Source organism: Salmonella sp. 5800, from assembly GCF_046558195.1.
Taxonomy (GTDB): Bacteria; Pseudomonadota; Gammaproteobacteria; order Enterobacterales; family Enterobacteriaceae; genus Salmonella; species Salmonella enterica.
Genome location: NZ_JBGDOX010000015.1, coordinates 1 through 57,671, shown reverse-complemented (window position 1 = coordinate 57,671; position 57,671 = coordinate 1). Strand labels below are relative to the sequence as shown.

Here is a 57,671-nt window from a genome sequence, read left to right as displayed (position 1 = left end):
TGCGTCGTAGCGCTTGATAACACTAATTTGGCGGGGGCGCTTCGCTTGCCCGCCCTATAAATTTGTAGGCCCGATAAGCGAAAGCGCATCGGGCATTTGATTATTAACAGGTAATGACCGTGCTCAACAAACTCTCTCGTCTGCTGGCTGATGCCGGTATTTCTCTTACCGATCACCAGAAAACGCTGCTGGTCGCCTACGTTGATATGCTGCACAAATGGAACAAAGCATACAACCTGACGTCAGTGCGGGATCCCAACGAAATGTTGGTACGCCATATTCTCGACAGCATAGTCGTTGCGCCGTATCTTCAGGGACAGCGTTTTATCGACGTAGGAACAGGACCGGGGCTGCCGGGCATCCCGCTGGCTATTGTTCTCCCTGACGCGCATTTCACCTTACTCGACAGCCTGGGCAAGCGGGTACGTTTTCTGCGTCAGGTCCAGCACGAACTGAAACTGGAAAACATCACGCCGGTTCAAAGCCGCGTTGAAGCCTATCCCTCCGAACCGCCGTTTGATGGCGTTATCAGCCGCGCTTTCGCATCGTTGAATGATATGGTGAGCTGGTGTCACCATCTGCCGGGAGAGAAAGGGCGTTTTTATGCCTTAAAAGGGCAATTGCCAGGGGATGAAATTGCCTCACTACCTGACAATTTTAGCGTCGAATCTGTTGAAAAATTACGCGTTCCGCAACTGGAAGGCGAGCGGCATCTGGTGATTATTAAGTCAAACAAAGTTTAATTTTTATCAAAAAAAATAGAAAAAAAACGACGCGGCTTGTGTTAAAAATCGACAGATATAACGCATTTCAGCGTTGTTACATTTAACTCTGGATTTACGGTTTCGTTTCAACATGACAACGTCGCTTCTTTTGTTAAAACAGAGAGTAATCAACTTTGTAAATATCAGTCTGCTAAAAATCGAATCGAAAAATCACTTTTGCTTGTTAAATTTTTATTATAAATGTCAATGGGGCGTTTTTAAGGTGTAAGCTGGTATTTTTAAAACAGTACTTGGTTTTACGCTTAAATATCAAAAAGATGAAAAGGCATGAATTGACACGTAAATGAATTGCGTAAGCATGAATATGTTTAATGTGTGATCTGGTGCACGCTTTATCGCCAGTGTTTTCGCGCTATTTGCAGTTTTGTACGATCGTTCACACTTTGGCTAAAAGTTAAAAATGCGGGCCAGAGAAAAATATTTAAACATTTATTCACCTTTTGGCTACTTATTGTTTGAAATCACGGGTGCGCACCGTATAATTTGACCGCTTTTTGATGCTTGACTCTAAGTCTTAAAGAACGTTTTATACGACACGCGGCATACCTCGAAGTGAGCAGGAGTAAAAACGTGATGTCTGTGTCGCTCGTGAGTCGAAACGTTGCTCGTAAGCTTCTGTTCATTCAGTTTCTGGCGGTAATAGCAAGTGGATTGCTGTTTTGCCTCAAAGACCCCTTCTGGGGCATCTCCGCAGTATGTGGGGGATTGGCAGTGGCACTGCCTAATATGTTGTTTATGATATTTGCCTGGCGTCACCAGGCGCATACACCTGCTAAGGGCCGCGTGTCCTGGACTTTCGCCTTCGGTGAAGCCTTCAAGGTGTTAGCGATGCTGGTTTTACTGGTGGTGGCGTTGGCGGTTTTAAAGGCGGTGTTTTTGCCGCTGATCGTTACGTGGGTTTTGGTGCTGGTGGTTCAGATACTGGCGCCGGCTGTAATTAACAACAAAGGGTAAAAGGCATCATGGCTTCAGAAAATATGACGCCGCAGGAATACATAGGACACCATCTGAATAACCTTCAGCTGGACCTGCGTACTTTCTCGCTGGTGGATCCGCAGAACCCCCCAGCCACCTTCTGGACGCTCAATATTGACTCCATGTTCTTCTCGGTGGTGCTGGGTCTGTTGTTTCTGGTGATGTTCCGTAGCGTTGCTAAAAAAGCGACCAGCGGCGTGCCAGGCAAGTTTCAGACCGCGATTGAGCTGATAGTCGGCTTTGTGCATGGCAGCGTCAAAGACATGTACCATGGCAAAAGCAAGCTGATTGCGCCGCTGGCCCTGACGATTTTCGTCTGGGTATTCCTTATGAACCTGATGGACTTACTGCCTATCGACCTGCTGCCGTATATCGCTGAGCATTGGCTGGGTCTGCCGGCAACGCGCGTGGTGCCGTCTGCTGACGTCAACATCACCCTATCGATGGCGCTGGGCGTATTCATCCTTATTCTGTTCTACAGCATCAAAATGAAAGGCATCGGCGGCTTCGCTAAAGAGTTGACGCTGCAGCCGTTCAATCACTGGGCGTTCATTCCTGTCAACTTAATCCTTGAAGGGGTAAGTCTGCTGTCCAAACCGGTTTCTCTCGGTCTGCGACTGTTCGGCAACATGTATGCCGGTGAGCTGATTTTCATTCTGATTGCTGGTCTGTTGCCGTGGTGGTCACAGTGGATTCTGAATGTGCCGTGGGCCATTTTCCACATCCTGATTATTACGCTGCAAGCCTTCATTTTCATGGTTCTGACGATTGTCTATCTGTCGATGGCGTCCGAAGAGCATTAATTTACCAACACTACTACGTTTTAACTGAAACAAACTGGAGACTGTCATGGAAAACCTGAATATGGATCTGCTGTACATGGCTGCCGCTGTGATGATGGGTCTGGCGGCAATCGGTGCTGCGATCGGTATCGGCATCCTCGGGGGTAAATTCCTGGAAGGCGCGGCGCGTCAACCTGATCTGATTCCTCTGCTGCGTACTCAGTTCTTTATCGTTATGGGTCTGGTGGATGCTATCCCGATGATCGCTGTAGGTCTGGGTCTGTACGTGATGTTCGCTGTCGCGTAGTAAGCGTTGCTTGAATTAAGAGCAATATCAGAAGGTTAACTAGATAGAGGCATTGTGCTGTGAATCTTAACGCAACAATCCTCGGCCAGGCCATCGCGTTTATTCTCTTTGTCTGGTTTTGCATGAAGTACGTATGGCCGCCGTTAATGGCAGCCATCGAGAAACGTCAGAAAGAAATTGCTGACGGTCTCGCTTCTGCTGAACGAGCACATAAGGATCTTGACCTTGCAAAGGCCAGCGCGACCGACCAGCTGAAAAAAGCGAAAGCGGAAGCTCAGGTAATCATCGAGCAGGCAAACAAACGCCGCGCTCAGATCCTGGACGAAGCCAAAACTGAAGCAGAGCAGGAACGTACTAAAATCGTGGCGCAGGCGCAGGCGGAAATTGAAGCCGAGCGTAAACGCGCCCGTGAAGAGCTGCGTAAGCAAGTTGCTATCCTGGCTGTTGCTGGCGCCGAGAAGATCATCGAACGTTCCGTGGATGAAGCTGCTAACAGCGACATCGTGGATAAACTTGTCGCTGAACTGTAAGGAGGGAGGGGCTGATGTCTGAATTTGTTACGGTAGCTCGCCCCTACGCCAAAGCAGCTTTTGACTTTGCCGTTGAACACCAAAGCGTAGAGCGCTGGCAGGATATGCTGGCGTTTGCCGCCGAGGTAACCAAGAACGAACAAATGGCAGAGCTTCTCTCTGGCGCGCTGGCGCCGGAAACGCTCGCTGAGTCGTTTATCGCAGTCTGCGGTGAGCAGTTAGACGAAAACGGTCAGAACCTGATTCGGGTGATGGCTGAAAATAATCGTCTGAACGCGCTCCCGGATGTTCTGGAGCAGTTTATTCATCTGCGTGCCGCCAGTGAAGCTACCTCCGAGGTAGAAGTTACGTCGGCAACCGCATTGAGTGAAGAGCAGCTTTCGAAAATCAGCGCCGCGATGGAAAAACGTCTGTCACGCAAAGTGAAGCTGAATTGCAAAATCGATAAGTCTGTAATGGCAGGCGTTATCATCCGGGCGGGTGATATGGTCATTGATGGCAGCGTACGCGGCCGTCTTGAGCGCCTTGCAGACGTCTTGCAGTCTTAAGGGGACTGGAGCATGCAACTGAATTCCACCGAAATCAGCGAACTGATCAAGCAGCGCATTGCTCAGTTCAATGTGGTGAGCGAAGCTCACAACGAAGGTACTATTGTTTCTGTCAGTGACGGTGTTATCCGCATTCACGGCCTGGCCGATTGTATGCAGGGTGAAATGATCTCCCTGCCGGGTAACCGTTACGCTATCGCATTGAACCTGGAGCGCGACTCCGTGGGTGCGGTAGTCATGGGTCCATACGCTGACCTTGCCGAAGGCATGAAGGTTAAATGTACGGGTCGTATCCTGGAAGTTCCGGTTGGCCGCGGCCTGCTGGGACGTGTGGTAAACACCCTGGGTGCGCCAATCGACGGTAAAGGTCCGGTTGATAATGACGGCTTCTCTGCCGTTGAAGCGATTGCGCCGGGCGTTATCGATCGTCAGTCTGTCGATCAGCCGGTGCAGACCGGCTATAAAGCCGTTGACTCCATGATCCCAATCGGTCGTGGTCAGCGTGAACTGATCATCGGTGACCGTCAGACCGGTAAAACCGCGCTGGCTATCGACGCCATCATCAACCAGCGCGATTCCGGCATTAAATGTATCTATGTCGCTATCGGCCAGAAAGCGTCCACCATCTCTAACGTGGTGCGCAAACTGGAAGAACACGGCGCGCTGGCTAACACCATTGTTGTGGTGGCGACCGCGTCCGAATCCGCTGCGCTGCAATACCTGGCGCCATATGCCGGTTGCGCAATGGGCGAATACTTCCGCGACCGCGGCGAAGATGCGCTGATCATTTACGATGACCTGTCTAAACAGGCTGTTGCTTACCGTCAGATCTCCCTGCTGCTCCGTCGTCCGCCAGGACGTGAAGCATTCCCGGGCGACGTATTCTACCTCCACTCTCGTCTGCTGGAGCGTGCTGCGCGTGTTAACGTCGACTACGTCGAAGCCTTCACCAAAGGTGAAGTGAAAGGGAAAACCGGCTCTCTGACCGCGCTGCCGATTATCGAAACGCAGGCAGGTGACGTTTCCGCGTTCGTTCCGACCAACGTAATTTCGATTACCGATGGTCAGATCTTCCTGGAATCTAACCTGTTTAACGCCGGTATTCGTCCTGCGGTTAACCCGGGTATCTCGGTATCCCGTGTAGGTGGCGCAGCCCAGACCAAGATCATGAAAAAACTGTCCGGTGGTATTCGTACCGCGCTGGCGCAGTATCGTGAACTGGCGGCGTTCTCTCAGTTTGCATCCGACCTTGACGATGCCACCCGTAAACAGCTTGACCACGGTCAGAAAGTGACCGAACTGCTGAAACAGAAACAGTATGCGCCGATGTCCGTCGCGCAGCAGTCTCTGGTTCTGTTCGCAGCAGAACGTGGTTATCTGGCGGATGTCGAACTGGCGAAAATCGGTAGCTTCGAAGCCGCACTGCTGGCTTACGTCGACCGTGATCACGCTCCGCTGATGCAAGAGATCAACCAGTCCGGTGGCTATAACGACGAAATCGAAGGCAAGCTGAAAGGCATCCTCGATTCCTTCAAAGCAACCCAGTCCTGGTAACGTCTGGCGGCTTGCCTTAGGGCAGGCCGTAAGGCATTGAGGAGAAGCTCATGGCCGGCGCAAAAGAGATACGTAGTAAGATCGCAAGCGTCCAGAACACGCAAAAGATCACTAAAGCGATGGAGATGGTCGCCGCTTCCAAAATGCGTAAATCGCAGGATCGCATGGCGGCCAGCCGTCCTTATGCAGAGACCATGCGCAAAGTGATTGGTCACCTTGCGAACGGTAATCTGGAATATAAGCACCCCTACCTGGAAGAGCGCGACGTTAAGCGCGTGGGCTACCTGGTAGTGTCGACCGACCGTGGTTTGTGCGGTGGCTTGAACATTAACCTGTTCAAAAAGCTGCTGGCGGATATGAAGGCATGGTCCGATAAAGGCGTTCAGTGCGAACTCGCAATGATCGGCTCTAAGGGCGTGTCATTCTTTAATTCCGTAGGCGGCAACGTTGTCGCTCAGGTGACAGGTATGGGGGATAACCCTTCTCTGTCCGAACTGATCGGTCCGGTTAAAGTGATGTTGCAGGCCTACGACGAAGGCCGTCTGGACAAGCTTTACATTGTCAGCAACAAATTTATTAACACCATGTCTCAGGTGCCGACGATCACTCAACTGCTGCCGTTGCCGGCGTCAGAAGATGATGATCTGAAGCGTAAAGCCTGGGATTACCTGTATGAACCAGACCCGAAAGCGCTGCTGGATACTCTCCTGCGTCGTTATGTGGAGTCTCAGGTTTATCAGGGCGTGGTAGAAAACCTGGCCAGCGAGCAGGCCGCACGAATGGTGGCGATGAAAGCCGCAACCGATAATGGCGGCAGCCTGATTAAAGAGCTGCAGTTGGTATACAACAAAGCTCGTCAGGCCAGCATTACTCAGGAACTCACCGAGATCGTCTCGGGGGCCGCCGCGGTTTAACCAGGTTATTTCGTAGAGGATTTAAGATGGCTACTGGAAAGATTGTCCAGGTAATCGGCGCCGTGGTCGACGTCGAGTTCCCTCAGGATGCCGTACCACGCGTGTACGATGCCCTTGAGGTGCAGAATGGTAATGAGAAGCTGGTGCTGGAAGTTCAGCAGCAGCTTGGCGGCGGTATCGTGCGTACCATCGCGATGGGGTCTTCTGACGGTCTGCGTCGCGGTCTGGATGTAAAAGATCTCGAACACCCGATCGAAGTCCCGGTAGGTAAAGCCACGCTGGGTCGTATCATGAACGTCCTGGGCGAACCGGTCGACATGAAAGGCGAGATCGGCGAAGAAGAACGTTGGGCGATTCACCGCGCAGCGCCTTCCTACGAAGAGTTGTCAAACTCTCAGGAACTGCTGGAAACCGGTATCAAAGTTATCGACCTGATGTGTCCGTTCGCGAAGGGCGGTAAAGTCGGTCTGTTCGGTGGTGCGGGTGTAGGTAAAACCGTAAACATGATGGAGCTTATCCGTAACATCGCGATCGAGCACTCCGGTTACTCTGTGTTTGCGGGCGTAGGTGAACGTACTCGTGAGGGTAACGACTTCTACCACGAAATGACCGACTCCAACGTTATCGATAAAGTATCCCTGGTGTATGGCCAGATGAACGAGCCGCCGGGAAACCGTCTGCGCGTTGCACTGACCGGCCTGACCATGGCGGAGAAATTCCGTGACGAAGGTCGTGACGTACTGCTGTTCGTCGATAACATCTATCGTTACACCCTGGCCGGTACGGAAGTATCCGCACTGCTGGGCCGTATGCCTTCCGCAGTAGGTTATCAGCCGACTCTGGCGGAAGAGATGGGCGTTCTGCAGGAACGTATCACCTCCACCAAAACCGGTTCTATCACCTCCGTACAGGCGGTATACGTACCGGCGGATGACTTGACTGACCCGTCTCCAGCCACCACCTTTGCGCACTTAGATGCAACCGTGGTACTGAGCCGTCAGATCGCATCTCTGGGTATCTACCCGGCCGTTGACCCGCTGGACTCCACCAGCCGTCAGCTGGATCCGCTGGTTGTTGGTCAGGAACACTACGACACCGCGCGTGGCGTTCAGTCCATCCTGCAGCGTTATCAGGAACTGAAAGACATCATCGCCATCCTCGGTATGGATGAACTGTCTGAAGAAGATAAACTGGTGGTAGCACGCGCGCGTAAAATTCAGCGCTTCCTGTCCCAGCCGTTCTTCGTGGCGGAAGTATTTACCGGTTCTCCGGGCAAATACGTTTCCCTGAAAGACACCATCCGTGGCTTTAAAGGCATCATGGAAGGCGAATACGATCACCTGCCGGAGCAGGCGTTCTACATGGTCGGTTCCATCGACGAAGCCGTGGAAAAAGCCAAAAAACTTTAACGCCTTAATCGGAGGGTGATATGGCAATGACTTACCACCTGGATGTCGTCAGCGCGGAGCAACAAATGTTCTCCGGTCTGGTCGAGAAAATCCAGGTTACGGGTAGCGAAGGCGAACTGGGGATTTACCCGGGGCACGCGCCGCTGCTCACCGCCATTAAGCCTGGTATGATTCGCATCGTTAAGCAGCACGGTCATGAAGAGTTTATCTATCTGTCCGGCGGCATTCTGGAAGTGCAGCCTGGCAGCGTGACCGTTCTGGCGGATACCGCGATTCGCGGTCAGGATCTCGACGAAGCGCGAGCCCTGGAAGCGAAGCGTAAAGCCGAAGAGCACATTAAGAGCTCGCACGGTGACGTGGATTACGCTCAGGCGTCTGCGGAACTGGCCAAAGCGATCGCTAAACTGCGCGTTATCGAGTTGACCAAAAAAGCGATGTAACACCGGCTTGAAAGCATAAAACCAGTCTGATTGCGGACTGGTTTTTTTTTATCCTCTCAATTTTTATTCGATAAACTAGCAACGACAAAAACAAGCGGCTGAAGGCGATGCGTTTTCAGCGACAGCGCTGTTTTCATTAAATCCTTCTTTCTGTCATTGGCATCTGCACATTGTGCGAAGAAGGAAGGAATGGATGCGTTTTTATTGCATAAAATGAGGGATTATTACTATGTCATTTCAGCCATCCTTTGCGGGTCCACAACCCGACTCAAGGATTGATCGTACTACCTTTATTCGTCGCGCTTATCTTCATCTCGCCGTCGCCATCGTCGGTTTTATCGTATTGAGCGCGGCGTGGAGTTTTATAGGGGTCGGGGAGTATGCGCTTGATGTGCTGCTGGCTGGTGGAAGATATAGCTGGTTGGTTGTTCTCGGCGCTTTTATGCTGGTGGGAATGCTGGCGACCCGTCTGGCGGATAATGCGGGGACTAATCAAACGCAACTTATCGGGCTGGGGATTTATGTGTTGGCAGAATCCCTGATTTTTGCCCCCCTGTTAACGGTGGCGGCGTATATTAACCCGTCGAGCATTGGCGCGGCGGCAATAACGACCCTGTTGCTGGTTGGCGGTCTGACGTTTACCGCTTTTTCCATAAAAAAAGACTTTTCTTTTCTGCGCTCGTTTCTGACTATGGCTGGGTTCATTGCTTTTGGCGCGATTATTGCCAGCGTCATCTGCGGCTTCTCGCTGGGCGTCTGGTTTTCTGCGCTAATGGTACTGCTGTGCGCCGGGTTTATACTTTACGATACTTCTAACATTATTCACCATTACCTTACCGATCGCCCTGCTGGCGCGGCATTACATCTGTTTGCTTCTATCGCGACCATGTTCTGGTATATTTTGCGGATTTTTATGTCGCGTAATTAAGTAAAAAATACGCGCAACGGAAAACCAGCGGCCTCTGTCGCTGGTTTTTGCTTTTCTGACTCCCCTGCGCTTTATTACGTTATCTTCTTTATTTATGGAGTAAAAAAACAGCAAAAACATCGGACTACGATGCCAATACGCGGGTATTTTTACTTTTCAGGAGACAAGAGGCGCGGTAATGAACGAAAATGATTCATTAGCAGGCGGGGATGTTATCCCGGTGAGCGTTTTATCCTTCTTCCATTTTACGATGAAAAAAATGTAGTATTTTCAACGTGAAACAGTATAAATTCGTTCTCAAATTACAGTCAGGACGCGTATGTTAAATAGTGCTATGAGCGTAGTGATCCTTGCCGCAGGTAAAGGCACGCGCATGTATTCCGATATTCCTAAAGTGCTGCACACGCTGGCGGGTAAATCCATGGTGCAGCATGTCATTGATGCAGCTACTAAATTAGGGGCCGCACAGGTTCATCTGGTCTATGGCCACGGTGGCGAGTTGTTAAAACAGACCCTGAAAGATGACAAGCTGAACTGGGTGCTTCAGGCGGAACAGTTGGGAACAGGTCACGCAATGCAGCAGGCCGCGCCCTTCTTTAGCGACGATGAAGATATTTTAATGCTTTACGGCGACGTGCCGCTGATTTCGGTTGAAACCTTACAGCGCCTGCGCGATGCCAAACCGCAGGGTGGTATTGGTTTATTAACCGTGAAGCTGGACGATCCGAGCGGCTATGGCCGTATTACGCGTGAAAACGGTAAAGTGACCGGCATCGTTGAACATAAAGACGCCACTGATGAACAGCGTCAGATCCAGGAAATTAACACCGGTATTCTGATCGCCAACGGCGCGGACCTGAAACGCTGGTTGTCTAAGCTGACTAACAATAATGCGCAGGGTGAATATTACATCACAGATATCATCGCGCTGGCTTATCAGGAAGGACGGGAAATCGCCGCGGTGCATCCGGCTCGCATCAGCGAAACGGACGGCGTGAATAACCGTCTACAGCTTTCTCGTCTGGAGCGTATTTACCAGGCCGAACAGGCGGAGAAACTGCTGTTATCCGGCGTTATGTTGCGCGATCCGGCACGTTTTGATCTCCGCGGCACCCTTCATTGTGGAATGGATGTGGAAATTGACGCTAACGTTATCATCGAAGGTAACGTGACGTTCGGTCACCGCGTGAAGATCGGCGCGGGCTGCATTATTAAAAACAGCGTTATTGGCGATGACTGCGAAATTAGCCCATACAGCGTGGTGGAAGATGCGCATCTGGAAGCGGCCTGCACCATCGGCCCGTTTGCTCGCCTGCGTCCCGGCGCGGAGCTGTTAGCGGGCGCTCACGTCGGCAATTTTGTTGAGATGAAAAAAGCGCGTCTGGGTAAAGGTTCTAAAGCCGGTCATCTGACCTACCTGGGCGATGCGGAAATTGGCGACAACGTGAATATCGGCGCGGGGACCATCACCTGTAACTATGATGGCGCGAACAAATTCAAAACGGTTATTGGCGACGATGTGTTTGTCGGCTCCGATACCCAACTGGTGGCGCCGGTTACTGTTGGTAAAGGGGCTACCATCGCCGCAGGGACTACCGTCACCCGTAATGTAGCCGACAATGAGCTGGTATTAAGCCGCGTGCCGCAGGTGCATAAGCAAGGCTGGCAGCGTCCGGTGAAGAAAAAGTGATTTTGTAGGCCGGATAAGCGTCAGCGCCATCCGGCAGACCGGAGATGAGAGGATAAAATAATCCTCCGCTCCATGAGCAGTACTTATAAAAATAACCCCACTCTCTACAAGGCTCGGGGCGCCCGCAACGACGGGCATACAGGTCAGCGACAACGCATGGCGTAATGCCATAATCAGGAAATAAAACTATGTGTGGAATTGTTGGCGCTATCGCGCAGCGTGATGTAGCTGAAATCCTTCTCGAAGGTTTACGTCGTCTGGAATACCGCGGATATGACTCTGCCGGTCTGGCCGTGGTTGATGCAGAAGGTCATATGACCCGCCTGCGTCGCCTCGGTAAAGTCCAGATGCTGGCTCAGGCAGCGGAAGAACATCCTCTGCATGGCGGCACCGGTATTGCTCACACTCGTTGGGCGACGCACGGTGAACCTTCAGAAGCTAACGCGCATCCGCATGTTTCTGAACACATTGTGGTGGTGCATAACGGTATCATCGAAAACCATGAACCGCTGCGTGAAGCGTTAAAAGCGCGTGGCTATACCTTCGTTTCTGAAACCGACACCGAAGTGATTGCACACCTGGTAAACTGGGAACTGAAACAGGGCGGTACTCTGCGTGAGGCTGTTCTGCGTGCGATCCCGCAACTGCGTGGTGCGTACGGTACAGTGATCATGGATACCCGTCACCCGGATACCCTACTGGCGGCACGTTCTGGTAGCCCGCTGGTGATTGGCCTGGGTATGGGCGAAAACTTTATCGCTTCTGACCAGCTGGCGCTGTTGCCAGTGACTCGTCGCTTTATCTTCCTTGAAGAGGGCGATATCGCTGAAATCACTCGCCGTTCGGTAAATATCTTCGATAACACCGGCGCGGAAGTAAAACGTCAGGATATCGAATCCAATCTGCAATATGACGCGGGCGATAAAGGTATTTACCGCCACTACATGCAGAAAGAGATCTACGAACAGCCGAACGCGATTAAAAACACCCTTACCGGGCGCATCAGCCACGGTCAGGTGGATTTAAGCGAGCTGGGACCGAACGCCGACGAACTGCTGTCGAAGGTTGAGCATATTCAGATCCTCGCCTGCGGTACGTCTTACAACTCCGGTATGGTTTCCCGTTACTGGTTTGAATCGCTGGCAGGTATTCCGTGCGACGTTGAAATCGCCTCTGAATTCCGCTATCGCAAATCTGCCGTGCGCCGTAACAGCCTGATGATCACCCTGTCACAGTCTGGCGAAACGGCAGATACCCTGGCTGGCCTGCGTCTGTCGAAAGAGCTGGGATATTTGGGCTCTCTGGCAATTTGTAACGTGCCGGGCTCTTCGCTGGTGCGTGAATCCGATCTGGCGCTGATGACCAACGCGGGTACGGAAATTGGCGTAGCATCTACCAAAGCCTTCACCACCCAGTTAACCGTGCTGTTGATGCTGGTGGCGAAACTGGCGCGTCTGAAAGGTCTGGATGCGTCCATTGAGCATGATATCGTGCATGGCCTACAGGCGCTGCCGAGCCGTATTGAGCAGATGCTGTCGCAGGACAAACGCATCGAGCTGCTTGCAGAAGATTTCTCCGACAAGCATCACGCGCTATTCCTCGGTCGTGGCGATCAATATCCGATTGCGCTCGAAGGCGCGCTGAAGCTGAAAGAGATCTCTTACATTCACGCGGAAGCCTATGCTGCAGGCGAGCTGAAACACGGGCCGTTGGCGCTGATTGATGCCGATATGCCGGTGATTGTGGTGGCGCCGAACAACGAACTGCTGGAGAAACTGAAATCCAACATCGAAGAAGTTCGCGCGCGTGGCGGTCAGTTGTACGTCTTCGCCGATCAGGATGCGGGTTTTGTGAGCAGCGACAACATGCACATCATTGAGATGCCGCATGTGGAAGAAGTGATCGCGCCTATCTTCTACACCGTTCCGCTGCAACTGCTGGCGTATCACGTGGCGCTGATTAAAGGCACCGACGTTGACCAGCCGCGTAACCTGGCGAAATCGGTGACGGTAGAGTAAGTACAAATGTTGTACCAGAAAAAAGGCTGTCGACAGACGGCCTTTTTTTGTGCGCTGTGACAGGCGCTGTTCTTTCTCTATGGTGGCTGAAGAGCGACTAAGAGGTGCTACGCCTGCCTGCGCTACGGGCACCCGGTCATATTCTCTTCTTTAAGGCCCTGGCTCAATCCAGGTGGATCGGAAATCAAACCACCCCAGGTTATTCAGGTGGATCCCCCTGGCCCGGTCGGGGCTTTTGAGTCGCATCCAGTGGTGAAAAAGCGGCTGTAGCCAGCCTGAACGGGTGGTTTCCCTGACCAGTTGTTCCGCGCTGATGGTTTCGGCATGCCACTGGGTTTCCCATTGGGCCAGCAGCGCATCATCCCCACCGCTGATGGCGTGGCGCAGTAAAGGGGAGCCCAGTAGCCATGTACCGACGTTCCACTCTTCGGGAATGGGGAAATTGACCGTCCCCAGCCAGAGATCCACATTGGCTTTGCCATTCGCCCAGTCATCATAATTCAGCTCAACGCCCTCAAGTAAAATGCCCTGCTGGCGCATGATTTCTTGCATGATATCCAGGAGCATTGGAAATTCAGGGTGCTGATCGTGATAGGCCAGACGCAGTTTTGCGTAGGGCGACGACGAGATAAAAGGTGAACAGGCCGGGCCCGCCTCAATAGTATGAAACCAGGAGGACAGCAGGCTGCCGCCCGGTACCCAGAAGGGGCGAATTGCCTCACTCAGATGCTGGAGTATGGCGTAAGGGCTGAGTGTTTCCCGCAGCCAGCGGCGATGTTCGGCGGTATGCCAGTGCGGGGAGCGGCTGTCGCATAATAAAAAATATCCTCCACGCTCAAGAAACATCTCGCGCAGGTTGTCAGAAGGTTTGCCTGATACCTGGCTAAGCCGTCCGGAAACGTAATCCTCATCGCTCAGGCTGGAGCTGAGCCAGGCTGCCGTGTCGTTATCCGACAGCGATTCCGCCAGGTTGTCTGTCTCCGTTAAATTCGGCCAGATAAAGACCTCCACTTCATCCAGCAGCCCGCGCAGACCAAAGTAGTGGTCAAAGGCCTTCATTTGCAGATGAAAGCCATTGTTTTCCACCACCTCATAAGGGCCAGTCCCTACAGGATGTGCCGGGAAATCAGCGCGTTGTGTATGGTCAGGCGGTAGGATCATGGCATCAATATGGCTGAGCAGCAGCGGCAGTCGGTTATCCGGGTGCGTCAGCGTAATTTCAAGGCTCAGCGGCCCGGTGGCCTGAATGGTCTGCAAGTGCGAGAACAACGGCAGCTTAGCGCTGCGGGTCAGTGAAGCGATAACCGCGTCGATCGTCAGCTCCTGACCATCATGCCAGAGGACGGCGGGGCGCAGATAAAAACGCCAGCGCAGTGGATCAATCTGCCGCCAGTGGTGGGCAAGATCGGCTTCGACTTCACCTTTTTCCTCATTTATGCGCGTCAGGCCGCTAAAAATCTGCCTGACCAGATGCTGTTCAGAGCGACGCAGCGGCGTGCCGGGGCACAGCGACGGCATTGTCCGGTAATAGGGGATACACAGCCGCTGATAGTCTGCCCGCACGCTATAGCCCAGTTTTGAACGCAACAGTTGCGCCACCTGGTGCTTATTTTTACCCAGCAGCTGAATAGCCTGATCAACATGACCAGACTCCAGCAACTGCTCCGCCTTTTCGCTTAACAGCTGTTCTGGTTTATAGCGCAGGTGAAGCCGGGCGCGATGCCCACGTCCGGCCTGTGATTGCCAGATGAGCCACTTTGCCTCCTGCATCTGAAGCAACAGATTACGCATATGTCGCCGGGTGCAGAACAACACATCCGCCAGCTCCTGTAGCGTCACGCTAACAGGCTTGTCGCCATAGTGCTGGAGTAGCTTTAAGTATTTTTGTTCAGTGTGCCGGGTTGCCATAAAAGGTGAAATTTCCCTAACGGGAATGAGCAATTTTTAATATCCCCTTTTTAGCCGATGATTTTCTCTATCGCAACTTCTATGAGGATTCATCATGACAAAGCGCATTAATAAAGATACTCAGGTCTGCATGTCCCTGGCGGCACGCCCGAGTAACTTCGGTACACGCTTTCACAACTATCTGTACGAAGCGCTGGATCTCAATTATCTCTACAAAGCCTTTTCGCCGACCGATCTTACGCAGGCCATTAGCGGCGTGCGCGGTCTGGGGATCCGTGGGTGCGCGATCTCTATGCCATTTAAGGAAGCCTGCATTCCGCTGGTGGATGAACTGGATGCTTCCGCTCAGGCCATTCACTCAGTTAATACCATTGTGAATACCAATGGCCATCTGAAGGCGTACAACACCGATTACATTGCAATAGCTCGCTTGCTGGCGAATTACAAGGTCTCTCCCGACCTGGTGTTTGCTTTGCGTGGCAGCGGTGGTATGGCAAAGGCGGTGGCCTGCGCGCTGAAGGATGCGGGGTTTACCCGTGGTTATATTGTCGCGATTGATGAAGCGTCAGGTAAACAACTGGCCGAACTCTATGGCTATGAATGGCGCCCGGATACCGACGGTATTGAAGCCGATTTGTTAATTAACGCCACGCCTATCGGAATGGCTGGCGGTAATGATGCCGACAAACTCTCTTATTCCGAACAGGAAGTGGATAAGGCGAGCGTTATCTTTGATGTGGTGGCGCTACCGCCCGTCACGCCGCTGATCCGCTACGCCCGTGAACGCGGTAAAACCGTGATTACCGGTTCCGAAGTGTTTGCTATTCAGGCCGTGGAGCAATTTGTCCTTTATACCGGGATTCGCCCGGATGACGCACTGTTCCAGAAAGCCGCGGCCTGGTCACGTCTGTAACATTTTTTCCCGCTTTTTCTTTAAATTAAAAGAACAGGGTACCCTACTATGACTAAAAAAATTGTTGCTGTGACGGCCTGTCCGACGGGCGTCGCCCATACCTTTATGGCGGCAGAAGCGTTGGAAATTGAAGCCCGCAAGCGTGGTGACTGGATCAAGGTTGAAACTCGCGGTTCCGTCGGGGCGAAGAACACGCTGACCGCGGAAGAGATAGCGCAAGCGGATGTGGTGATTATCGCGGCGGATATTGAGCTGGATCTGTCAGGCTTTGTTGGCAAAAGACTCTATCGCACCAGTACCGGCGCGGCGCTAAAAAAGAGTGCGCAGGAAATGGATAATGCTTTCAATAGCGCCGAGGTCTATCAGGGAAGTGCCGGGCGCTCTTCTTCAGCTGGTAAAACAGAGCTACCTGGCGTTTATAAGCATTTAATGACCGGCGTATCCCATATGCTTCCTTTGGTGGTGGCGGGAGGGTTATGTATCGCGCTCTCTTTTGTCTTCGGTATCCAGGCCTTCAACGAGCCGGGCACGCTGGCAGCTGCGCTATTTCAAATTGGTGGTAAGGCGGCCTTTGCGCTGATGGTGCCGGTACTGGCTGGGTTTATTGCCTTCTCAATTGCCGATCGTCCGGGCCTGGCCCCGGGGCTTATTGGCGGGATGTTGGCCAGCCAGTGCGGCGCTGGTTTCCTGGGAGGGATTGTGGCCGGTTTTCTGGCTGGTTACAGCGTACGGTTTCTGGCGCAAAATATTAAGCTGCCGGCGTCAATGGAAGCACTTAAGCCTGTGCTGGTTCTGCCGCTACTGTCTACGCTGGTTACCGGCCTTATCATGATTTACGTGGTGGGTGGCCCGGTGTCTGCGGTGATGGAAGGGCTGACGACGTTCCTGGGGAATATGACCTCTACGAATGCTATTTTGCTGGGAATGTTGCTGGGCGCAATGCAAGGTTTTGACCTTGGTGGGCCGGTGAATAAAGCTGCGTATACCTTCGGCGTCGGTTTACTGGCTTCTCATTCTTATATGCCAATGGCGGCCATTATGGCGGCAGGGATGGTACCGGCATTAGGAATGGGCGTCGCAACCTGGGCGGCCAGAGCGAAATTCAATGCCGCTGAGCATGAAGCGGGTAATGCATCTTTTATCCTGGGGCTGTGCTTTATCTCTGAAGGGGCGATTCCCTTCGCCGCGCGTGACCCGATGCGCGTCATCCCTTCCACGATGGTCGGTGGCGCAATCGCCGGGGGTCTATCCATGTATTTCGGTTGTACACTGATGGCGCCACACGGTGGCCTCTTTGTCCTGGCGATCCCGCATGCGGTAGAACATGTGATGCAATATCTGCTCTCGATTGCCCTGGGCACGATTGTCTGCGGCCTGATGTATGCGCTGTTGAAACCGTCTGCGGTTGCGCAAACAGTCTAATTCATCTCCCCCTGCAGGCTGGTCTGGTGTCTCCCCGGGCCAGCTTTTTTTATTTCCATTGTCATCAAACCGTCATAATCAAGACATATAACTGTCATCAATTTGTCCTATTTTGCTCATCGTAGCAACTCAAACAACGATTTACCGAAACCGTGCAGGAGACATTATGAAAGTTATGCGTACCACTGTCGCAACTGTTGTCGCCGCGACCTTATCGATGAGCGCGTTCTCTGCCTTTGCAGCAGCAAGCCTGACAGGTGCCGGTGCAACGTTTCCTGCGCCGGTGTATGCCAAATGGGCGGATACCTACCAGAAAGAAACCGGTAACAAAGTCAATTACCAGGGGATAGGCTCTTCCGGCGGCGTGAAACAAATCACCGCGAATACCGTTGATTTTGGCGCTTCCGATGCGCCGCTGTCTGACGAAAAACTGAATCAGGAAGGCCTGTTCCAGTTTCCGACGGTGATCGGCGGCGTGGTGCTGGCGGTGAATATTCCAGGCCTCAAATCCGGCGAACTGGTGCTGGATGGTAAAACGCTGGGTGACATCTACCTCGGTAAAATCAAAAAGTGGGATGATGAAGCCATCACCAAATTGAACCCAGGCGTGAAGCTGCCTTCTCAGAACATCGCTGTGGTGCGTCGCGCTGACGGTTCCGGTACCTCCTTCGTGTTCACCAGTTACCTGGCGAAAGTCAACGACGAGTGGAAATCGAAAGTGGGCGCGGGTTCTACCGTGAACTGGCCAACCGGCCTGGGCGGTAAAGGTAACGACGGCATCGCGGCATTTGTACAGCGTCTGCCAGGCGCTATTGGCTACGTTGAGTATGCGTATGCCAAGCAGAACAACCTGGCCTACACCAAACTGGTTTCTGCCGACGGCAAACCGGTAAGCCCGACGGAAGAGAGCTTCTCTAATGCGGCGAAAGGCGCTGACTGGAGCAAAACCTTCGCGCAGGATCTGACCAACCAGAAAGGTGACGATGTGTGGCCAATCACCTCCACCACCTTTATCCTGGTCCACAAAGCGCAGAAGAAACCTGAGCAGGGTGCTGAAGTGCTGAAGTTCTTCGACTGGGCCTACAAAAATGGCGCTAAACAGGCGAATGATCTGGACTACGCCAGCCTGCCGGATAACGTCGTTGAGCAGGTTCGTACCGCCTGGAAGACCAGTATAAAAGACAGCAACGGTAAGGCGCTGTATTAATTAACGAATTGGCGGATGGCGCTACGCTTATCCGCCCTACGGTTTCGACCGCAGGCCCACGTTGTAGGCCGGATAAGCGTAGCGCCATCCGGCAGGGGCAACGTCGTAAAACGCGTTTAATGGAAAGAGTAATTTATGGCTGCAACCAAGCCTGCTTTTAACCCGCCGGGTAAAAAAGGCGACATGATTTTCAGCGCGCTGGTAAAACTGGCTGCGCTGATTGTGCTATTGATGTTGGGCGGTATTATCGTCTCATTGATCATCTCCTCCTGGCCAAGTATTCAGAAATTTGGTTTCTCATTTCTTTGGACTAAGGAATGGGACGCGCCAAACGATATCTACGGCGCACTGGTGCCCATTTACGGCACGCTGGTGACCTCCTTTATCGCACTGCTGATCGCCGTTCCAGTCAGTTTCGGCATTGCCCTGTTTTTAACCGAGTTGGCGCCAGGCTGGCTAAAACGTCCGCTCGGCATCGCCATTGAGCTGCTGGCGGCGATCCCCAGTATCGTGTACGGCATGTGGGGGCTGTTTATCTTCGCGCCGCTGTTTGCGACGTACTTCCAGGAGCCGGTCGGCAATATTCTTTCCAACATTCCGTTTGTCGGCGCGCTGTTCTCCGGCCCGGCGTTTGGTATCGGCATTCTGGCGGCGGGCGTCATCCTCGCCATCATGATCATCCCCTACATTGCGGCGGTTATGCGCGACGTCTTCGAGCAAACGCCGGTAATGATGAAAGAGTCCGCTTACGGTATCGGCTGCACTACCTGGGAAGTTATCTGGCGCATCGTGCTACCGTTCACCAAAAATGGCGTGATCGGCGGCATTATGCTGGGGCTGGGCCGTGCTCTGGGTGAAACGATGGCGGTCACTTTTATCATCGGCAATACCTACCAGCTCGACAGCGCGTCGCTGTATATGCCGGGCAACAGCATCACTTCCGCGCTGGCGAACGAATTCGCTGAGGCGGAATCGGGTCTGCACGTGGCAGCGTTGATGGAGCTGGGGCTGATCCTGTTTGTGATCACCTTTATCGTCCTGGCGGCGTCTAAGTTCATGATTATGCGTCTGGCGAAGAACGAGGGAGCACGTTAATGGCTACGCTTGATATGCAGAACACCGCGCAGCTCGCGGAATCCCGTCGCAAGATGCAGGCGCGTCGCCGCATGAAGAACCGTATCGCACTAACGCTCTCAATGGCGACGATGGCATTTGGCCTGTTCTGGCTGATCTGGATTTTGATGTCCACCATCACCCGTGGTATCGACGGGATGTCGCTGGCGCTGTTTACCGAAATGACGCCGCCGCCGAACACGGCGGGCGGCGGGCTGGCGAACGCCCTGGCGGGGAGTGGATTGTTGATTCTCTGGGCTACCGTATTGGGTACGCCGCTGGGAATTATGGCGGGTATTTACCTGGCCGAGTATGGCCGTAAATCCTGGCTGGCGGAAATCATTCGTTTTATTAACGACATTCTGCTTTCCGCGCCGTCAATTGTTGTGGGGCTGTTTGTTTACACCATCGTGGTGGCGCAGATGCAGCACTTCTCCGGCTGGGCAGGGGTGATTGCGCTGGCGCTGTTGCAGGTACCGATCGTTATCCGTACCACTGAAAACATGCTCAAATTGGTGCCGGATAGCCTGCGTGAAGCCGCTTATGCGCTGGGTACGCCGAAGTGGAAGATGATCTCCGCGATTACGCTGAAAGCCTCTATCTCCGGCATTATGACCGGTATCCTGCTGGCTATTGCGCGTATCGCCGGGGAAACGGCGCCATTGTTGTTTACCGCGCTCTCGAACCAGTTCTGGAGCACCGACATGATGCAGCCGATCGCCAACCTGCCGGTGACTATCTTTAAATTCGCGATGAGCCCGTTTGCCGAATGGCAACAATTAGCCTGGGCTGGCGTGCTGATTATTACCCTGTGCGTACTGCTGCTGAATATTCTGGCGCGTGTTGTTTTCGCGAAGAAAAAACACGGTTAAAGACATTGTAGGCCTGATAAGCGTAGCGCCATCAGGCATTATTTTACGGCGTGGCGGATGCGGCGCTGGATGAGGAAAAGAGTGAAATGAGTATGGTTGAAACTGCCCCGAGTAAGATTCAGGTTCGTGATTTGAACTTCTACTACGGCAAATTCCATGCCCTGAAGAACATTAATCTGGATATCGCGAAGAATCAGGTAACGGCATTTATCGGGCCATCCGGCTGCGGTAAATCAACGCTACTGCGTACCTTCAATAAAATGTATTCGCTTTATCCGGAGCAGCGCGCGGAAGGTGAAATTCTGCTGGATGGCGACAATATTCTCACCAACACCCAGGATATCGCGCTGCTGCGCGCAAAAGTGGGGATGGTATTCCAGAAGCCGACGCCGTTCCCGATGTCCATCTATGACAATATCGCCTTTGGCGTGCGTCTGTTTGAGAAGCTGTCTCGCGCCGATATGGACGAGCGCGTGCAGTGGGCGTTGACCAAAGCCGCATTATGGAACGAAACCAAAGATAAATTGCACCAGAGCGGGTACTCTCTCTCCGGTGGTCAGCAGCAGCGCCTGTGCATTGCGCGCGGTATCGCCATTCGCCCGGAAGTGCTGCTGTTGGATGAGCCATGTTCAGCTCTGGACCCGATCTCTACCGGGCGTATTGAAGAGCTGATCACCGAGCTGAAACAGGATTACACCGTGGTGATCGTGACCCACAACATGCAGCAGGCGGCACGTTGTTCCGATCATACGGCGTTTATGTACCTGGGCGAGTTGATTGAGTTCAGCAACACGGACGATCTGTTCACCAAGCCCGCGAAGAAACAAACAGAAGACTATATCACCGGTCGTTACGGTTAATTCAGGAGTGCGTAATGGACAGTCTGAACCTTAATAAACATATTTCCGGCCAGTTCAACGCCGAACTGGAAAGCATCCGCACTCAGGTAATGACCATGGGCGGCATGGTGGAGCAGCAGCTTTCTGACGCTATTACCGCCATGCACAACCAGGACAGCGAGCTGGCGAAGCGCGTGGTAGAAGGCGACCATCAGGTTAATATGATGGAAGTCGCCATCGATGAAGCCTGCGTGCGTATTATCGCCAAGCGCCAGCCGACGGCGAGCGATCTGCGTCTGGTGATGGCGATTATCAAAACCATCGCCGAACTGGAGCGCATTGGCGACGTGGCGGATAAAATCTGCCGTACCGCGCTGGAGAAATTCTCCCAGCAGCACCAGCCGCTGTTGGTGAGTCTGGAGTCGCTGGGCCGCCACACCGTGCAGATGCTGCACGACGTGCTGGATGCGTTCGCGCGGATGGATCTCGATGAAGCGGTGCGTATCTATCGTGAAGATAAGAAAGTTGACCAGGAATATGAAGGCATCGTGCGTCAGCTGATGACCTACATGATGGAAGACTCGCGCACCATTCCCAGCGTGCTGACCGCGCTGTTCTGCGCGCGCTCTATTGAGCGTATCGGTGACCGTTGCCAGAATATTTGCGAATACATCTTCTACTTCGTGAAGGGGCAAGACTTCCGTCACGTGGGCGGCGATGAGCTGGATAAGCTGCTGGCGGGGAAAGATCCGAAAGAGTAAATCTCATTCTTTTGCCCGGTGGCGCTGCGCTTACCGGGCCTACAGGTACAGATGCTGTAGGCCGGATAAGCGTTAGCGCCATCCGGCATTTCAGTTAACGCGTAATCTCCCACCCGCGCGCTTTCCACAATCCCGGCAACTGCGCCAAATCGGTAAACGTCGTCACGTTAGGGTGATCGATCGGCTTGTTATGCGGATCGGCGCAGAAATAAAACACTTCCATTCCCGCCGCAATTCCTGACTGCGCGCCTGCGCTGGAGTCATCCACCAGAATACACTTCTCAACATTGACCTTCATGGCGTTCGCCGCATGGAGCATCAGCGCCGGATCGGGCTTCCAGCGTTGAATATCGTAACCGCTAAACAGCAAATCGGGAAAATAATGCAACATGCCCAGTTTACCCAGCGAATGCTGCATCTTACTGACCGGCCCGTTGGATACCACGCACATCGGCGTCTTAATGCTCTCCAGCAAGGTATTTGCGCCCGCGATCGCTTCCAGTTCGGTATCGAACAGACGCGCCACTTCCGCGCGGTACACCGGCTCCAGCTCCGCCTTTGCCAGCGCAACGCCATGCTCTTTACTGATGGTATCGATAATTTCGTAGAGCTTTACGCCTTTAAAGCGTCTGAATACTTCCGTGAGCTCAAGCGTAATGCCGAACTGCCGGAACATAGTGACATAGGCGCGCGAGCAAATCACTTCACTGTCGACCAGCGTGCCGTCACAGTCAAAAAACACTGCTTCGATTTGGGACATGTCATTTCCATTTTAACAAGTTTAACGTTTACGTAATGCTGAATGAGGGGACGCAATCGTTGCCGTACTAACAAATTGAGTGAAAAAAATTACCACACAACTGCGCCAGGTGTCGCATTTTGGTATAGGATAACGGCGAATTTTCCCTCCTTTCTCCGGAAATTGATAATGAGTCAACAACACACCACCCAGGCTTCTGGTCAGGGTATGCTGGAACGCGTGTTTAAACTGCGCGAACATGGCACGACGGCACGTACCGAAGTGATCGCCGGTTTTACCACTTTCCTGACGATGGTTTATATCGTTTTTGTTAACCCGCAAATTCTGGGCGTAGCTGGCATGGACACCAGCGCCGTCTTTGTGACCACCTGTCTGATTGCGGCCTTTGGCAGTATTCTGATGGGCCTGTTCGCTAACCTGCCGGTGGCGCTGGCGCCCGCGATGGGGCTGAATGCGTTCTTTGCCTTCGTGGTTGTGCAGGCAATGGGACTGCCGTGGCAGGTAGGCATGGGTGCCATTTTCTGGGGCGCTGTTGGTCTTTTATTACTGACTATCTTCCGTGTGCGTTACTGGATGATCGCCAACATTCCGGTCAGCCTGCGCGTGGGCATCACCAGCGGCATCGGCCTGTTTATCGGCATGATGGGGCTGAAAAACGCCGGCGTGATCGTCGCTAACCCGGAAACGCTGGTCAGCATCGGCAACCTGACCTCGCACAGCGTGCTGCTGGGGGTTCTCGGATTCTTTATTATTGCGATTCTCGCTTCGCGCAACATTCATGCGGCGGTGCTAGTGTCCATCATCGTCACGACGCTGCTTGGCTGGATGATGGGCGATGTACATTACAACGGCATTGTCTCCGCGCCGCCAAGCGTCACCAGCGTGGTCGGGCATGTCGATTTGGCAGGCTCGTTCAATCTTGGCCTGGCGGGGGTTATTTTCTCCTTCATGCTGGTAAACCTGTTTGACTCCTCCGGTACGCTGATTGGCGTGACCGATAAAGCCGGCCTGGCGGATGCGAAAGGCAAATTCCCGCGCATGAAGCAGGCGCTGTTTGTTGATAGTATCTCTTCCGTCACTGGCGCATTTGTCGGAACTTCTTCTGTGACCGCTTATATTGAATCGTCTTCCGGCGTTTCGGTGGGCGGTCGCACCGGTTTGACGGCAGTAGTGGTCGGTATTTTGTTCCTGCTGGTTATCTTCCTGTCGCCGCTGGCGGGCATGGTGCCGCCTTACGCGGCGGCGGGCGCGCTGATTTACGTCGGCGTGCTGATGACCTCCAGCCTGGCGCGGGTAAACTGGCAGGATTTAACCGAATCGGTCCCGGCGTTTATTACGGCGGTAATGATGCCGTTTAGCTTCTCGATCACCGAAGGTATCGCGCTGGGCTTTATCTCTTACTGCGTGATGAAAATCGGTACCGGTCGCCTGCGCGACCTTAGCCCGTGCGTAGTGATTGTCGCGCTGTTATTCGTGCTGAAGATTGTGTTTATTGACGCACACTGATGAAATGAACCCTCGCCCCATCGGGGTGAGGGTTTTTAACGAGCTTACGCTTTAACGCGCTGAATAAACTCACCAAATGCGGTCAGCTGACCGGTCAAATGATCTAACGTTCCCTGATCCACCACTTCTCCAGTCTGCGGGTCGACTTTATTCTGAATCACGCCGCCCATAAACTCCGGTTTGTTCATCACCATTGCATCAAGGAACACCAGAATCTGGCGCAGATGATACTGGCAGCGCGCGCCGCCAATCGCCCCCATTGAACTGGTCTGGATAAGAACGGGCTTACCCGCCAGCGGCTGCTCAGGCAGACGGGATAGCCAGTCGATGGCATTCTTCAGGCCGCCGGGAACGGAATAGTTATATTCCGGCGTCACAATGACGACGCCGTCGGCGTTGCGAACCTGCTCCGCCAGCGCCTCTACGCTGGCTGGAAATCCCTCTTCCTGCTGGATATCGGCGTCATACAGCGGAATATCCCCGATCGAAGGCAGCGGCGATACCGTCATTCCTGCCGGCGCGACTTTAGGCAGAGTACGCGCCACCATCCCGTTAAAGGAACCTTTGCGTAAACTTCCCAGCAATGTAACCACATTCAGCGTTTCAGACATACGTGCCCCTTTTTTCATTATGAACGATTAAGCGTATACGATTTGGCGGCGGGGAGTTGGGCGAAGCGCATCAGACGACCGGTTGGCTCATTGGCGCGCGTCTGGATATCGGGCAGGCTTTTCCAGCCCAGTTTGCCATCGAACTCCCACACTTTTAATTTTTCTATCGCTGGCGTAACGGTTACGGACCATACCAGCACATCTTCCGCATCGCACACGGCTTCAAGCTGCGTGACATGCGCGCACTTCAGGCGTCCGGCAACGGGTAAAAGTTGCAGCTCCCGCGGATCGTCATTCATGACATCGCCGGTGAGTTTTAACACGCTCTGGCGCAATGTAATGAGTTGCGCTCGCGCTTCGTTGGGATCGTTTTGATTGGATACCCATAAGTTTTCATTACGGGAGAAAGGGTGGCGTTCGAGCGAATGCGGATGGTGAAAGCCGCGGGAGGTGCGCTGTAATTCCATATCCAGCCCGCACTCTCCTTCGGTGGTCAACGCCACGCCAACCATATTTCCGGCGTAGGAGATAGAAAAACCTGGCAGATTTTTGTCACGAAACGCGGGTTTACCTTTCGCCTGAATAATGATTTCCGGCAGCTCGCTAATTCCGTACAGCATAAACATCAGTTCGGCAAGAAGGCCTCTGGAGGCGAGAAAACGCGTTCGTCGGTGAGCAGGCAGCTTTCTGGCTTCAATATGGCAAGACGAAGAGAGACGAATTGAAACCAACTGTCCCTCCGTAAGTATCCCTCTGGCAAAGTGAGTCGCCATTTTTCGCTCCGTGATTAATGGGCCGTGATAATGACGAGAGTAACATTAACGTAAATTATGGACAGGTTTTACGCGCTAAAAATTCAATTTCAGAAGGTTCTTTAATCAGACGGTGACATTTCTGGTAAGAGGAAGGTTAATTTATCAACGCAGGTGGTCAGATAAGGCGACGGCAGAGCGTGTTGATAGCCTGTCGTAGCCACACAATCTTGGGATTATGACTATTACGTTTGTGCCATAATAGGGTAAACGGCACCATCAGCTTTTCCCTCTGTTGCGCATCAAAAGGCAGGGGGCGCGCCACTAACGGTAGCTGGTGGAGCTGATTGTAGTGGTGGCAATAGCGCGGCGCGGTTGCTATCAGGGTGTGATCCGGCTGGGCGGCCATAAAGAGCGACTGCTCGAACCCCGGCAGGCTCAACGCGATATGACGTTTGCGTCCCATTTCTTGCAGGACATCATCCAGCGCCCAGGTATCGCTTTGCTCCCAGCAAATACTGATATGCGGGTAGCGCAGAAATGTGTCCAGATCCCACGCTTCGCGCAGCGCCGGATGATCTTCCCGCAGCCAGACCCACGGCAAATCGCTAAACAACACCTCAAAATCAATCGCGAGCGGCAACAGACTGAGCAATTCTCGCGAGCGGGGATGGCTTTCGCGTCCGGTAAATCCGATATCGACTTCCCCACGCGTAATCGCCTCCAGCGAGTCATAATCCCAGTTGCGAACCTTAATGGTAGCCTGCGGATAGCGCTGATAAATCTGCTGCGACAGTGAATTAAACATAATCATCATCAGCGGCGACTCTGCCGCCAACTCAAATTTTAAACCGCGCGGCGTTTGATGATGCGGCTTATCAAGCAGTTGGTTCCCCATCTGCATCCAGTCCGCCAGACTTTGCTCCATACTGACCATCAGCGGCGTCGGCGCCAGGCCCAGCGGCGTATTGACGAACAGCGGATCGTCAAACCATGCCCGGAGTTTCGCCAGCGATTTGCTGACCGCAGAGGGCGTTACGTTCATCCGTTTTGCAGCTTTAGTGACGCTGCGCTCCTGCATGAGTAACTGTAGGCATAACAGCAGATTAAGATCGAGATTGGTAAGGGATTTCTTCATGCTCGGCTACGGACCTGTTGGGCGTGACGGAGAAGATCAGCAGAATACTCACTATGCTACAACCAATCAGAATCCCGATCAGCATATTCATCGCGCTGATACCGAGTATTGCCGCCAGCCAAATCCACAGTGATGAACCGCAAACCTGCGCGATACCCAGCGTGGAACTGGCCACTCCGGCGCGCAGCGAAAACGGCCCCAGCGCCTGGCTCATCGCGACGCCAAAACCAACCGAGAATCCGGCGCAGATAAGCGTCAGGCCAAAGAGCGTGACGGTATTGGTATGAGCAAGGCTTAACGTCACGCCAGCCGTCAAAAACAGCCCCTGTGAGACGAGCATTAAGGTTCGCGGCTTAAATAACCCAAGCGCAAAAGGGGTAGAAAAAGAGACGACCATGCTGACGCCTGCGGTGAGCGCCATGGTAATGGCATAGTCGCCACGGCTAAATCCCATCACCTCCATCAGCAGCACTGGAGAGGCATTGACGAAGGTCAGGATCACCGACACGCTAAGGGTGGTGATCGCCAGTCGACTGACGAAAAAACGGTTAACCAGCGACTCGGCGGCGGGCGACGATCGTGATAAATCGCGTGGAGCCAGCCTTGCCGGGCGCGTCTCGCGCAGGATAAACAGTGATAACAGGCCCACAATAATGCCCATCGCGGACATCGTATAGAACAGACTTTGCCAGGGGAAACGAAGCATAATCAAATGCCCCATCACCGGGGCGAGTACCGGCACAATACAGGTAATCCCATTCAATAATGACAGCACTTTCGCCCGACGATGCTCGTCGAGCGTGTCGCGCAGAATGGCGAACGCCACCACATAGCAGCCGCCTGCTCCTACCCCCTGAAGAAAACGCCCACTCAGAAATAGCGAGCCTTCCGACGCCCGTGAACAAAGCAGTGAGGCTATCATAAAGACGAGCGCGCCGACGATCGCGACCGGCTTGCGGCCTGACTGGTCGGCTATCTTCCCGGCAAACAGCATGGCCGTCGCCATTCCGGCCAGGTAAACGGAGAAGGCGATATGCAACTGCGCCTCGCTGGCGTTCAGATCGGCGGCTATACGCGGTAAACCGACCAGATACATATCAATACCGGCAGGATAGAGTAAAACCAGGGCAAAACTACACAGTAGAAAACGTTTCATAGCGGCCTCACGAAAAGTGTGGCGCTAAGAATACGGGGCGACGTTGCGCGAGACGAGTTGCCATTTGGACAACAGTGTTTTCCGCATGGGAAATTATTGTTGCCGGATGGCGGCGTAAACGCCTTATCCGACTTACGGGTTTTGTAGGCCCGGTAAGCATCGCGCCACCGGGCTACACAACGTTACTTACCAATACAGAAGCTGGAGAAAATCCGTCCCAGCAGATCGTCGGAGGTAAACTCGCCGGTAATCTCGCTTAAGCTTTGCTGCGCCAGGCGCAACTCTTCCGCCAGCAGTTCCCCCGCCCACGCGCCTAATAGCTGCGCTTTGCCCTGTTCAAGATGGTCAGCGGCTTCCGCCAGCGCCTGTAGGTGACGGCGGCGGGCCAGGAAGCCGCCTTCCATATTGGTATCAAACCCCATGCTCTGCTTGAGGTGGTTACGCAACACGTCGATGCCTTCGCCGGTACGCGCCGAGAGGCGAACCAGTGAGTGACCGTTTACTTCACTAATACCCAACGGTTCGCCGGTGATATCCGCCTTGTTACGTACCACGGTAATCGGTAGATTTTTGGGCAGACGGGCGATAAAGTCCGGCCAGATGTCGGCAGGGTCAACGGCGTCCGTCGTGGTGCCATCCACCATAAACAGCACGCGATCGGCCTGTTCAATCTCCTGCCAGGCGCGTTCGATGCCGATACGCTCAACTTCGTCGCTGGCGTCGCGCAGTCCGGCGGTATCGATGATATGCAGCGGCATCCCGTCGATGTGAATATGCTCGCGCAACACGTCGCGCGTGGTACCGGCGATATCGGTAACAATGGCCGCTTCACGGCCTGCCAGCGCATTCAGCAGGCTGGATTTCCCGGCATTCGGGCGTCCGGCAATCACTACCTTCATCCCTTCGCGCAGCAGGCTGCCCTGGCGCGCTTCGGTGCGCACGGCGTCAAGATCGGCGATGACGCCATTGAGCTGCGCTTCAATTTTGCCGTCAGAGAGAAAGTCGATCTCCTCATCCGGAAAATCGATAGCCGCTTCGACGTAGATTCGCAGGTGAGTAAGTGCTTCCACAAGGTGGTTAACGCGGGCGGAAAATGCCCCCTGTAACGAGTTTAGCGCCGAACGCGCCGCCTGTTCGGAACTGGCATCGATCAGGTCGGCAATGGCTTCCGCCTGGGCTAAATCGAGCTTATCGTTGAGGAACGCTCGCTCGGAGAACTCGCCCGGTCGGGCAATGCGCACGCCTGGAAGCGTCAGGATACGTTTTAACAGCAGGTCCAGGATCACCGGACCGCCGTGCCCTTGTAGCTCCAGCACATCTTCACCGGTGAAGGAGTTCGGGCCGGGGAACCACAGCGCAATACCCTGATCCAGCGCGCTGCCGTCAACGTCTTTAAACGGCAGGTAGTCGGCATAGCGCGGCTTCGGCAGCTTGCCCAGCACCTCTTGCGCAACGTCTCGCGCCTTCAGACCAGAGATACGCAGGATACCCACGCCACCGCGTCCCGGTGGGGTTGCCTGGGCGACGATAGTGTCGTTATGGCTCATGGTTAGTCTCAACTTTGTTGCAATAAAAAAAGGCGGTCATATGACCGCCTTTTGATTGTAGGCCTGATAAGCGTTAGCGCCATCAGGCTGACCGGCGCGCCTTGCCGGATGGCGGCTTCGCCTTATCCGGCCTACACCGAATCAGGATTTTTTCTTCTCGCGGCTATGCAGGCCACGCTTCTCCAGACCACGGTAAATCAGCTGCTGCTGAATGATGGTGACCAGGTTGCTGACGATATAGTACAGCACCAGACCTGACGGGAACCACAGGAAGAACACCGTAAAGATGACCGGCATAAAGGTCATGATCTTCTGCTGCATCGGGTCGGTCACGGTGGTCGGCGACATCTTCTGAATGAAGAACATCGTTACGCCCATCAGGATCGGCAGAATGTAGTACGGGTCCTGTGCGGACAGGTCATGAATCCACAGCGCGAACGGCGCATGACGCAGTTCAATGGAACCCATCAGCATGTAGTACAACGCCAGGAAGATAGGCATCTGGATGATCAGCGGGAAGCAGCCGCCCAGCGGGTTAACCTTCTCCGCTTTGTACAGGGCCATCATCTCCTGGCTTTGGCGCTGTTTATCATCGCCAAGACGTTCGCGCATCGCCTGAATTTTCGGCTGCAGCATACGCATCTTCGCCATTGACGTGTACTGCGCTTTGGTCAGCGGGTACATGATACCGCGAACGATAAAGGTAATGATGATAATGGAGAAGCCCCAGTTGCCCACAAAGCTGTGGATCCACTTCAGCAACTTGAACAGCGGCTGAGAGATGAACCACAACCAGCCGTAGTCCACGGTCAAATCCAGGTGCGGTGCAACAGCCGCCATTTTATCCTGAATTTCCGGGCCGACCCACAGGGTGCTGGTCATCGCGCCAGTCTGGCCTGGCTGTACCAGTACCGGCTGCGCTTTATAGCCGATAGCGACAATGCCGTTACCCAGATTGGCGGTGTAGAAATTGTTGGTGCCGTCGTTACGCGGAATCCATGCGGTAGCGAAATACTGTTGCAACATTGCCACCCAACCGCCTTTGGAGCTGACGTTGAGGTTTTCGTTATCGGCAATAGTGTCGAATTTGTATTTCTCATACTTCTCATCCGGCGTGGAGTACGCTGCGCCGCGGAACGTATGCAGCGCAAAGTTGCTGCTGCCGGTGTCGCGATGAGGAGGTAGGTTGACGGATTGTTTTAACTGACCAAAGGTGGAGACTTCCAGCGGTTTTTCGCCGGTGTTCTGCACGCTATAGTTCACGTTAACCGCATAATCGCCACGCTTAAAGACAAACGTTTTGGTAAACGTGTTGCCTGCGGCGTCAGTATAAGTCATCGGAACCTGCAGTTCGTTCTGACCGTCGGCCAGTACAAACGCATCTTTCTCGACGTTGTACAGCGGACGCGGGCCGTTCGCCGGGTTATCCGGGCCGTCGCGGCCTGTCAGGCCGCTTTGCGCCTGATAGATAAACTGCGGGGTGGTTTCCAGCAGCTGGAACGGTTCGTTGGAACCCAGTTCTTTCGGGTAAGCCGGGAGCAAGGCCTGCTCGACATCACCACCACGGGTGTTGATAGTCAAATCAAGCACATCGGTTTTCACCGTAATCATTTTCCCCTGGCCACTGGCTGGTACGCCCTGGTCGGCGGCGCTACCCGCTGCGGTGGTCGTTGTCTGCGTGGTCTGTTGAGTCTGAGGTTGCGGATTTTTATCCTGCTCCCAGGCTTGCCAGATCATGAAAGACACGAACAGCAAAGCGATGACTAAAAGATTGCGTTGCGAATCCATCGTTAGTGTTCTCTGGTATCAAATGGTCCGGGCGGGACGGGATCGTCACCACCAGGGTGTAAAGGGTGGCATTTTAATACGCGTTTCACCGTCAACCAACTGCCTTTTATCACTCCAAACCTGCGCAATGCCTCAATTCCGTAGCTTGAGCACGTTGGCGTGAAACGACAATGCGGCCCAAGCAGCGGACTGATCAGGCGTTGATAGACCCGAATAAGGGCTATCAGGACCCGCGAGCCAGGCGACAGTGGCGGCGCCATAATTTTTCCAACGCTTCCGAGAGAGCACGGTTATCGAGGTCGGCAACCCCTTTTTTCGCCACCACCACGAAATCCATTGCAGGAAGTTCATGCTGGCGCAGACGGAAGCTTTCACGCGTCAGACGTTTAATCCGGTTGCGTTCATGCGCACGTCGAACGTTTTTCTTGGCGACGGTAAGACCGATACGGGGATGCCCCAGCGAATTCAGGCGGCCGAGGATGGTGATTTGCGGCGTGCCAGCCCGTTGAGGTTGCTGGAAGACGAATGTGAAATGAGCGGGAGTTAACAAACGTAACTCCCTGGGAAATGCGAGCTTAACCACTCAGGGGTTAGCTTTATTACTTGGAAACGGTCAGACGAGCGCGGCCTTTAGCACGACGACGTGCCAGAACCTGACGACCATTTTTAGTAGCCATACGAGCACGGAAGCCGTGAGAACGGTTGCGCTTCAGTACAGACGGTTGAAAAGTGCGTTTCATGGCGATTTCTACCTAAACTTGAATAAATTCACTGACTTTTGCGTATACCCGAACAAACTTTGAACGACTTACGCCACAGTGTGGGTGATTAAAGAGGCCGGATTGTAATAATTGTACACTCCGGAGTCAATTCTCTTTCCTTATTTTCCCGCGATTTTCCACGCCTTTTTGTGCGGAAAATAAGCAGCGTTGACGCCATATGACGGGCATTGCGCGACGGGTGGAGAATTATACGGACTGCCAGGTAAAGCGCAAGGATCGCCTTGGATCTTTATGCGATCTTTTAGGCGTCTGCTCACCTTTACCTATTAATTTTTTCAATATGCGCGCGAAAGCGTACAGGAGTTCCCCTGGATCGATTACACTTATCCTTTCCTGGAAAGTCCTGTGGATAAATCGGGAAGAATCTGTGAGAAACAGAAGATCTCTTGCTCAGTTTAGGCTATGATCCGCGGTCCTGATCGTTTCAAACGATCCTGGTCAGGCATGAACACGAAATCTTTCAGACTGCGTGAAGTCGCGATCGTTTGAAAGATCCGTGAAAACCGCAGACAGCGGTTCGTGCGTCACCCTTCATGCAGGGTCTTATCGACGTGCGCCAACAATCATTAATGTATCAGCCTTTGTCATTTATCGACTTTTGTTCGAGTGGAGTCCGCCGTGTCACTTTCGCTTTGGCAGCAGTGTCTTGCCCGATTGCAGGATGAGTTACCAGCCACAGAATTCAGTATGTGGATACGCCCGTTGCAGGCGGAACTGAGCGATAACACGCTGGCTTTGTATGCGCCAAACCGTTTTGTGCTCGATTGGGTAAGAGATAAGTACCTCAACAATATCAATGGATTACTCAACACATTCTGCGGCGCGGATGCCCCACAACTGCGTTTTGAAGTGGGAACAAAGCCCGTTACGCAAACGCTAAAAACGCCTGTGCATAACGTTGTCGCGCCTGCGCAGACAACGACGGCGCAGCCGCAGCGCGTAGCGCCTGCGGCCCGTTCGGGCTGGGACAACGTACCAGCGCCGGCGGAGCCGACCTACCGCTCCAACGTCAATGTTAAACATACATTTGATAACTTCGTCGAAGGTAAATCCAACCAACTGGCGCGCGCGGCGGCACGTCAGGTGGCGGATAATCCTGGCGGCGCCTATAACCCGTTATTCCTCTATGGCGGCACCGGTCTGGGTAAAACTCACCTGCTGCACGCGGTGGGTAACGGCATTATGGCGCGCAAACCCAATGCGAAAGTCGTGTATATGCACTCCGAGCGCTTTGTGCAGGACATGGTAAAAGCCCTGCAAAATAACGCCATCGAAGAGTTTAAACGCTACTACCGTTCCGTTGACGCATTGCTGATCGACGATATTCAATTCTTCGCCAATAAAGAACGATCCCAGGAAGAGTTTTTCCATACCTTTAACGCTCTGCTGGAAGGCAATCAGCAGATCATTTTGACGTCGGATCGCTATCCGAAAGAGATCAACGGCGTTGAGGATCGTCTCAAGTCCCGCTTTGGTTGGGGGCTAACAGTGGCGATCGAACCGCCAGAACTGGAAACCCGCGTGGCGATACTGATGAAAAAAGCGGACGAAAATGATATTCGTCTGCCAGGCGAGGTCGCGTTCTTTATCGCCAAGCGTCTACGCTCTAACGTACGTGAACTGGAAGGCGCGCTGAACCGGGTGATCGCCAATGCCAACTTTACCGGCCGGGCGATCACTATCGACTTTGTGCGCGAAGCGCTGCGCGATTTACTGGCGTTGCAGGAAAAACTGGTCACCATCGACAATATTCAGAAGACGGTGGCGGAGTATTACAAAATCAAAATTGCGGATCTGCTTTCTAAGCGTCGATCTCGCTCGGTAGCACGTCCGCGCCAGATGGCTATGGCGCTGGCAAAAGAGCTCACCAACCACAGTCTGCCGGAAATCGGCGATGCGTTTGGCGGGCGCGACCACACTACCGTACTTCATGCCTGTCGTAAAATTGAGCAACTGCGTGAAGAAAGCCACGATATCAAAGAAGATTTTTCGAATTTAATCAGAACACTATCGTCGTGATCCTATGAAATTTACCGTTGAACGTGAACATTTATTAAAACCGCTTCAGCAGGTCAGCGGCCCGCTGGGCGGTCGTCCTACGCTGCCGATTCTCGGTAACCTGCTCCTCCAGGTAGCGGACGGTACGCTTTCTCTGACCGGCACCGATCTTGAAATGGAGATGGTCGCGCGCGTTACGCTTTCTCAGCCGCATGAGCCAGGCGCCACTACCGTGCCGGCGCGGAAATTCTTTGATATCTGCCGCGGCCTGCCGGAGGGCGCGGAGATTGCCGTTCAGTTGGAAGGCGATCGGATGCTGGTGCGTTCTGGCCGTAGCCGCTTCTCGCTGTCTACGCTGCCTGCCGCCGATTTCCCGAATCTTGACGACTGGCAAAGCGAAGTTGAATTTACGCTGCCGCAGGCCACGATGAAGCGCCTGATTGAAGCGACCCAGTTTTCGATGGCCCATCAGGATGTGCGCTACTACTTAAACGGTATGCTGTTTGAAACGGAAGGCAGCGAACTGCGCACTGTTGCGACCGACGGCCACCGTCTGGCGGTGTGCTCAATGCCGCTGGAGGCGTCTTTACCCAGCCACTCGGTGATTGTGCCGCGTAAAGGCGTGATTGAACTGATGCGTATGCTTGACGGTGGCGAAAACCCGCTGCGCGTGCAGATCGGCAGTAATAATATCCGCGCGCACGTCGGCGACTTTATCTTTACCTCGAAGCTGGTGGATGGTCGCTTCCCGGACTACCGTCGCGTTCTGCCAAAGAATCCGGATAAGCATCTGGAAGCGGGCTGCGATATCCTCAAGCAGGCGTTTGCCCGCGCGGCAATCCTCTCGAATGAGAAATTCCGCGGCGTGCGTCTGTACGTCAGTGAGAATCAGCTCAAAATCACCGCCAATAACCCGGAACAGGAAGAAGCGGAAGAGATTCTGGACGTGAGCTACGGCGGGACGGAGATGGAAATCGGCTTTAACGTCAGTTACGTGCTGGACGTGCTCAATGCGCTGAAGTGCGAAACCGTGCGCATTATGCTGACGGATTCCGTATCCAGCGTACAGATTGAGGATGCGGCGTCACAGTCGGCTGCTTATGTTGTTATGCCAATGCGCTTGTAAAGAATATCGGGCTATCTTACTTGTTATTCTGGCTCCGGGCAGTGCTCGCACAAAATACGAAGTATTTTGGACGTCTTATGGACGGCCCGAAGGGCGAGCGCAGCGAGCAATCCTCACGTACTCCAGTACGCTCCGGTTGCTGTGCGCTGGCCGTAACCAGACTAACTGCGCCGATAACGCCCTGGTTATGAGTTGATATGTCGCTATCCAGACTGCTAATCAAAGACTTCCGCAACATAGAAAATGCGGATCTCGCTTTATCCCCCGGCTTTAACTTCCTGGTTGGCGCCAACGGCAGCGGCAAAACCAGCGTGTTGGAAGCTATCTATACGCTTGGCCACGGTCGGGCGTTTCGCAGTTTGCAGCCTGGCCGCGTGATTCGTCATGAGCAGGAAGCGTTTGTTCTTCACGGGCGATTACAGGGCGAAGAGCGTGAGACATCGATTGGTTTAACCAAAGATAAGCAGGGCGACAGCAAAGTCCGTATCGATGGTACCGACGGTCACAAGATCGCGGAGCTGGCGCATTTAATGCCGATGCAGTTGATTACGCCGGAGGGGTTTACTTTACTCAACGGCGGCCCCAAATACAGAAGAGCGTTCCTTGACTGGGGATGCTTTCACAACGAAGCCGGATTCTTCACCGCCTGGAGCAACCTGAAACGATTGCTGAAACAGCGTAATGCCGCGCTGCGCCAGGTGAGTCGTTATGAGCAATTGCGCCCGTGGGATAAAGAGTTGATCCCGTTGGCGGAACAAATTAGTACCTGGCGGGCGGAGTACAGTAGCGCTATCGCACAGGACATAGCGGATACCTGTCAGCAGTTTTTACCTGAATTTTCCCTGACGTTCTCTTTCCAGCGCGGCTGGGAGAAAGAGACAGACTATGCGGACGTGCTGGAGCGAAGCTTTGAGCGTGACCGTATGTTGACCTACACCGCGCACGGGCCGCATAAAGCGGACTTTCGCATTCGCGCTGACGGCGCGCCGGTGGAAGATACCCTGTCGCGCGGGCAGCTAAAGTTATTGATGTGCGCCTTACGTCTGGCGCAGGGCGAGTTCCTCACCCGCGAAAGCGGGCGGCGCTGCCTGTACCTGATAGATGATTTTGCCTCTGAACTTGACGATGCGCGTCGCGGACTGCTGGCCAGCCGCTTAAAAGCCACGCAATCGCAGGTCTTTGTCAGCGCAATTAGCGCTGAACACGTTATAGACATGTCGGATGAAAATTCGAAGATGTTTACCGTGGAAAAGGGTAAAATAACGGATTAACCCAAGATTAAATGAGCGAGAAACGTTGATGTCGAATTCTTATGACTCCTCCAGTATCAAAGTCCTGAAAGGGCTGGATGCGGTGCGTAAGCGCCCGGGTATGTATATCGGCGACACGGATGACGGCACCGGTCTGCACCACATGGTATTCGAGGTGGTAGATAACGCTATCGACGAAGCGCTCGCAGGTCACTGTAAAGATATCGTCGTGACTATTCACGCCGATAACTCCGTGTCCGTAACGGATGATGGCCGTGGCATTCCTACCGGGATTCACCCGGAAGAAGGCGTTTCGGCGGCGGAAGTGATCATGACCGTTCTGCACGCGGGCGGTAAATTTGACGATAACTCCTATAAAGTCTCTGGTGGTCTGCACGGCGTGGGCGTCTCGGTAGTCAACGCTCTGTCGCAAAAACTGGAGCTGGTTATCCAGCGAGATGGCAAAATTCACCGTCAGATCTACGAGCACGGCGTGCCGCAGGCACCCCTGGCCGTCACTGGCGATACCGATAAAACCGGCACGATGGTACGTTTCTGGCCGAGCCACGAAACCTTCACCAACGTCACTGAATTTGAATATGAGATCCTGGCGAAACGCCTGCGTGAACTGTCATTCCTGAACTCAGGCGTCTCCATCCGTCTGCGCGACAAGCGCGATGGCAAAGAAGATCATTTCCACTACGAAGGCGGCATCAAGGCTTTCGTTGAGTACCTCAACAAGAACAAAACGCCGATCCACCCGAATATCTTCTACTTCTCCACCGAAAAAGACGGTATCGGCGTCGAAGTAGCGTTGCAGTGGAACGATGGTTTCCAGGAAAATATCTACTGCTTTACCAACAACATTCCGCAGCGCGACGGCGGTACTCACCTGGCAGGCTTCCGTGCGGCGATGACCCGTACGCTGAACGCCTACATGGACAAAGAAGGCTACAGCAAAAAAGCCAAAGTCAGCGCCACCGGCGATGATGCCCGTGAAGGTCTGATTGCGGTGGTTTCCGTAAAAGTACCGGACCCGAAATTCTCCTCACAGACCAAAGATAAGCTGGTCTCTTCCGAGGTGAAATCGGCGGTAGAACAGCAGATGAACGAACTGCTGAGCGAATACCTGCTGGAAAACCCATCTGACGCGAAAATCGTCGTCGGCAAAATTATCGACGCCGCGCGTGCGCGTGAAGCGGCGCGTCGCGCCCGTGAAATGACCCGTCGTAAAGGCGCGCTCGATTTAGCCGGTCTGCCGGGCAAACTGGCGGACTGTCAGGAACGCGACCCGGCGCTGTCCGAACTGTACCTGGTGGAAGGGGACTCCGCGGGCGGCTCTGCGAAGCAGGGGCGTAACCGTAAAAACCAGGCGATTCTGCCGCTGAAAGGTAAAATCCTCAACGTCGAGAAAGCGCGCTTCGACAAGATGCTCTCCTCTCAGGAAGTGGCGACGCTGATTACCGCGCTGGGCTGCGGTATCGGTCGCGACGAGTACAACCCGGACAAGCTGCGCTATCACAGCATCATCATCATGACCGATGCGGACGTCGACGGCTCGCACATCCGTACGCTGCTGTTGACCTTCTTCTATCGTCAGATGCCGGAAATCGTCGAGCGCGGCCACGTCTACATTGCGCAGCCGCCGCTGTACAAAGTCAAGAAAGGCAAGCAGGAACAGTACATTAAAGACGACGAAGCGATGGATCAGTACCAGATTTCCATCGCGCTTGACGGTGCGACTCTGCACGCGAACGCCCATGCGCCGGCGCTATCCGGCGAAGCGTTAGAAAAACTGGTCTCTGAATATAACGCCACGCAGAAAATGATTGGTCGTATGGAGCGTCGCTTCCCGAAAGCGCTGCTCAAAGAGCTGGTGTATCAGCCAACTCTGACCGAAGCCGATCTTTCTGATGAGCAGACTGTAACGCGCTGGGTGAATGCGCTGATTACCGAGCTGAACGAGAAAGAGCAGCACGGCAGTCAGTGGAAGTTCGATGTTCATACTAATACGGAACAGAATCTGTTCGAGCCGATCGTTCGCGTGCGTACGCATGGCGTGGATACCGATTATCCGTTGGATCACGAGTTTGTGACCGGCGCGGAATATCGTCGTATCTGCACGCTGGGCGAGAAGCTGCGCGGTCTGATTGAAGAGGACGCGTTTATCGAACGCGGCGAGCGTCGCCAGCCGGTAACCAGCTTCGAGCAGGCGCTGGAGTGGTTGGTGAAAGAATCACGTCGCGGTCTGGCTATCCAGCGTTATAAAGGTCTGGGTGAAATGAACCCGGATCAGCTGTGGGAAACCACCATGGACCCGGAAAGCCGCCGTATGCTGCGTGTGACCGTCAAAGATGCGATTGCTGCCGACCAGCTGTTCACCACGCTGATGGGTGATGCCGTTGAGCCGCGTCGTGCCTTTATTGAAGAGAACGCCCTGAAAGCAGCGAATATCGATATTTAACCTGCCTTAATCCCCGGCCTACCGCTGGTTGGCCGGGGCATCATGATGTTCATCGACATAGCTGAATAAAAAATCTCTAAAGCGCTGCGTGGCGGGCGTTTGTGCGCGCCACGCATGGAAATAAAGGTTCATATTGCGCCGCAGCGGAGGCGTGAGCGAACAGGTCGCTAATTGGTAGCTTTTGGCGTAATGGCGGGAAAAGGTTCCGGCGATCACCACGCCTTCACACTGCGCCGCCAGCGACATGGCGGTCGCCATATGTTCCACCGTCATTTTGGGCTTAATGCGCACGCCAGCGGTCGCGGAGATCATCGGAACGGATTCGTTGCCGACGGCGATCAGCTCTTCGCTTTGAATCTCTTCCCAGCGAACCGTTTTTTTATGCAGCCGATAGTCCGGATGGCAGTACAGGGCGATTTCCGTTGTGAACAGCGTTTGTTTGTCGATTTCCGGCTCCAGCGGCCGCTCCGGGCCGATACCAAAATCGGCTTCTCCCAACATAATGCTTTTTTGTAATTGCGACATGGGCTTATCAATAAGCTGTACGTGGGTATGCGGATGCTGCCGCTTAAAGGCATGGATGATTTGCGGCAGAAAAGCACAGGCGATCAGCGGCGCGCCAACAACCCGCACCAGGGATTTTTTGATCTCTTTCAGGTCGCGGGCATAATTTTCGGCCCGTTGAAACTCTTCAACAACCCGCATGGCGGCGGGTAAAAACTTTTCGCCGTCGGGCGATAGCTTCACCACGCGCGAAGTGCGGTCGAAAAGGGAAACCTCCATCTGGCTTTCCATTTCGTTGATTAAACCGCTAACAGCTCCCTGCGTGATGCACAGATATTTGCTGGCGGCGGTAAAGCTACGCAAATCCGCAACGGCCAGAAACGCGCGAAATTGCCGGATAGTTAAATTCATTTGCCACCTGTCTTACCCCTTTACAGAGAAGATTTTATCTCAGGCTGGATAAGGTCGCGTTGATACGACTCGCAAATACAGGGGGTCTGCCTGCGGCGCAGGCAGACAGTTGGCTTATTTTACGGTGATGGTTGGTGATTTTTTCATGGTTTCTTCGGTCAGTTCCTGGCCGATGCCGGGAAGCTCCGGAACGTCGTACATGCCGTTTTTCGGCAGGTAGTTGTATTTACAGGTCTGTGTATTCGGCTCCAGCAGCGCATACCGGTGCAGTTCGTGGATGACGAAGTTAGGGATTGCGGTTTCCATATGCAGCGCCACCGCTGTGGAAATCGGCCCGCCGCAAACGTGGATTTGCACCGTTTTGTCGTAAACATGCGCCATATCGCAGATTTTCTTCACTTCGGTGATGCCGCCGCAGGTGCAGATATCGGGCTGAATAACGCTCAGGCTGCCGTTTTCCAGGAAAGGACGGTATCCCCAGCGCCAGTAAATGCGTTCGCCAGCCGCCAGTGGAATATTAACTTTATCAGCCACTTGTTTCATTTGTCCGGGGTTTAACGGCATAACCGGTTCCTCGTAGTAGAAGATGCCCAGCTCTTCTATCATGCGGCCAAACTGAATCGCCGAGGTGGTGTCCGTAAAGGCGTGCATTTCGGCGATGATATCCACGTCCGGGCCGACCGCATCGCGAATGGCGGCCATACGGTCGTAGCCCAGGCGCAGGATTTTATCGGTGAGCGGCCCGTTGAGGTTTTGCTGGTTCCAGTTGCCGTGGCGATCCATTGCGACGGTATCCACTTTTATTGCGTCATAGCCTTCGCTGACGGCGGTCAGCGCCGCCTGTGCATACTGCTCCGGCTCGGTCAGCATATCTTTATCGCTGCCGTCCCCCCAACCAAACTGTAGCTGACTGGCGTAGGTTCTTATTTTCTCGCGGCTTTTGCCGCCAAGCATTTTATACAGCGGTACGCCCCACGCTTTGCCTTTGATATCCCACAGCGCGATATCGATGCCGCTCATCGCCGCGGAAAAAATGCCGCCGCCGCCCTGCCCCCAGAAGGTTTTTTTGAGCATTTTTTCCCAGATAGCTTCGTTATTCATCGGGTCCATGCCGATGATAATGGCGGCTAAATCTTTTGCCATGCCGATGCCCGCAGAGGCGCCGACGCCGTAAGCCAGCCCGACTTCGCCAAAACCGGAAATGCCTTCGTCGGTATTAATTTTTACCACCACCGGACGCCATTTGCTGGTGGCGGACGCAAAATCGTTCGCCACATCAATAATATCAACGCTGGTAATTTTCATCATTTACTCCTCGTAATTAATATTTTTTAATCGTTAAGATTAATGCCGATACCACGGCGATAGCGCTGATAAAAACCAGGCATAGTAAGCCGCCGGTATAAGTTCCAGTGATAGAAATAAATAAGCCGATAAATACGGGAGATAATGAAGAGAGTCCATTGGCGACGCCGTTCATTACGCCGCTGGCGGCGGATATGGATTTTCCTGGTATCATTCCCTGTAATAACGTCCAGGCAACGGGGGTGCCCATCGTACAGAAAGCCACAGCAAAGGAGAGGAGTACTGCTGACATATATTTATGTTCGGTTATGGTACCGAAATAGATACTGACGCCAGCGAAAAACATTAACACCATTAATATGGGAGCGCTGCGTCCTATTTTATCGACGAAGACGCCTGCGGCCGCTTTGGCAAATATCGACAGGACAAAGGGAAGCGACGCCAGCCAACCCATTTCCGCCCAACTGAACCCTCTGGCTGATTTTAGATAGGTTGGTAGCCAGGTAATCATTCCCCAATATAAACATTGCAGACACAGATACCACAGTACCAGCAGCCAATAGCTGTAGTTGGTAATCACCGGTTTTACCCGCAACATAAAACTTTCGCTGTTGCCTGCGCTTTCCGTTTCCTGTCCAGCTTTGATATAAGCCAGTTCTTGTTCGCTGATACTTTTATGTTGTTCTGGTTTATCAGCAACATATCGCCAAAGTAGCCAAAGAGGGATTAACCCGAGAGCGGCGCATAAGAAAAAGTTGGAACGCCAGCCGTGGGTGCCTATCCACCAGGTGAAAAAAGGCATCGCAATGGCGGGTGCCACCGACTGGCCGACGATCCACGCCGCGTTTGCTCTGCCGCGCTCCTGCTTCGGGAACCAGTTTTTAATAAATACGCTTTGCAGTGGATAATAAAATCCCTCTCCGATGCCCAGTAATATACGGCAAATAATAATTAGAGCGAATGATGTGGCGACGCCGCCAACCATTAAAGCGATAGTCCAGATCAGAATACAAAGTATCATTGCTTTTCTGGGGCCGAGATAATCGCCAAGCGGTGATAATACAACGTTAGCGATACCATAAGCGGCCAGAAAGACGGTCATCATCATGCCGATTTGCAAGGGCATACCTTCAATACCCATATAGGCTAAGAAGGGTTCATTCGCGGCTAATACCGAAACATTAACGCGATCGAGATAAGCAATAAATATTCCAATAAACAGACAGGCAACGATTAAAAATCTTTTCCTGGTTGGGGGGGCGGTAAGGGCCATCGACATTAGCGATCTCCTTCTCATCGGATAAGGTTATTTTAAAATATAAGTTTTTGTTGATTTTTACTGATTAAGAACCAATCCCATTAGGCTCTAAGTGATGATGTCCAAAGTAGCAATACGCATTCTTTTAGAAAAACGGTATTTTCTGTTTGATTAATGAGGTTATCTAATACATCAGGAGGGGAGAATACGGCCTGAAAAGGGGAATCTCGTTTGTGAATCTTATCCCCCTTTCTCTCGGATTCTTTACTGTTTTTTGAGCGGAATCGCGTTAGCATGAGTCAGGACTCATTTAATGCGGGGATTTCATGGCTATTAAACTCATTGCTATCGACATGGATGGCACCCTTCTGCTGCCCGATCACACCATTTCTCCGGCGGTTAAAAACGCGATTGCCGCTGCGCGTGAAAAAGGGGTAAACGTGGTGCTGACCACAGGCCGTCCGTATGCGGGTGTGCACAGTTACCTGAAAGAACTTCACATGGAACAGCCCGGTGATTATTGCATCACCTATAACGGGGCGCTGGTGCAGAAAGCAGGGGACGGCAGTACGGTTGCGCAAACGGCGCTCAGCTATGATGACTACCGTTACCTGGAAAAACTGTCCCGTGAGGTGGGTTCTCACTTCCACGCATTAGACCGAAATACGCTTTATACCGCTAACCGCGATATCAGCTACTACACGGTGCATGAATCGTATGTGGCGACCATTCCGCTGGTATTTTGTGAAGCGGAGAAGATGGACCCGAACACCCAGTTCCTGAAAGTTATGATGATCGATGAGCCTGCCGTTCTCGACCGGGCGATTGCGCGTATACCGGCAGAGGTGAAGGAAAAGTACACCGTGCTGAAAAGTGCGCCGTATTTCCTTGAAATCCTCGATAAACGGGTTAATAAAGGCACTGGCGTAAAATCACTGGCCGAGGCGCTGGGTATTAAGCCAGAGGAGGTGATGGCGATTGGCGATCAGGAAAACGACATTGCGATGATCGAATACGCCGGTATGGGCGTGGCAATGGACAACGCCATTCCGTCGGTCAAAGAGGTGGCTAACTTTGTGACTAAATCGAACCTTGAAGATGGTGTTGCCTGGGCGATTGAACAACATGTTCTGTCCTGATTCACTCCGGCCCGATCGCCGTCGGGCCGATAGTTCCACTCATGAAGCTAATGTGTTGCAACAAAGACGTTGTAGAAAATAGTTTTTTATTTCAAAAGATTAATTCGCACAGAAATCCCGCCCACCAGGCGACGATTACTATATTCTCCCTCCTCCTTTCGATCCGGCGGCGCTTCTCGCCAGAATAAACGCTTCATCATTATGAAAAAACGCTCCCTTTTGCTGTTGGCGCTGCCCGCTATGGCTTTTTCTACCTGGGCGGCTACCAGCTCCCCGGCGAACCTGTCGCCTGTTTATAGCTATCAGGATGACGCCCCATCTGCAGCCACATCGCCAGTCGCGATAACGCCGGTGGCAAAGCCTGCCAGTACATCAGTGTTGCCTTTTCTGGGTGATGAAGCCCGAAAGCGTGGCTATGAGCTTCCCGAGCCATTTGGCCTCAATATTAACTACATGAATATTGGGCAGAATATTAACGTTGATAGCATCAACTTTAATGGCCTGGCTTTAGGTCCCAACGGGGGAATTCCATTAGATAACGCATTTAAAATTAACGTCGGTCATACCCGTGAAAAGAGCAAGACCGAAACGGTCAAGCTGGATGCCTGGCTGCTGCCATTTATGAATGTGTACGGCCTGGTGGGCTATACCGATGGTCATTCCGTTTCGCAAATTGGTGTTGGGTTGATGACGAAAAATGGCCACGTTTTTCATCCCGCCGATCTGCAAAACCTCAAGTTTAAACTCGACTTTAAAGGCACTACCTATGGCATCGGCACCACGCTGGTCGGCGGCGTAAGTAACTGGTTTACCGCTGTTGATGCTAACTACACCCAGACACAGTTCGATATTCTTGATGGCAGCATCGACGCCTTTACCGTCTCACCTCGTGTTGGTTACCGTTTTACCACCCCGGGTATAGATAAGATGCATCTGCCGTCGGGCAAGCTAAACGTCTGGGTCGGCAGCATGTATCAGGATGTGCAGCAGGAGTTTAAAGGCAGCCTCGACGACCTGACCATGCCGTCAGCGACGCTACAAAGGCTGGTGAGTATGGCTAACTATAACAATAACGGCCGCTTTGACGTCAAACAGCATCTACAATCACCGTGGAACATGCTGCTGGGCGCTCAGTATGAAATAACCCGCCATTTCAACGTTACCACCGAGTTTGGCTTTGCCGAGCGCAATAGCTTCTTTGTGGCCGGTGAGTACCGCTTTTGAATCGCTGCCATTACCGACTGTTGCTTTGCGTCGCCGGTGTGCTGTCCGGCGTGGCGCAGGCGTCGCTGCCCAGCCGCAGTCAGGTGGACGGCTGGCTACAACAAATGGGGGATAGCGATACTTACGATGCCGCCAAAGGCGTCAACTGGGGAGTAATGCCCGGGCCATTTTATACCCCTGAACTGGGGCTGGGCATCGGCACCGCTATCGTCGGTATGTATCGCCCCGATCCTGCCGATAAGGTTAGCCAGGTATCCACGCTGTCGCTGAGCGGCTATTTCAGCTCCACAGGCGCTTTTGGCGTAAGCCTGCAAAATTACGCTTTTTTCGCGCAAGATCGCTGGCGTTTCTTCCTCACTGGCGCATTGAGCGACACGCCCACTTACTATTGGGGACAGGGTTTTGCCGCCGGTGGTAAAGACAGCCATAAGCAGGCCTATACTGCGCAGGTGCTGGATCTGCAACCCATGCTGTATCGTCGGCTGGTTAACAATATCTATCTTGGCGTTGGCTGGAGGCTGGATGTACAGCACGCCGCGCAAATTGATGAGACCGATCCGCCCAAAATTCAAAGTACCGCGCAGGGCTGTTCTTCACTGAGTAACGGCGGTAGCGTTGAGATTAGCTGGGATGATCGTGATTTTATACCTAACCCACGCAAAGGGCAGTATGCCACCCTTCGCTATACCCACTTCGCGTCGGACGTCGGTAGCGATACGCGGTTCGATGAATACCAACTGCACTATAGTCGTTACCATGCCGTCAATGATAAAGATGTGCTGGCCTGGGAAACGGACGGCGCCTTTACTCAGGGTGATGTGCCGTGGAATATGCTGCCGCTGCTGGGCAGTAACCATCGTATGCGCGGCTATTATGAAGGACGCTATCGCGATAAAAATGCTATCAGCGGTCAGCTGGAATATCGCCATAAGCTGAGCTGGCGGCATGGCGTTGTCGGTTGGGTGGGCGCGGGCACCATGGGATCGTCTTTGCATCATCTGGATGACGGGCGATGGCTGCCTTCTGCGGGCGTGGGCTATCGCTTTGAGTTCAAGCCGCGCGTCAATGTGCGGCTGGATTACGGCGTGGGCAAAGCTAGCAGCGGTTTTTATTTTCAGGTAGGAGAAGCATTTTGAGGTCCGTCGTTCGGGTTATCTTTCTGGCGCTGCTGTTTCTGGCGGGGAGTGCCCGCGCCGCCTTACCACTGTCGCTCTATCTGTCCACTCACCCAATGCCTGCTGCCAGTGAAGCCTGGCCGACGATGCCGCCGCAGCCGCTGCCAAAGGGGTTGCGGCCGTGTTGCGCTTTTGGTTACGACCTGCATGCCGAGCTGCTGGGACTGCCGGTTCCGTTCTATCAGTTAAATAACATCGTGACGGTGGACTCGCTGGGGCATCATCAGTACAACGACCATCTGTACTCGGGCGTGGCAAACCTGATTGGCCTTAGCGGTGAGAATAACGGTATTGTGTATACCTTGCGTGGCGGATTCATCGACACCGCACATGTGCGGGATACCGCTGATATGACAGTGTATATCTTCAGCCAACTACTACCAAAGCTGGGGCAGGCTTTTACGCTGAATCTGGGCGAGGAGCTGGCCGAACGGCGTCTGGTTTTTACTGCTTTTACCCCTCCGGTCGATGCACGCGAGCGTTACACGCTGGCCGCCTGGCTGTCGGCGCATCTGGCGTTCCAGGTGGCGGAGTGGCACGAAATCGCCCAATGGTACGGTTTCGAGTCTGTTCGCGGATTTTCTGAGGGAGTATCGGCTTTTTCGCCGGAAGATCTCTATTCTAACCTCGCGGGTGCCCGTCTGGCAGCGTCTTTAATTGTCGGCGGCCAGACGAAAACGCAAGAGATGTACAACACGGCGATGGAAACTGCGCTGAGGCAAGCGCTGACGCAGCTGGCAGCGCAGCCGGCGCAGATCACCCGTTTTCAGTTTGATATGCTTGATGGCCGTTGGTGGAACAGCCAGCGGCGGGTACCGGAAAAATATCTGGTGCTGCATCGTAATTATCAGATGGGCGATGACCGCCTGCCGACCGCCATTCCTGGCGAGATAATGCCGCTATTGCCGCTGAGCTTGCCCCATCGCTGGCGCGGTATCCAGCTTAGCACGCTGGCGCAACTACAATTGTGGCCCAGCGAGGATATGGCGCAGCTACCGCCTCCCGCGCACTATTACAGCGAAAAAGATTTTGCCGCCCTGGCGGAGCAGGCACGGCTACAGGACGAAAAAACACAGAATCATTAAACAGGCAGTAGCCGTAGGCTATTTCCCTCTTATACCCTCGGCGTACTGTTTTATGTCCTGATAACTGGCGATGTGAAACGCGTCGTTTGGCGAGCCGGAAGCTATTATGGCGAAGGATGACCGGCTATCCATGCGTCGAGCGCCGTCACTCCCTGCGTCACGATAGTTTTAATATCTATATCGCTAAGCGGTTGCAATTCCAGCTCCCGACAGGCTTCGGTTGCCTGCGTCATCCCCAGGCTGGCGCAGCCGCTTTTTAATTTATGCGCCAGCCGCTTAATGTTAACGTCGTCATTCATGGCGCGCGCCGCCTCGATCTCCTCGACTAAAGGCAGCGCGCTGTCTTTGAATAAGGCGACCCATTGCCGGAGCTTTTCCGGGCCGACAGACGCCATATCGCCGGCAAGCTGATGTTCATTCAGCATCGCCCGCGTATTGTGAGATTTGCCCTGTAAATAGTGCGCTATCATGCGGTAAAGCTCCTCGCGGGGAACGGGCTTTTGAATAATCCCGCAGAAAAGACCGGCGGTACGCTGACGAAGATTATCGTCTATCACATGCGCGCTAAAACCAATGCGTTTCATGGCGGGATACAGGCTCATCAACTGCTGCGCCAGGGTTAAGCCGTCATAATCCGGTAAATCAAAATCCACCAGCGCTACATCAAAGGACTCGCCTTCAGCTAAACAGCGTAGCGCGTCATTCGCGCTTTCAGCTACTGAGACCTTCACCCCTTTACCCGTGAGCATTTCAGCGGTAATACGCTGCGTCAGCATATTATCTTCAATCAGCAACAGACGTAGCCCGTTAAGATTTATCGGTTCCCTGAACGCATTTTTGCTTGCGGGTTTGGGGTGGCGAACCGGCAGTTGTAAGCGAAAACAACTGCCAACATGAAGCGTACTGGTGACGGTTAGCGTCCCGCCCATCGCCTCTGCCAGGCTGGCGCTGATAGCCAGCCCCAGGCCCGTCCCGCCCCGGCGTCCTGTCGCCTGCACAAACGGTTTGAAAATAGCCGTCAGCTTCGCTTCAGGGATACCGCACCCGGTATCTTCAACCTCAATAAACCAGCTCTGATCGTCGCAAAACATGCGCAGCACTATGCTGCCGCGATCGGTAAATTTCGCCGCATTACTTAAAAGATTAATCACAATTTGACGTATCCGGCGCGGATCGCCTTGTAGCGTGGAGGGGAGTTGCTCGCTAAAGTCGGCGATGAGCGCCACCTGCACGCGGCTGTGCATTAAATGCAGCGCGCTATTCAACAATTGTCGCGGTTCAAACGGCTCCTCGCTAATAGAAACGTTGGTGCCGCCTACTTCAATCGCCGAGTAATCAAGAATATCGTTAAGAATCGCCAGTAGCGATTCGCCTGAATCATTAATGGCCTGTAAGTCGTCGCGGTAGTTTGCCATGAGCGGTTTATCGGCCAGCAATTGTACCGTACCGAGAATGCCGTAAAGCGGCGTGCGAATTTCATGGCTCATGGCGGCAAGGAACGTCGATTTCGCCTCGTTGGCCTTTTCCGCTTCGGCGCGCGCCTGCCGGTGTTCCAGCACCAGCGCATGAAGCTCCGCCGTTTGCGAACGCACCTGTTCCGCCAAATCCTCACGATGGCGGTTTAATTTGCGCACGTTGGCGCGAAACGCTTCCATCAGACGGCTGATGGTATCCAGTTCGCTGACGCCAGCCGCCTCCGGAAACGGTGAGTCAATATCGCCCTCCAGTAGCCGCTGTAAGGCCTGAGTTTGTTGCGCCAGCGGGCGGGATACGGAACGGTAAACCACTCGCCAAAGAATAAAACTTAATGAGCACAGCGCCAGGATACCTAAGATCACTAACCCTATTTGCCCACGCTGACTGGCGTGTGTAAGACGCGCTAACCCAGCCTCGTTTCGTTTTTCGATGGCATTCACCAACTGCGACACTTCCGTACTGAAGCGGGTAAACTGAAAGAGGTTATTGGCCATAAGCGTTTGAAGCTGGTCGCGGATGGCGTTTTCCTTACGAAACAGGGTAACCAGTGTGGTGTACTGATTTATTTTCTCCAGCGCGTCGGCGATTTGGGCGCGAACGGTAGGATCTTCTATACGCTGCTGGCGGCGGGATAAAATTTTAACCAACTGATTAAGTTTTTCATCGGTGTCCTCGGCATCGCTCAGCCCTTGCGCGTCTTTTAAGGTCACAATGAGCTGCTTAAACCGCAGGGCATTGACCCGCAGCTCATTCATCTGATTCACATACTCAAGGTCGATATCAATTAGTCGGTCAAGCGCGCGTTCAGCCTGGTCCCCTTTACCGCTTTCGATAAGATCGTAAATACCGGCCTGGGTGGCGCCTGCAGATGTCGCTGCATTATTGGCCTGACCGTGAGCCTGGGCGGCAATGCTTTCCGCCGCCTCCGCAATCTGGCGGCTTAACTGCTGTTGCTGTGCGCGCAGCGTGAGAATTTCACCGACCAGCGTTCCCTGTTGCCCAAGCGTTTGTGCAATCTCTTTTTCTTGCCGGGCGATGGCCGAGGTATTAAACCCCTGCTCGCTTAATGCCTGCAAAAGATGGTTAATTTTAAGGCTTTGCGCTTTCAGCATCTTCCCCTGCGCCAGCCAAACGCCCTCACTGTCGGCATTGGTCAGATTTTGCGCGGAAAAGAGCTCGTAAGCGCTGGCTTCGCTTAACTGCCTGGCCATATTCATCGTCGGGAGCAGCGCTTGCGTATTGGTTTGCTCCACCTGACTAATGACGCGCAGGCTTATCCAGCCGATCACGGTGCTGAGCAGGGTGAGCGCCGCCATCAGGGCGAAGGCCAGCCATAATCTGCGGGTCAGTGAAGGCGTTGACATTTATGCGCCGCGGGTGAAATGGGTTGAGTTGCCGCCGGAAAAACCATTAGGATAAAACCTTGTTGCTGGTGGGGCTATCATGCGCGCGCTTATTTCGTTCTTTTTTTTGATAATCATCGTCTCGAATGTAGAAACGGCGTCAGCCGAAACCGGACTGCTACACTGGACGCGAGCCGATCGGGCGATTCCCTGGCGGCAAACGTCAGTCAATGCGAGTAAACCCTGGAAACTGTGCGCATTATACCCCAGCCTGAAAGATTCTTACTGGTTGTCCGTCAACTACGGGATGCAAAAAGCGGCCAAATTGTATGGCGTTGATTTAAAAGTGCTGGAAGCGAATGGCTATCGGCAACTGGCGACGCAACAACAGCAAATGATGCAATGCCGGGAGTGGGGCGCCGACGCTATTCTGCTTGGCAGCAGTACCGATCGTTTCCCGGAACTGGAACGGTATGCCGGTAATGTGCCGGTTATTGAACTGGTGAACATGATTCACGATGCCAGCGTCGCAACCCGCGTTGGTCTGCCGTGGTTTCAGATGGGGTATCTGCCGGGACGTTTCCTGGTGCAGTGGAGCAAAGGAAAAGCGCTTAACGTTTTACTCTTCCCGGGGCCGGAAGAAGCCGGCGGCAGTCAGGAGATGGTGGCGGGTTTTCGTCAGGCAATTAAAGGCAGCGCCATCAACATTGTGGATATCGCCTGGGGCGATAACGACATTGAAGTGCAGCGAAACTTACTCCAGGAAATGCTGGAGCGCCATCCGGACGCCAATGTGGTCGCCGGGTCGGCGATAGCGGCGGAGGCGGCGATGGGCGAAGGGCGAAATTTGACGACTCCGCTCACGATCGTCTCATTTTATCTGACGCATCAGGTTTATCGCGGTTTAAAACGCGGCCATATCCTGATGGCGCTCAGCGATCAGATGGCCTGGCAGGGAGAATTAGCGATAACGCAGTCGATTAAGGTCTTACAGGGGCAACCGGTGCCTGAAAATATCAGCCCGCCGGTGCTTATTTTGACGCATAACAACGCCGACAGCGCGCGCGTTCGCCGTTCGCTATCGCCTCCGGGATTTCGGCCCGTCTATCTGTATCAATACACCTCCGAGGCTAAAAAGTAGCCTTCGCCATGCTGTGTGACCAGCAGTTCCGGCGTAATTTTATGGCGTAAGCGGCGAACCAGGACATCAATCGTGCGGAGATCCGGAGTCTCTACGCGGCGGGCGGAAAGCATTCGCAGCAGACGTTCGCGATGCAGCACTTTGCCTGGGTTGGTCACAAAGGCCAGCAGTAACTCGTACTCCGCGCGCGTAAGCTTAATGGCTTCACCATTGTGCTCCAGCGTGTGATTCATCACGTTCAGGCAGTAACCGGAAAACATATAGCAGTTTTCACTGGCATTTTGCGGCGTGGGGCGGGCCAGATCGATGCGCCACAAAAGGTTTTTCACCCGCACTACCAGCTCGCGCAGTTCCAGCGGCTTGGTGACGTAGTCGTCCGCGCCCATCTCCAGCCCGACGATGCGGTCGATTTGGTCGCAACGCCCTGTCACCAGAATAATGCCCACCGTGGAGCGTTCGCGTAGCGCCCTGGTCAGCATCAACCCGTTTTCATCGGGGAGGTTGATATCCAGCAGGATCAGCGAAACGTGCTCATGCTCCATGATGTCGCGCAGGCCCGCGCCGCTGTCGGTCACCGAAACGCGATACCCCTCCTGCTCAAAATAGGCCTGTAATCTGGCCTGAGTAACAGGTTCATCCTCAACAATAACAATGTGATGTGACATCCTGCGCGCGGTCTCTTTCTGTTCATATCTGTTCATATATTGCCGTATCCCGTTCATCCTGACCAGTGACGCTGTTCATATTTGCGGAATAAGATCTGCGCATTAAACCATATAATTACAGGGGCTATTATGCGAAAACTCTGGAGAGCGCTACTCAGGCCAAGCGCCCGTTGGTCGATACTGGCGCTGGTCATTGTCGGGATTGTGATCGGCGTTGCGCTGATCGTGTTACCTCACGTCGGTATCAAACTGACCAGTACGACAGAGTTTTGCGTCAGCTGCCATAGTATGCAGCCGGTGTATCAGGAATATAAACAGTCCGTACATTTCCAGAACGCTTCCGGCGTACGCGCGGAATGCCACGATTGCCATATCCCCCCTGATATTCCAGGCATGGTGAAACGTAAGCTGGAAGCCAGCAACGATCTTTACCAGACATTTATCGCCCACTCGATTGATACCCCGGAAAAATTTGAAGCCAAACGCGCCGAGCTTGCCGAGCGTGAATGGGCGCGCATGAAAGAGAATAACTCCGCGACCTGTCGTTCCTGCCATAACTACGATGCGATGGATCACGCGAAACAGAACCCGGAAGCGGCGCGGCAAATGAAAATCGCCGCGAAAGAAAATCAATCCTGCATCGACTGTCATAAAGGGATTGCCCACCAGCTACCGGATATGAGCAGCGGTTTCCGCAAACAGTTTGATGAACTGCGCGCCAGCGCCAGTACGCATAATGACGGCGATACGCTCTATTCGCTGGATATCAAGCCGATTTACGCCGCTAAAGGCGATAAAGAACCGGCAGGTTCGCTGTTACCTGCTTCTGAAGTGAAAGTCCTTAAACGGGACGGTGACTGGCTGCAAGTGCAAATCGAAGGCTGGACGGAGACGGACGGTCGCCAGCGCGTGCTGACGCAGTTGCCCGGTAAACGTATTTTTGTCGCCTCGATTCGCGGCGATGTGCAACAGCATGTGAAAACGCTGGAAGAGACCACCGTCGCGGCGACCAATACTCAGTGGAGCAAATTACAGGCAACCGCGTGGATGCAAAAAGGCGACATGGTAAATGACATTAAACCGATTTGGGCCTATGCCGACTCCCTCTATAACGGCACCTGTAATCAGTGTCACGGCGCGCCGGACAAAGCGCACTTTGACGCTAACGGCTGGATCGGCACGCTCAACGGCATGATCGGTTTCACCAGTCTGGATAAGCGTGAAGAACGTACCTTGTTGAAATATCTCCAGATGAATGCGTCTGATACCACCAACACGCCGCACAGCGATAAGGGATAACACAATGAAAAATAAGGACTCGTTACACGTCTCTCGTCGACGTTTTCTGGCGCAGCTTGGCGGTTTGACGGTGGCAGGAATGCTGGGGCCGTCACTGCTGACGCCCCGTAGCGCCCGCGCAGCGGATGCCGTTGCGCCAGGCGCCGCGACGAAAGAGGGTATCCTTACCGGTTCTCACTGGGGGGCGATTCGCGCCACGGTGGTTGACGGTCGATTTGTGGCGGCAAAACCGTTTGAACAGGATAAATACCCGTCCAAAATGATCGCTGGTCTGCCCGATCACGTTCACAATGCGGCGCGTATTCGCTATCCGATGGTGCGCGTCGACTGGATGCGCAAAGGTCATCAAAGCGACACCTCGCAGCGCGGCGATAATCGTTTTGTGCGCGTCTCCTGGGATGAAGCGCTGGATCTGTTCTATCAGGAACTGGAGCGGGTGCAAAAAACCTACGGGCCGAGCGCGTTACTGACGGCGAGCGGCTGGCAATCTACCGGCATGTTCCATAACGCCTCCGGGATGCTGGCGCGCGCGATTGCGCTACATGGCAATAGCGTCAGCACGGGAGGGGACTATTCGACTGGCGCGGCACAGGTGATTCTGCCGCGCGTGGTGGGTTCAATGGAAGTGTACGAGCAGCAAACGTCATGGCCTCTGGTTTTACAGAACAGTAAAACAATTGTGCTATGGGGTTCTGATATGGTGAAAAACCAGCAGGCAAACTGGTGGTGCCCGGATCACGATGTCTATCAGTACTATGAACAATTAAAAGAGAAAGTTGCCAGCGGCGCTATCTCGGTCATCAGCATCGACCCGGTCGTCACCTCCACGCACGATTATCTGGGGCGCGATAAGGTCAAACATATCGCCATTAACCCGCAGACGGATGTCCCGTTACAACTGGCGCTGGCGCATACCCTGTACAGCGAGAAACTGTACGATAAAAATTTCCTCGATAATTATTGCGTCGGTTTTGACCAGTTCCTCCCCTATTTGCTGGGCGAAAAAGATGGACAGCCCAAAGATGCCGCCTGGGCGGAAAAACTGTGCGGTATTGACGCCGACACCATCCGCGCGTTGGCGCGGCAGATGGCGGGCGACAGAACGCAAATCATCGCTGGCTGGTGCGTACAACGTATGCAGCATGGCGAACAGTGGTCTTGGATGGTCGTCGTGCTGGCGGCAATGCTGGGACAGATTGGTTTACCGGGCGGCGGCTTTGGTTTTGGCTGGCACTACAACGGCGCCGGGACGCCTGGCCGTAAAGGGATCATTTTAAGCGGCTTTTCCGGTTCGACGACCGTTCCGCCAGTACACGACAGCACGGATTACAAAGGCTACAGCAGCACCATTCCTATTGCGCGTTTTATGGATGCCATTCTTGAACCGGGCAAGGTCATTAACTGGAACGGCAAATCGGTTAAATTACCGCCGCTGAAGATGTGCGTGTTCGCCGGGACTAACCCGTTCCACCGACACCAACAAATTAACCGCATAATTGAAGGGTGGCGCAAGCTGGAAACGGTCATCGCTATTGATAACCAGTGGACGTCGACCTGCCGCTTTGCGGATATCGTTTTGCCGGCTACCACCCAATTTGAGCGTAACGACCTCGATCAATTCGGCAACCACTCTAACCGCGGCATTATCGCCATGAAACAGGTGGTGTCGCCGCAGTTTGAAGCGCGTAACGACTTTGATATTTTCCGCGATCTCTGCCGACGCTTTAACCGTGAAGCGGCATTCACGGAAGGTCTTGATGAAATGGGCTGGCTGAAACGCATCTGGCAGGAAGGGAGCCAGCAGGGAAAAGGTCGCGGTATCCACTTACCGACTTTCGAGGTGTTCTGGAATCAACAGGAGTACATCGAGTTTGATCATCCGCAGATGTTTGTGCGCCATCAGGCTTTCCGTGAAGATCCGGACCTGGAGCCGTTGGGCACGCCAAGCGGTTTGATCGAGATTTACTCCAAAACGATCGCCGACATGCAATACGACGATTGTCAGGGCCATCCCATGTGGTTCGAAAAAATCGAACGCTCGCATGGCGGGCCGGGATCGCAGCGCTGGCCGCTGCACTTACAATCCGTCCACCCTGATTTCCGTCTGCATTCCCAACTGTGCGAGTCGGAAACGCTGCGTCAGCAATATGCCGTTGGCGGCAAGGAGCCGGTCTTTATTAACCCACAGGATGCCAGCGCACGCGGGATCCGCAACGGTGACATCGTGCGGGTATTCAATGCACGCGGGCAGGTACTGGCGGGAGCGGTAGTTTCCGATCGCTATGCGCCGGGCGTGGCGCGAATTCATGAAGGCGCCTGGTACGATCCTGATAAAGGCGGCGATCTCAACGCGTTATGTAAGTACGGCAACCCTAACGTATTAACGCTGGATATCGGTACATCACAGCTCGCGCAGGCGACCAGCGCGCATACGACGCTGGTGGAAATTGAAAAATATACCGGCCCTATTGATAACGTCACGGCGTTTAACGGTCCGGTCGAGATGGTCGCGCAGTGTGAATATGTACCCGCATCGCAGGGGAATCCGCATGATTAAGCAGCCAGCGCTTGCTCAGGAACAGTACGCCTGCGTATATGCATGGCTGGCGTTACTCTTTTTCCGGGAAGTGGATGATGAAGGGTTAATACAATTACAGTCCGCGGAAATCGCGGACTGGCTGGCGCTGTTAAAGCGTCAGCCAGCGCTGGCGGCGTCGGTGGCGTTACTCGAACAAAAAATTGCCGCGCTTAGCCTGCGCCAGGATGCGCAGCTGGAGCTGGCCGCAGATTTTTGCGGATTGTTCCTGATGACGGATAAAAAATCGGCGTTGCCCTACGCCTCGCAATACCCGCAGCAGGAACCCGGCATGATTAAACATTTATTGCTTGAAGCCGGGATGGAAGTCAACGACGATTTTAAAGAGCCGGCCGACCACCTGGCGATTTATCTGGAATTACTCAGCCATTTACATTTTTCATTGGGTGAATCGTTCCAACAACGGAGAATGAATAAATTACGCCAGAAAACATTGTCGTCATTACTGGAATGGCTTCCGGAATTTACAAATAATTGCCTTAAGCATGATCCCTATGGTTTTTATGCTGCGTTAAGTCAATTATTGTTGGCTATCGTTCGTTTTGATGACGGAAAAGAGGATTTATCCATTGTTGCGGCTGAATAAACCCTGTGACGGGCATCGCAAAATAAATCTTACGATAGTCGGGGGTTATCATATCTATAGGTTTAGCCAATTGTAATTATTGATACCAATCAATATCCATGATGGGTTTGTATTTAGTATTGACGGGCCTCATGAGTAAAAAAATAAAATTTAATTAATCATGCCGCAATACCCCATAAGGATAGTGATATGAAAAAAATTACCCTCTATGCGACAACGGTTATCACCGTTGGGCTGTTATGTTATTTAGGTTTGTCCGGGTATGTATGGTATTACGACAAACAGCGCAGTAAAAAAAGCGATGTGCAGGCCTCGGTTGTGGGTGAAAATAATAAAATACTGGGTTATTTCAGGGAGAAAGGATGTGATTATTGTCATACGCCTTCCGCTGAATTACCTTTTTATTCCTCTTTTCCGGTGGCAAAGCAGCTAATGGATTACGATATCCAGCTTGGCTACAAATCGTTTAACCTGGAGGCGGTACGGGCCGCCCTGATTGCGGATACGCCGGTGCCGCAAAGCGAACTGAATAAAATTGAATGGGTTATGCAACATCAGACTATGCCGCCAACCCGCTATGTCGCGCTGCACTGGGCGGGGGGCGTCAGCGATAAAGAGCGTACTGACATCCTGAACTGGATAGCCGATCAGCGTGAGCGCAACTATGCCAGCGCCGATACCGACCCGGCGCACCGGAATGAACCCGTTCAGCCTATTCCGCGCAATATTCCCGTCGATGCGAAAAAAGTCGACTTAGGTTTCCGTCTTTATCATGATGAACGTTTATCCGGCGACAGCACAATATCCTGTGCGCATTGTCACGCGTTAAATGCGGGCGGTGTCGATGGCAGAAAAACCTCAATTGGCGTTGGCGGTGCGGTAGGACCAATAAATGCGCCGACGGTATTCAACTCCGTATTTAATATCGAACAATTTTGGGATGGTCGTGCTGCAACCCTGCAGGAGCAAGCAGGCGGACCACCGTTAAATCCTATTGAAATGGCCTCTAAATCCTGGGATGAAATTATTAGCAAGCTTGATAAAGATCCTGTCCTGAAAAAAGATTTCCAGGCGGTTTATCCGCAAGGATTTACCGGGGAAAATATTACTGATGCGATCGCCGAATTCGAAAAAACGTTGATAACGCCGGATTCCGCCTTTGATAAATGGCTACGTGGAGATGAAAATGCGCTGACCGCGCAACAGAAACACGGTTATCAATTATTTAAAGAGAATAAATGTGCAACCTGTCACGGCGGTATCATTTTAGGCGGGCGCTCTTTTGAACCATTGGGATTAAAGCGAGACTTTAATTTTGGCGAAATTACCGCAGCGGATATTGGTCGTATGAACGTCACCAAAGAGGTTCGCGATAAATTACGGCAAAAAGTCCCGGGCTTACGCAACGTCGCGTTAACAGCGCCTTATTTCCATCGGGGCGACGTACCGACGCTGGATGGCGCGGTAAAACTGATGCTGCGTTATCAGGTTGGCACCGATCTGCCGCAAAACGATATTGACGATATCGTCGCCTTCCTGGAAAGCCTGACCGGTGTTTATACGCCATATCAACCTGAATATGCGCAATGACAATAATGCTTGAAGCCAGAGATCTGTACTGCGAGCGGGACGAGAGGACGCTGTTTCGCGGGCTGTCGTTCACCGTGGAGG

51 protein-coding genes and 1 pseudogene (1 of these 52 running past the window's edge) are annotated in these 57,671 nt (G+C 53.4%); 36 read left to right on the top strand and 16 right to left on the bottom strand.

Going from position 1 to position 57,671, the window contains the following annotated elements; all coding sequences use genetic code 11:
• The 14 genes from mnmG to glmS all read left to right on the top strand — a co-directional run.
• Positions 1 to 17, top strand: the 3' end of a protein-coding gene (mnmG, locus tag ACLJZ5_RS21030) for a tRNA uridine-5-carboxymethylaminomethyl(34) synthesis enzyme MnmG (protein ID WP_000499872.1). It extends 1,873 nt beyond the left edge of the window; 17 of the gene's 1,890 nt are visible here — the last part of the coding sequence; its start codon lies beyond the left edge, outside the window; its stop codon occupies positions 15 to 17.
• A gap of 102 nt (positions 18 to 119) precedes the next feature.
• A complete protein-coding gene (gene rsmG, locus ACLJZ5_RS21025; RefSeq protein ID WP_001519938.1) occupies positions 120 to 743 on the top strand; it encodes a 16S rRNA (guanine(527)-N(7))-methyltransferase RsmG in 624 nt (207 codons plus the stop codon).
• Between the two features lie 615 nt (positions 744 to 1,358).
• A complete protein-coding gene (gene atpI / locus ACLJZ5_RS21020; RefSeq protein ID WP_000116685.1) occupies positions 1,359 to 1,739 on the top strand; it encodes a F0F1 ATP synthase subunit I in 381 nt (126 codons plus the stop codon).
• An 8-nt stretch (positions 1,740 to 1,747) separates the two neighbouring features.
• Positions 1,748 to 2,563 (top strand): F0F1 ATP synthase subunit A, encoded by an 816-nt coding sequence (atpB, locus tag ACLJZ5_RS21015; protein WP_000135632.1) that lies wholly within the window; start codon positions 1,748 to 1,750, stop codon positions 2,561 to 2,563.
• A 46-nt stretch (positions 2,564 to 2,609) separates the two neighbouring features.
• Entirely contained in the window at positions 2,610 to 2,849 is a 240-nt protein-coding gene (gene atpE, locus ACLJZ5_RS21010) for a F0F1 ATP synthase subunit C (protein ID WP_000429386.1), read from the top strand.
• Between the two features lie 59 nt (positions 2,850 to 2,908).
• A complete protein-coding gene (gene atpF / locus ACLJZ5_RS21005) occupies positions 2,909 to 3,379 on the top strand; it encodes a F0F1 ATP synthase subunit B (RefSeq protein WP_001052212.1) in 471 nt (156 codons plus the stop codon).
• A gap of 14 nt (positions 3,380 to 3,393) precedes the next feature.
• On the top strand, positions 3,394 to 3,927 hold the full coding sequence (atpH, locus tag ACLJZ5_RS21000; RefSeq protein ID WP_001288957.1) for a F0F1 ATP synthase subunit delta: 534 nt from the start codon (positions 3,394 to 3,396) through the stop codon (positions 3,925 to 3,927).
• A gap of 12 nt (positions 3,928 to 3,939) precedes the next feature.
• Positions 3,940 to 5,481 carry a F0F1 ATP synthase subunit alpha gene (gene atpA, locus ACLJZ5_RS20995; RefSeq protein WP_024797539.1) on the top strand — a complete coding sequence of 514 codons (1,542 nt, stop codon included), beginning with the start codon at positions 3,940 to 3,942 and terminating at the stop codon, positions 5,479 to 5,481.
• A 50-nt stretch (positions 5,482 to 5,531) separates the two neighbouring features.
• Positions 5,532 to 6,395, top strand: a complete 864-nt coding sequence (atpG, locus tag ACLJZ5_RS20990; protein ID WP_000896506.1) for a F0F1 ATP synthase subunit gamma — start codon at positions 5,532 to 5,534, stop codon at positions 6,393 to 6,395.
• A gap of 26 nt (positions 6,396 to 6,421) precedes the next feature.
• Positions 6,422 to 7,804 (top strand): F0F1 ATP synthase subunit beta, encoded by a 1,383-nt coding sequence (gene atpD, locus ACLJZ5_RS20985; RefSeq protein WP_000190499.1) that lies wholly within the window; start codon positions 6,422 to 6,424, stop codon positions 7,802 to 7,804.
• 20 nt (positions 7,805 to 7,824) lie between these two features.
• On the top strand, positions 7,825 to 8,244 hold the full coding sequence (locus tag ACLJZ5_RS20980; protein WP_001251971.1) for a F0F1 ATP synthase subunit epsilon: 420 nt from the start codon (positions 7,825 to 7,827) through the stop codon (positions 8,242 to 8,244).
• Positions 8,245 to 8,473: 229 nt separating this feature from the next.
• A complete protein-coding gene (locus ACLJZ5_RS20975; RefSeq protein ID WP_410959016.1) occupies positions 8,474 to 9,172 on the top strand; it encodes a Bax inhibitor-1 family protein in 699 nt (232 codons plus the stop codon).
• Positions 9,173 to 9,491: 319 nt separating this feature from the next.
• A complete protein-coding gene (gene glmU / locus ACLJZ5_RS20970) occupies positions 9,492 to 10,862 on the top strand; it encodes a bifunctional UDP-N-acetylglucosamine diphosphorylase/glucosamine-1-phosphate N-acetyltransferase GlmU (RefSeq protein WP_024797540.1) in 1,371 nt (456 codons plus the stop codon).
• A gap of 188 nt (positions 10,863 to 11,050) precedes the next feature.
• The gene (glmS, locus tag ACLJZ5_RS20965) at positions 11,051 to 12,880 is read left to right on the top strand and encodes a glutamine--fructose-6-phosphate transaminase (isomerizing) (protein ID WP_000334061.1); all 1,830 of its coding nucleotides are present in this window, start codon (positions 11,051 to 11,053) and stop codon (positions 12,878 to 12,880) included.
• A gap of 150 nt (positions 12,881 to 13,030) precedes the next feature.
• On the opposite strand, the gene ACLJZ5_RS20960 is transcribed toward glmS, so the two are convergent.
• On the bottom strand, positions 13,031 to 14,788 hold the full coding sequence (locus tag ACLJZ5_RS20960; RefSeq protein ID WP_024797541.1) for an SgrR family transcriptional regulator: 1,758 nt from the start codon (positions 14,786 to 14,788) through the stop codon (positions 13,031 to 13,033).
• A 94-nt stretch (positions 14,789 to 14,882) separates the two neighbouring features.
• Here ACLJZ5_RS20960 and ACLJZ5_RS20955 point away from each other — a divergent pair, with 94 nt between their 5' ends.
• From ACLJZ5_RS20955 to phoU, 7 genes are all read left to right on the top strand, one after another.
• Entirely contained in the window at positions 14,883 to 15,701 is an 819-nt protein-coding gene (locus ACLJZ5_RS20955; protein ID WP_000166709.1) for a shikimate 5-dehydrogenase, read from the top strand.
• Between the two features lie 48 nt (positions 15,702 to 15,749).
• Positions 15,750 to 17,123 carry a fructose-specific PTS transporter subunit EIIC gene (locus tag ACLJZ5_RS20950; protein ID WP_024797542.1) on the top strand — a complete coding sequence of 458 codons (1,374 nt, stop codon included), beginning with the start codon at positions 15,750 to 15,752 and terminating at the stop codon, positions 17,121 to 17,123.
• Positions 17,124 to 17,289: 166 nt separating this feature from the next.
• Positions 17,290 to 18,330 (top strand): phosphate ABC transporter substrate-binding protein PstS, encoded by a 1,041-nt coding sequence (pstS, locus tag ACLJZ5_RS20945; RefSeq protein ID WP_000867131.1) that lies wholly within the window; start codon positions 17,290 to 17,292, stop codon positions 18,328 to 18,330.
• A gap of 135 nt (positions 18,331 to 18,465) precedes the next feature.
• Positions 18,466 to 19,425 carry a phosphate ABC transporter permease PstC gene (gene pstC, locus ACLJZ5_RS20940; protein ID WP_000741630.1) on the top strand — a complete coding sequence of 320 codons (960 nt, stop codon included), beginning with the start codon at positions 18,466 to 18,468 and terminating at the stop codon, positions 19,423 to 19,425.
• Positions 19,425 to 20,315, top strand: coding sequence for a phosphate ABC transporter permease PstA (pstA, locus tag ACLJZ5_RS20935; protein WP_000212197.1), 891 nt, complete (start codon positions 19,425 to 19,427; stop codon positions 20,313 to 20,315). The genes pstC and pstA overlap by 1 nt, the downstream gene beginning before the upstream one ends.
• Positions 20,316 to 20,401: 86 nt before the next feature.
• Positions 20,402 to 21,175 (top strand): phosphate ABC transporter ATP-binding protein PstB, encoded by a 774-nt coding sequence (pstB, locus tag ACLJZ5_RS20930; RefSeq protein ID WP_000063118.1) that lies wholly within the window; start codon positions 20,402 to 20,404, stop codon positions 21,173 to 21,175.
• Between the two features lie 14 nt (positions 21,176 to 21,189).
• Positions 21,190 to 21,915, top strand: coding sequence for a phosphate signaling complex protein PhoU (phoU, locus tag ACLJZ5_RS20925; RefSeq protein WP_000377800.1), 726 nt, complete (start codon positions 21,190 to 21,192; stop codon positions 21,913 to 21,915).
• Between the two features lie 94 nt (positions 21,916 to 22,009).
• Here the strand turns inward: phoU and yieH are convergent, their stop codons facing one another.
• Positions 22,010 to 22,675: a 6-phosphogluconate phosphatase gene (yieH, locus tag ACLJZ5_RS20920; RefSeq protein ID WP_000078082.1), complete on the bottom strand. Its 666-nt coding sequence runs from the start codon at positions 22,673 to 22,675 to the stop codon at positions 22,010 to 22,012.
• A 168-nt stretch (positions 22,676 to 22,843) separates the two neighbouring features.
• On the opposite strand from yieH, the gene adeP reads away from it, so the two are divergent.
• Complete coding sequence (gene adeP / locus ACLJZ5_RS20915) at positions 22,844 to 24,181, top strand: adenine permease AdeP (RefSeq protein ID WP_001521829.1); 1,338 nt, start codon at positions 22,844 to 22,846, stop codon at positions 24,179 to 24,181.
• 44 nt (positions 24,182 to 24,225) lie between these two features.
• Here the strand turns inward: adeP and ACLJZ5_RS20910 are convergent, their stop codons facing one another.
• The 9 genes from ACLJZ5_RS20910 to rpmH form a co-directional block, all read right to left on the bottom strand.
• A complete protein-coding gene (locus tag ACLJZ5_RS20910; protein WP_077914082.1) occupies positions 24,226 to 24,810 on the bottom strand; it encodes an NADPH-dependent FMN reductase in 585 nt (194 codons plus the stop codon).
• Positions 24,810 to 25,565, bottom strand: coding sequence for a 4'-phosphopantetheinyl transferase family protein (locus tag ACLJZ5_RS20905; RefSeq protein ID WP_024798613.1), 756 nt, complete (start codon positions 25,563 to 25,565; stop codon positions 24,810 to 24,812). Before ACLJZ5_RS20905 ends, ACLJZ5_RS20910 begins: the two co-directional genes overlap by 1 nt.
• A gap of 157 nt (positions 25,566 to 25,722) precedes the next feature.
• On the bottom strand, positions 25,723 to 26,682 hold the full coding sequence (gene yidZ, locus ACLJZ5_RS20900) for an HTH-type transcriptional regulator YidZ (RefSeq protein WP_024797544.1): 960 nt from the start codon (positions 26,680 to 26,682) through the stop codon (positions 25,723 to 25,725).
• On the bottom strand, positions 26,651 to 27,838 hold the full coding sequence (locus tag ACLJZ5_RS20895) for an MFS transporter (protein WP_000819610.1): 1,188 nt from the start codon (positions 27,836 to 27,838) through the stop codon (positions 26,651 to 26,653). The genes yidZ and ACLJZ5_RS20895 overlap by 32 nt, the downstream gene beginning before the upstream one ends.
• A 182-nt stretch (positions 27,839 to 28,020) precedes the next feature.
• Positions 28,021 to 29,385 carry a tRNA uridine-5-carboxymethylaminomethyl(34) synthesis GTPase MnmE gene (gene mnmE / locus ACLJZ5_RS20890; protein WP_024797545.1) on the bottom strand — a complete coding sequence of 455 codons (1,365 nt, stop codon included), beginning with the start codon at positions 29,383 to 29,385 and terminating at the stop codon, positions 28,021 to 28,023.
• 141 nt (positions 29,386 to 29,526) lie between these two features.
• Positions 29,527 to 31,173 (bottom strand): membrane protein insertase YidC, encoded by a 1,647-nt coding sequence (yidC, locus tag ACLJZ5_RS20885; protein WP_000378278.1) that lies wholly within the window; start codon positions 31,171 to 31,173, stop codon positions 29,527 to 29,529.
• Positions 31,174 to 31,175: 2 nt separating this feature from the next.
• A complete protein-coding gene (yidD, locus tag ACLJZ5_RS20880; RefSeq protein ID WP_001307474.1) occupies positions 31,176 to 31,433 on the bottom strand; it encodes a membrane protein insertion efficiency factor YidD in 258 nt (85 codons plus the stop codon).
• Positions 31,397 to 31,756, bottom strand: coding sequence for a ribonuclease P protein component (gene rnpA, locus ACLJZ5_RS20875; RefSeq protein ID WP_000239725.1), 360 nt, complete (start codon positions 31,754 to 31,756; stop codon positions 31,397 to 31,399). The genes yidD and rnpA overlap by 37 nt, the downstream gene beginning before the upstream one ends.
• A 16-nt stretch (positions 31,757 to 31,772) precedes the next feature.
• Positions 31,773 to 31,913, bottom strand: a complete 141-nt coding sequence (gene rpmH / locus ACLJZ5_RS20870) for a 50S ribosomal protein L34 (RefSeq protein WP_000831330.1) — start codon at positions 31,911 to 31,913, stop codon at positions 31,773 to 31,775.
• A 660-nt stretch (positions 31,914 to 32,573) separates the two neighbouring features.
• On the opposite strand from rpmH, the gene dnaA reads away from it, so the two are divergent.
• From dnaA to gyrB, 4 genes are all read left to right on the top strand, one after another.
• A complete protein-coding gene (dnaA, locus tag ACLJZ5_RS20865; protein WP_000059093.1) occupies positions 32,574 to 33,974 on the top strand; it encodes a chromosomal replication initiator protein DnaA in 1,401 nt (466 codons plus the stop codon).
• A gap of 4 nt (positions 33,975 to 33,978) precedes the next feature.
• On the top strand, positions 33,979 to 35,079 hold the full coding sequence (gene dnaN / locus ACLJZ5_RS20860) for a DNA polymerase III subunit beta (protein WP_000673474.1): 1,101 nt from the start codon (positions 33,979 to 33,981) through the stop codon (positions 35,077 to 35,079).
• A gap of 197 nt (positions 35,080 to 35,276) precedes the next feature.
• Entirely contained in the window at positions 35,277 to 36,350 is a 1,074-nt protein-coding gene (gene recF / locus ACLJZ5_RS20855; protein WP_024797546.1) for a DNA replication/repair protein RecF, read from the top strand.
• A gap of 28 nt (positions 36,351 to 36,378) precedes the next feature.
• Complete coding sequence (gene gyrB / locus ACLJZ5_RS20850) at positions 36,379 to 38,793, top strand: DNA topoisomerase (ATP-hydrolyzing) subunit B (protein WP_000072047.1); 2,415 nt, start codon at positions 36,379 to 36,381, stop codon at positions 38,791 to 38,793.
• Between the two features lie 18 nt (positions 38,794 to 38,811).
• On the opposite strand, the gene ACLJZ5_RS20845 is transcribed toward gyrB, so the two are convergent.
• The 3 genes from ACLJZ5_RS20845 to ACLJZ5_RS20835 all read right to left on the bottom strand — a co-directional run bounded on the left by ACLJZ5_RS20845 (position 38,812) and on the right by ACLJZ5_RS20835 (position 42,292).
• Positions 38,812 to 39,708, bottom strand: a complete 897-nt coding sequence (locus ACLJZ5_RS20845) for a LysR family transcriptional regulator (RefSeq protein ID WP_001054599.1) — start codon at positions 39,706 to 39,708, stop codon at positions 38,812 to 38,814.
• 114 nt (positions 39,709 to 39,822) lie between these two features.
• Positions 39,823 to 41,016 carry a mandelate racemase/muconate lactonizing enzyme family protein gene (locus ACLJZ5_RS20840; protein WP_000975836.1) on the bottom strand — a complete coding sequence of 398 codons (1,194 nt, stop codon included), beginning with the start codon at positions 41,014 to 41,016 and terminating at the stop codon, positions 39,823 to 39,825.
• Positions 41,017 to 41,029: 13 nt separating this feature from the next.
• The gene (locus ACLJZ5_RS20835; RefSeq protein ID WP_024797547.1) at positions 41,030 to 42,292 is read right to left on the bottom strand and encodes an MFS transporter; all 1,263 of its coding nucleotides are present in this window, start codon (positions 42,290 to 42,292) and stop codon (positions 41,030 to 41,032) included.
• 305 nt (positions 42,293 to 42,597) lie between these two features.
• Between ACLJZ5_RS20835 and yidA the strand changes: the two genes are divergently transcribed.
• The 4 genes from yidA (at position 42,598) to ACLJZ5_RS20815 (ending at position 46,894) form a co-directional block, all read left to right on the top strand.
• On the top strand, positions 42,598 to 43,410 hold the full coding sequence (yidA, locus tag ACLJZ5_RS20830) for a sugar-phosphatase (protein WP_000985571.1): 813 nt from the start codon (positions 42,598 to 42,600) through the stop codon (positions 43,408 to 43,410).
• Positions 43,411 to 43,611: 201 nt separating this feature from the next.
• A complete protein-coding gene (locus ACLJZ5_RS20825; RefSeq protein ID WP_024797548.1) occupies positions 43,612 to 44,634 on the top strand; it encodes a hypothetical protein in 1,023 nt (340 codons plus the stop codon).
• Positions 44,631 to 45,770: a BamA/TamA family outer membrane protein gene (locus ACLJZ5_RS20820; protein ID WP_024797549.1), complete on the top strand. Its 1,140-nt coding sequence runs from the start codon at positions 44,631 to 44,633 to the stop codon at positions 45,768 to 45,770. The genes ACLJZ5_RS20825 and ACLJZ5_RS20820 overlap by 4 nt, the downstream gene beginning before the upstream one ends.
• A complete protein-coding gene (locus ACLJZ5_RS20815; RefSeq protein ID WP_023224010.1) occupies positions 45,767 to 46,894 on the top strand; it encodes a DUF4056 domain-containing protein in 1,128 nt (375 codons plus the stop codon). Before ACLJZ5_RS20820 ends, ACLJZ5_RS20815 begins: the two co-directional genes overlap by 4 nt.
• 104 nt (positions 46,895 to 46,998) lie before the next feature.
• Here the strand turns inward: ACLJZ5_RS20815 and torS are convergent, their stop codons facing one another.
• Complete coding sequence (gene torS, locus ACLJZ5_RS20810; RefSeq protein ID WP_116526419.1) at positions 46,999 to 49,734, bottom strand: TMAO reductase system sensor histidine kinase/response regulator TorS; 2,736 nt, start codon at positions 49,732 to 49,734, stop codon at positions 46,999 to 47,001.
• Positions 49,735 to 49,813: 79 nt separating this feature from the next.
• Here torS and torT point away from each other — a divergent pair, with 79 nt between their 5' ends.
• Positions 49,814 to 50,854, top strand: a complete 1,041-nt coding sequence (gene torT / locus ACLJZ5_RS20805) for a TMAO reductase system periplasmic protein TorT (RefSeq protein ID WP_001202038.1) — start codon at positions 49,814 to 49,816, stop codon at positions 50,852 to 50,854.
• Here the strand turns inward: torT and torR are convergent.
• The gene (torR, locus tag ACLJZ5_RS20800) at positions 50,827 to 51,519 is read right to left on the bottom strand and encodes a two-component system response regulator TorR (RefSeq protein WP_001562512.1); all 693 of its coding nucleotides are present in this window, start codon (positions 51,517 to 51,519) and stop codon (positions 50,827 to 50,829) included. The genes torT and torR overlap by 28 nt on opposite strands.
• A 129-nt stretch (positions 51,520 to 51,648) precedes the next feature.
• Here torR and torC point away from each other — a divergent pair, with 129 nt between their 5' ends.
• From torC to ACLJZ5_RS20775, 5 genes and pseudogenes are all read left to right on the top strand, one after another.
• On the top strand, positions 51,649 to 52,818 hold the full coding sequence (torC, locus tag ACLJZ5_RS20795) for a pentaheme c-type cytochrome TorC (protein ID WP_031617887.1): 1,170 nt from the start codon (positions 51,649 to 51,651) through the stop codon (positions 52,816 to 52,818).
• 4 nt (positions 52,819 to 52,822) lie between these two features.
• The gene (gene torA, locus ACLJZ5_RS20790) at positions 52,823 to 55,375 is read left to right on the top strand and encodes a trimethylamine-N-oxide reductase TorA (protein ID WP_020437375.1); all 2,553 of its coding nucleotides are present in this window, start codon (positions 52,823 to 52,825) and stop codon (positions 55,373 to 55,375) included.
• The gene (gene torD / locus ACLJZ5_RS20785) at positions 55,368 to 56,000 is read left to right on the top strand and encodes a molecular chaperone TorD (protein WP_000595415.1); all 633 of its coding nucleotides are present in this window, start codon (positions 55,368 to 55,370) and stop codon (positions 55,998 to 56,000) included. Before torA ends, torD begins: the two co-directional genes overlap by 8 nt.
• Positions 56,001 to 56,189: 189 nt before the next feature.
• Complete coding sequence (locus tag ACLJZ5_RS20780) at positions 56,190 to 57,590, top strand: cytochrome-c peroxidase (protein ID WP_000724476.1); 1,401 nt, start codon at positions 56,190 to 56,192, stop codon at positions 57,588 to 57,590.
• Positions 57,591 to 57,595: 5 nt separating this feature from the next.
• Positions 57,596 to 57,671 (top strand): annotated as a pseudogene (locus tag ACLJZ5_RS20775) (heme ABC transporter ATP-binding protein CcmA); the annotation flags it as partial.

Excerpts from the sequence above, each read along its gene's own strand:
- yidC (WP_000378278.1), bottom strand. The coding sequence starts at position 31,173 with ATGGATTCGCAACGCAATCTTTTAGTCATCGCTTTGCTGTTCGTGTCT.
- ACLJZ5_RS20980 (WP_001251971.1), top strand. The coding sequence starts at position 7,825 with ATGGCAATGACTTACCACCTGGATGTCGTCAGCGCGGAGCAACAAATG.
- torS (WP_116526419.1), bottom strand. The coding sequence starts at position 49,734 with ATGTCAACGCCTTCACTGACCCGCAGATTATGGCTGGCCTTCGCCCTG.
- ACLJZ5_RS20975 (WP_410959016.1), top strand. The coding sequence starts at position 8,474 with ATGTCATTTCAGCCATCCTTTGCGGGTCCACAACCCGACTCAAGGATT.
- ACLJZ5_RS20895 (WP_000819610.1), bottom strand. The coding sequence starts at position 27,838 with ATGAAACGTTTTCTACTGTGTAGTTTTGCCCTGGTTTTACTCTATCCT.
- atpB (WP_000135632.1), top strand. The coding sequence starts at position 1,748 with ATGGCTTCAGAAAATATGACGCCGCAGGAATACATAGGACACCATCTG.
- ACLJZ5_RS20845 (WP_001054599.1), bottom strand. The coding sequence starts at position 39,708 with ATGAATTTAACTATCCGGCAATTTCGCGCGTTTCTGGCCGTTGCGGAT.
- torD (WP_000595415.1), top strand. The coding sequence starts at position 55,368 with ATGATTAAGCAGCCAGCGCTTGCTCAGGAACAGTACGCCTGCGTATAT.
- torR (WP_001562512.1), bottom strand. The coding sequence starts at position 51,519 with ATGTCACATCACATTGTTATTGTTGAGGATGAACCTGTTACTCAGGCC.
- yidA (WP_000985571.1), top strand. The coding sequence starts at position 42,598 with ATGGCTATTAAACTCATTGCTATCGACATGGATGGCACCCTTCTGCTG.
- pstB (WP_000063118.1), top strand. The coding sequence starts at position 20,402 with ATGAGTATGGTTGAAACTGCCCCGAGTAAGATTCAGGTTCGTGATTTG.
- ACLJZ5_RS20960 (WP_024797541.1), bottom strand. The coding sequence starts at position 14,788 with ATGGCAACCCGGCACACTGAACAAAAATACTTAAAGCTACTCCAGCAC.
- ACLJZ5_RS20840 (WP_000975836.1), bottom strand. The coding sequence starts at position 41,016 with ATGATGAAAATTACCAGCGTTGATATTATTGATGTGGCGAACGATTTT.
- recF (WP_024797546.1), top strand. The coding sequence starts at position 35,277 with ATGTCGCTATCCAGACTGCTAATCAAAGACTTCCGCAACATAGAAAAT.
- ACLJZ5_RS20910 (WP_077914082.1), bottom strand. The coding sequence starts at position 24,810 with ATGAAAAAAGGGGCACGTATGTCTGAAACGCTGAATGTGGTTACATTG.
- atpD (WP_000190499.1), top strand. The coding sequence starts at position 6,422 with ATGGCTACTGGAAAGATTGTCCAGGTAATCGGCGCCGTGGTCGACGTC.
- atpI (WP_000116685.1), top strand. The coding sequence starts at position 1,359 with ATGTCTGTGTCGCTCGTGAGTCGAAACGTTGCTCGTAAGCTTCTGTTC.
- ACLJZ5_RS20955 (WP_000166709.1), top strand. The coding sequence starts at position 14,883 with ATGACAAAGCGCATTAATAAAGATACTCAGGTCTGCATGTCCCTGGCG.
- ACLJZ5_RS20835 (WP_024797547.1), bottom strand. The coding sequence starts at position 42,292 with ATGTCGATGGCCCTTACCGCCCCCCCAACCAGGAAAAGATTTTTAATC.
- glmU (WP_024797540.1), top strand. The coding sequence starts at position 9,492 with ATGTTAAATAGTGCTATGAGCGTAGTGATCCTTGCCGCAGGTAAAGGC.
- glmS (WP_000334061.1), top strand. The coding sequence starts at position 11,051 with ATGTGTGGAATTGTTGGCGCTATCGCGCAGCGTGATGTAGCTGAAATC.
- pstA (WP_000212197.1), top strand. The coding sequence starts at position 19,425 with ATGGCTACGCTTGATATGCAGAACACCGCGCAGCTCGCGGAATCCCGT.
- pstC (WP_000741630.1), top strand. The coding sequence starts at position 18,466 with ATGGCTGCAACCAAGCCTGCTTTTAACCCGCCGGGTAAAAAAGGCGAC.
- torA (WP_020437375.1), top strand. The coding sequence starts at position 52,823 with ATGAAAAATAAGGACTCGTTACACGTCTCTCGTCGACGTTTTCTGGCG.
- torC (WP_031617887.1), top strand. The coding sequence starts at position 51,649 with ATGCGAAAACTCTGGAGAGCGCTACTCAGGCCAAGCGCCCGTTGGTCG.
- ACLJZ5_RS20950 (WP_024797542.1), top strand. The coding sequence starts at position 15,750 with ATGACTAAAAAAATTGTTGCTGTGACGGCCTGTCCGACGGGCGTCGCC.
- atpE (WP_000429386.1), top strand. The coding sequence starts at position 2,610 with ATGGAAAACCTGAATATGGATCTGCTGTACATGGCTGCCGCTGTGATG.
- yieH (WP_000078082.1), bottom strand. The coding sequence starts at position 22,675 with ATGTCCCAAATCGAAGCAGTGTTTTTTGACTGTGACGGCACGCTGGTC.
- atpA (WP_024797539.1), top strand. The coding sequence starts at position 3,940 with ATGCAACTGAATTCCACCGAAATCAGCGAACTGATCAAGCAGCGCATT.
- yidZ (WP_024797544.1), bottom strand. The coding sequence starts at position 26,682 with ATGAAGAAATCCCTTACCAATCTCGATCTTAATCTGCTGTTATGCCTA.
- rpmH (WP_000831330.1), bottom strand. The coding sequence starts at position 31,913 with ATGAAACGCACTTTTCAACCGTCTGTACTGAAGCGCAACCGTTCTCAC.
- ACLJZ5_RS20905 (WP_024798613.1), bottom strand. The coding sequence starts at position 25,565 with ATGGCGACTCACTTTGCCAGAGGGATACTTACGGAGGGACAGTTGGTT.
- atpH (WP_001288957.1), top strand. The coding sequence starts at position 3,394 with ATGTCTGAATTTGTTACGGTAGCTCGCCCCTACGCCAAAGCAGCTTTT.
- yidD (WP_001307474.1), bottom strand. The coding sequence starts at position 31,433 with ATGGCGCCGCCACTGTCGCCTGGCTCGCGGGTCCTGATAGCCCTTATT.
- torT (WP_001202038.1), top strand. The coding sequence starts at position 49,814 with ATGCGCGCGCTTATTTCGTTCTTTTTTTTGATAATCATCGTCTCGAAT.
- mnmE (WP_024797545.1), bottom strand. The coding sequence starts at position 29,385 with ATGAGCCATAACGACACTATCGTCGCCCAGGCAACCCCACCGGGACGC.
- pstS (WP_000867131.1), top strand. The coding sequence starts at position 17,290 with ATGAAAGTTATGCGTACCACTGTCGCAACTGTTGTCGCCGCGACCTTA.
- adeP (WP_001521829.1), top strand. The coding sequence starts at position 22,844 with ATGAGTCAACAACACACCACCCAGGCTTCTGGTCAGGGTATGCTGGAA.
- atpG (WP_000896506.1), top strand. The coding sequence starts at position 5,532 with ATGGCCGGCGCAAAAGAGATACGTAGTAAGATCGCAAGCGTCCAGAAC.
- ACLJZ5_RS20825 (WP_024797548.1), top strand. The coding sequence starts at position 43,612 with ATGAAAAAACGCTCCCTTTTGCTGTTGGCGCTGCCCGCTATGGCTTTT.
- phoU (WP_000377800.1), top strand. The coding sequence starts at position 21,190 with ATGGACAGTCTGAACCTTAATAAACATATTTCCGGCCAGTTCAACGCC.
- ACLJZ5_RS20780 (WP_000724476.1), top strand. The coding sequence starts at position 56,190 with ATGAAAAAAATTACCCTCTATGCGACAACGGTTATCACCGTTGGGCTG.
- dnaN (WP_000673474.1), top strand. The coding sequence starts at position 33,979 with ATGAAATTTACCGTTGAACGTGAACATTTATTAAAACCGCTTCAGCAG.
- gyrB (WP_000072047.1), top strand. The coding sequence starts at position 36,379 with ATGTCGAATTCTTATGACTCCTCCAGTATCAAAGTCCTGAAAGGGCTG.